This is a genomic window from Iodobacter arcticus (assembly GCF_042664895.1).
GTDB lineage: Bacteria > Pseudomonadota > Gammaproteobacteria > Burkholderiales > Chitinibacteraceae > Iodobacter > Iodobacter arcticus.
The window spans coordinates 1-57671 of sequence record NZ_JBHTBQ010000014.1 but is presented as its reverse complement, the minus strand read 5'-3'; the positions used below and the strand labels follow the sequence as shown (position 1 = coordinate 57671).

Sequence of the window (57671 nt, the reverse complement as noted above, 5' to 3'; positions counted from 1 at the left end):
GATAGCCATTACCTCACTCGGGCACTTGCCAATTTAATGGGCAATGCAAGGCGCTATGGCGGTACAGAAATAGTGCTCACGATCGAGTGGGAAAACGGCATCGCCAAACTACATGTCGATGATAATGGCCAAGGGATCCCTGAATCTGAGCGCCAGCGCCTATTGCAACCCTTTGAGCGCTTAGAAGTCAGTCGCAATCGCCAAACTGGCGGCTTTGGCCTAGGGCTAGCCATTGTTTCTATGATTATGCGCGGACATAAGGGTGCGGCCTTAATTAACGATGCACCTTTGGGTGGCGCTCGCGTGACATTATGCTGGCCCACTCCACTCAAAGATGGCAGGTTGGCACTGAAGTAAGGTCAAGCCTTTGGCCAATACGTACATAGCGTTACAGACTGCTACCAAGGGCTTATCGAGTTTTAAAGAGGAAGTGTTGATAATCCATTCCATAGCAACACTAATCAAATACTCCCTCAAGGAATAAACAAATGAACAAGCTTCTTGCCGTATTGCTCGCTACAGTTTTCGTTTCAGCTACTTCATTCGCTGCTGACACTACTGCTTCTACCGCTTCTACTGTTAAAGCAGTTAAAGTAGAAAAGCACGCTAAGAAAGCAAAAGTAGCTCCAGCTTCTGCTGCTTCTACAGTACAAAAAGCTCAATCTAAGAAAGTAGCTGCTTCTGCTGCTTCTACAGTACAAAAAGCTCAAGCTAAGAAAGTAACTGCTTCTGCTGCTTCTACAGTTCAAAAAGCACAAGCTAAGAAAGTAGCCGCTTCTGCTGCTTCTACTGTTCAAAAAGCTCAAGCTAAGAAAGTAGCCGCTTCTGCTGCTTCTACAGTTCAAAAAGCACAAGCTAAGAAAGTAGCTGCTTCTGCTGCTTCTACAGTACAAAAAGCTCAAGCTAAGAAAGTAGCTGCTTCTGCTGCTTCTACAGTTCAAAAAGCTCAAGCTAAGAAAGTAGCCGCTTCTGCTGCTTCTACAGTACAAAAAGCTCAAGCTAAGAAAGTAGCTGCTTCTGCTGCTTCTACAGTTCAAAAAGCTCAAGCTAAGAAAGTAGCTGCTTCTGCTGCTTCTACAGTTCAAAAAGCTCAAGCTAAGAAAGTAGCCGCTTCTGCTGCTTCTACAGTTCAAAAAGCTCAAGCTAAGAAAGTAGCCGCTTCTGCTGCTTCTACAGTTCAAAAAGCTCAAGCTAAGAAAGTAGCTGCTTCTGCTGCTTCTGCTGCTAAGTAATCGCATTCGCTGTGCCAAAAACGGGGACTTCGGTCCCCGTTTTTGTTGTTTATAAAGATACCTTTGGATAAGGAACCTAAGCGTAGATTACTTATCCAAATCTGTCTTACTCTCCTATCCCCTATGCAATAAGCGGGATAACTCACTACTGAAAACAAATTATGAAATACGTACTTACCTTCCTTGCCTTAATCCTTTCTGCCAACAGCTTTGCCCAAACCAGTAAGGAAAACAAGGCCCTGTTTTTTGGGAAAGATGATCGCGTTTTTATTAAAGCACCTTATGCTCAGCCTTTTGCCGCCATTGGACAACTCGAAACAGCCGCAGCAAGCACTTGCACCGCCACCTTAGTGGCTCCCGATTTAGCGATTACCGCCGCCCATTGCTTTTTAATGGAAGCAAAAAAACTGGATGCGGGTCGCTGGTTTAAAGCGGGCTTTTACAAGGGTGAGTATCAAGCTCGCTATCAAGTATTATCGCAATCGTTTCACCCGCGCTTTAAAAAAGGCTTAGTTTACAAAGGCGAAGATGTTTATATCCAGGATTCTGCCGCCGCCTATGACATTGCGTGGTTAAAACTGAAGCTAATTGACGGAAAAGCCCCAACGCCCTTGCCCTTATTTAGCGGCAATAAAGCAGAATTAAAAGCCATTATTGCGACCAATAAATCCTTAGTGACCCAAGCCGGCTTTGCCGAAGACCACGACAGCGAGCTGACAGCGCATCAGGGTTGCAAAATCACCCGTTTACGCTCAAACAATACGATTTATCATCGTTGCGACACTTTAGCGGGAGATTCAGGCTCACCCATTTGGCTCAATAGTGAAGCTGGCCCCTTGATTATTGCGGTGCAAAGCTCCGCTCCGGATTGGTTTAATCGTAAAAAAGCCGATAACGTCGGTGTAACAGTCTTGCAACTACCGCCTAAACCCTGATAATTACAACTCAAAGGCGAAAAGGTAGAGAAATGGATATCAAAGCTTATATGCAGCAAGTGGGTCGCCAGGCCCGTGCGGCCAGTCGGCACATGGCAAAAGCCGATACGCAGACCAAAAATCAGGCATTAAATGCGATTGCCGATGCGCTGCTGCGCGATGCAGATGCTTTGCTTGCAGCCAATAATCTCGATATGGAACAAGCCAAACAAGATGGCCTAGAGCCAGCCATGCTTGATCGGCTACTGATTACACCTAAGACTATTGAAAGTATGGCCGATGGCCTGCGTCAGATTGCCAGCCTGCCCGACCCCGTTGGCGAGATGAGCGATTTCAAATTTCGTCCATCCGGCATCCAGCTCGGCAAAATGCGTGTGCCTTTGGGCGTGATTGGCATTATTTACGAAGCCCGCCCTAATGTGACAGCAGACGCCGCTGGCCTCTGCATTAAATCGGGCAATGCCACCATTTTACGCGGCGGCCGCGAAGCCTTTCATTGCAATCAAGCCATCGCGCTCTGTGTAAGCGAAGGCTTAAAAGCAGCGGGCTTGCCGACCACTGCCGTACAAATTATTGAAACACCTGATCGCGCCGCCGTGGGCGAGCTGATCACCATGAGCGAATTTGTGGATGTGATCGTACCGCGTGGGGGAAAAAGCCTAATTGCCCGCATTGCGGCCGACGCACGTGTGCCCGTCATCAAGCATTTAGATGGCATTTGCCATGTGTATATCGACGATGAAGCCGATCCAGTTAAGGCGATTGCCATTAGCGACAACGCCAAAACGCATCGTTATGGCACATGCAACACCATGGAAACACTGCTGATTCACGAAACCGTTGCCGAGCTGATTTTGCCTCCGCTGGCCGAAATCTATGCCGCAAAAGGTGTTGAGCTACGCGGCTGCGCTAAAACGCTGGCCGTGCTGCCACAAATCAACGCAGCGACAGAGGAAGACTGGGCCACCGAATACCTCGCGCCCATTTTATCTATCAAAATCGTCAGCGATTTAGACGATGCAATCGAGCATATTAATACCTGGGGCAGCCATCATACCGATGCAATCATCACTGAAAACTACACAAAATCACGGCAATTTTTGCGTGAAGTAGATTCATCCAGCGTAATGGTAAATGCCTCTACCCGCTTTGCCGATGGCTTTGAATATGGCTTAGGGGCAGAAATTGGCATCTCCACTGATAAAATTCATGCTCGCGGCCCGGTTGGCTTAAATGGCTTAACCAGCGAAAAATGGATTGTTTTTGGCAACGGCGAAATCCGTAGCTGATGCAGCAGGCGCTGGGCATTTACGGCGGCACTTTTAACCCGGTGCACTTTGGACATTTAGCCTTAGCTCGTGCCTTACGAGATACCTTTGCTTTAAGCGAAGTCCGGCTCATTCCAACGGGTGTACCACCACACCGCACACCAGGCGTAAGCGCTATGCAGCGTCTGGAATGGCTTAAACTTTCTTTAATTAGCGAGCACCAGCTCAATGCTGATGATAGAGAAGTAAGAAAAGGGAAGGTTAGCTTTACTTTTGACACCCTGACAGAATTACAACAAGAACAACCGCATAGCCTATTAGTCTGGCTGATAGGTGGCGATTCATTCGCTCATCTGCCAAGCTGGTACCGATGGCAAGAGCTGTTGGAAATGGGGCATTTAGTGGTTGCCAATCGCCCCGGTTTTGACAAACTCCCCGCAGACATAGCAGGGGAATTTGCCAAACGATATGTAGAAGCGTCCCCGCAAGCCTTGGCTCGGGGTAAAATCAGCGTATTACCTACGCCGCTGATGCCCGTTTCTTCAACGACCGTACGTGAGAAGCTTGCACGCGGTGAGGATGTAAGCAATCTAAGCCCAATTGCCGCAATATTGCAGCAATCGGGTCTTTACTCTAAAAACACTTAATGTGCTAAAAACACCTATGTGTTTTTATATTTTGAAATACTGCTTTGTTGAATTACTTATCAAGCAGCACAGCTATTGCGGCCACTTTGCAACAGCCACTTTTTACTTTGGAAACACATAACAATGGCAATGAACGAATACACTCAAGCAATGCGCGCACTTGCAATGACCGCACTGGAAGACATCAAGGGCAAAGACATTATTGACCTAGACACCACGGAACTAACCGATCTGTTTGATTGCATGATTGTTTGTACAGGTGACTCAAACCGCCAGGTTCGCGCATTAGCGAATAATGTAGCCGTTGATCTAAAAGCCAAGGGCTATGAAATCATGAGCACCGAAGGCCACGAATCCGGCGAATGGGTACTGGTTGATGCAGGCTCACTGGTTGTGCATGTAATGCTGCCACCTGTTCGTGATTACTATGATCTGGAACAACTCTGGGGTGGTCAAAAACCAACATTCAGCCCGCTTGGCAAGCCTTGGAGCGCCGTATAAGGAAGTTCTGCTACCTTAGATTCTTAAGGTAGCAAAGTAAGCAGAGACCCACTTAATGAGTATTTTATCGCTATCGCGCAAGTATCGCGTAGCACTACGCAGTTTCGTAGTGGGGCTTCTGCTCACAACCTGCTTACAAGCATGGCTTAATTTTCAACACCAAGGCCACGCCCAAACCCAGCTCGATCATCTTGCTCGCGACTATGCCGAGCGGGTTGAATTCAAACTAGATGCAGAAATTAACATTCTGCGCGGCATACAAAATGCCTTTATTGCCAATCCTAATCTTAATAAAAAAACCTTTTCTACTATTTTAAAGCAACAAAATATTCAAGGCCGCTTCCCTGATTTTGTTTCTGTCCATTTTATCAGAGAAGTAAAAACAGCTGATTTAGAAAGCTATATTGCACAACGCAAACTTGACGACCCCGGCTTTAGCGTTAGCCTAAACAGCCCCCGCCCCGTATACCAGATTGTTGATTATGTGTTCCCTGAAAATGCACCGTTGTACGAGCCAGCAGGCGCTGACATTAGCTCGCAAACCAGTAATTTAATCGCAATTGAATACGCTCGTGATCAGGGCCGTGGTGTAGCTTCTCCTGCTTACCCGCTCAATGGCTATAAAAATACCCCACTTGGTTTTGTTATCCATTTTCCGATTTATATACCGAATAAACCAATCACCAATCAAAAGGAAAGACGAGCCGCCTTTGTGGGATCAGTGGGTGCTATCTTTACAATTGAAAAAACGGTGACATGGTTAGCCAAAGATGTAGAAAAAAACATACGCCTGCAATTGCAAGATACAGGCGCAACATCAGGCTTAAATGAGCAGAAAAAAAGCCAGATCATCTACCCATATAAAAATAAAACACAGCTTGCACCAAATAATGAATTAACGGCGAATGCCTTAATTCAGTTTCCGGGTCGGCAATGGCGTCTTAGCCTCTATGCCCCAGTAAGTGCATTTCCTCAGCCCAGCCTGTTAAATTATATGCTATGGGTTTTAGGTATTTCTCTTTCTGCTTTTATTGCAATGCTATTGCAACGCCAAAGAAACAGCCGCGAATCAGCATTAGATTTAGCAGAACAAATCACTCAGGATTTGCGTAAGAATGAGCAACACTACCAACAAATGGCTCAGCTTACTGAGGAATCACATGATTTAATTATCAGCCGTGATTTACAAGGAAAAATCATCTATGCCAACCGGGCTGCACGCCTCTATTTTGCAGATAGCACCCCTATTTTATTAGGAAAAAACAAGCCACTATTACTTTCTGCCGAACTGGCGATTAATGAAACGCCTATTTTGCAAGAATGCCAGCACAGCAATGCAGAAGGTGAATTGCATTTTTTCGAGCTTACTTTATTCCCGCTTTATAATCAGGAAGAGAAATACGTAGGCTCGGCCATGTTTGCCCACGATATTACCCAGCATAAAGAATTATTTATAGAGTTACAAAAAAGCCGTGAGCGCTTTGCATCACTGGTAGAGATGTCGGCGGATTGGTATTGGGAACAGGATAAAGATTGCCGGTTTACGCAAGTTTCACCCGGCTTTTTTAAGCGGCATGCAATAAACCGTAAATCAGTGATTGGCCATCAGCGCTGGGACTTAAGTGACGGGCGCTTATCCAGCGAAGAATGGCGCGTGCATAAAGCACAGCTTGATGCCCATAAAAGCTTTCATGATTTTATTTATACAATGCAAGCAGGCTCAGGCAGCCTCATTGTCCGTACCTCAGGCCAGCCTTATTTTAATGAGCAAGGGGAGTTTCTTGGCTATCGCGGAATAGGGCATGACATTACCGCCAGCAGAAATAATGAACAAGCCGTTCAGCTAGAGCAGCAAAGAATTGCTTCAATATTAAATACCATGGCCGATGGAGTCATTACCCTCGCTTTAAACGGCGATATTGAATTTATGAATCCAGCGGCCATTCATTTACTCAATTGCCGAACGGCCACAACCATAGGCAAACATATTGATCATATTTACCGGGTTATTTCTGCAGAAGAACACACACCGCTGGCTTCGCTGCTATCAATCGCGCTCAGCGCAGTAGAAACCACTCCCGAGCCCAGAGAAGTACTACTGCTGAACGCACGCAGCCACTCTATGCTGATTTATGAATCGCTGATTCATTTGAAAAACAGTAAGGGAACGCTGACTGGGCTGGCTTTGATTTTCCACGCAATTCACCATAAATAGACACCCATCCAAAAGCTCTCCGGCAAAGCATGCTGGCAAAGGCCGTGCAATACGGCGAAGAGGTATGCCGACACTTGGGAATTTTTGCGTAAACATCATGGCAAGGTGACTGAAACCAATAAGCCCCCTTGCGGATGGTTGCTCAGCTTCAGCTTTCCACCATGAGCCTGCACAATATTTTGCGCAATACCCAGCCCTAAGCCCATGCCCTGCTGATTGCTATTTCTGCCGTGCTCCAAGCGTGTATAAGGCTGAAACAGCGTTGGCAACGCCTCAACAGGCACACCGGGGCCATCATCATGCAGGGTAATGCAAACCCCGCCGCCCTCCACAGGGCTTGCCGCAATACGCGCCCTTTTGCCGTAAAACAAAGCATTATCCAGCAGATTAACTAAGGCACGGCGCAAAGCCAGCGGCTTGGCGCTCACTTTTAAACCACAGGGCTGATACACCACATCATGCCCGGCCAACATTGCATCCCTTACCATGCGGCCAATCAGTTGATCCAGAGCCAGCTCAGTATGGTTTTCATGGATATCGGTGTCTTTTACGCTTTGCAAAGCGCCTTTCACCATCATATCCAGCTCGTCTAAATCCTCCTGAAATGCCTGGCCCGCTTCTTCATCATCAAGCAATTCTGCACGTAATTTCAGCCGGGTAATCGGCGTGCGCAAATCATGTGATATCGAGGCAAACAGACGTTCGCGATCTTCCAAATAAAGCTGGATTCTCTCCCTCATCGCGGTAAAAGCACGTGCTGTGCGCACAAATTCGCGGCTGCCTGTTTCTGGCAATGCGGGCGATTCGCCCTTACCAAAAGCGACCGCCGCTTCGGACAGCGCTGCAAGGGGCTGGGTAATCCAGCTCACCACCAAAATCGACAGCAGCAACACAGTAGCAAGGGTTAAGCCCTGCAAAAGCAGGCGATCAAACGGCAATGGATTGCCATTGTCTAAAAAGTAGGGATCGGGCATTAAGGTGGCTAAATACAACCAACCACCCGGCTCGATTTCTGCCTGAATCACCAACACAGGCGCGGGGCGGGGCTTGATCAGCAGGGTGTGCTGTACCCATTCTTCAGGTAAATCGGCGACCGTTACCCCCTCATCCGATACCACCAAGCCATCGGGCATAGCAAAGCCAATCCGCACATCCGATAGCCTTGGCAGATCATGGCTTAAAGTCACCCGTACCATGTCCAGCACCGCTTTAGACAGCGCCGATTCGGGGATATCTTGGATCTCGACGGGTGCACGATTAACGCTAACAAAAAATCGAGTGCCGCCCATATCGCGCAATTGCTCGATCAGGATGGGGCGATAATTCGGCGGCAAACTTTGAAAAAAACGCACCGCACTGGCAGCCCCAGCGCCAATATGCTGAGCAGCCGCACCGACCTCTAGCGCGGCTTTGGTTTTAAGCTGATTGGCCCACAACCAGTTACCAATCAGCATGGTGGTCAGCACCCCGAGCACCATGACGAGCGATAGACGGCCCAGTAAAGAAGGCGGCATCAAGCGCCGCGCCCAAGGGCTAAGGCGCATGGCTGCTCGTCACTTGGGCGGAGAAAACATAGCCCGCTCCCCTAACGGTTTTAATCAGCTCTGGCTGTTTGCCATCATCGTGCAGGCGCTGACGCAAGCGGCTGATTTGCACATCTAATGATCGATCGAGCGGCCCCACATCCCGGCCTCGGGTTTGCTCGGCAAGGATATTTCTATCCAATATCTGCCCAGAATGCTCGGCAAAGTATTTAAGCAGCTGAAAATCCAATCCGGTCAGCACCACATTCACCCCCGCCGGATCGGTCAGGCTGCGCTCGACGGTATCGAGGCAAAAGCCAAGAAAATGGTAGTAGCGCGGGGCAATGGAGCTATCCAAGCCACTGCGGCGATGAATCGCCTTGATACGCGCCAGTAATTCACGCGGATTATAGGGCTTGGCAATATAGTCGTCCGCGCCCAGCTCTAGCCCCACAATTCGATCAGTTTCATCCGAATTAGCGGTCAGCATAATAATCGCCACATTCGATTGCCGCCTTACCGCTTGGCAAAGCGCAAAGCCATCGGTGTCGGGCAGCATCACATCCAAAATCACTAAGCTTAACTCTTCCTGATAGCGGGCAAATTCCGCCAGAAAGCTAGCACCATCGTGGGCAAGGTAAACCTCGTACTGGTTTTTTTCCAGATAGGTTTTAAGCAGGGTGCGGGTTTTTTGATCGTCATCGACCACTAAAATTTTACGACTCATGGGTGGCCTTTTAATTTGGTAACTGGCGTTACATTGCTTATCTTTTTAGTGCCTGCGGCACGTTGATTTAGGTGCGGCATCCCCGCGGGGACTCACTTTCTTGAACGGCCAAGAAAGTAAGCAAAGAAGGCCGCCTCGAACAGCACGAAGGCCCCTCACTGCGGATAATCGCCTCGGCGAAAAAGGCTGCTCGCTCGCTGCCTCGCTACCCCTTTTCCGAAACCCCGAGCCGCTTATTCCTCGCTTCGGCGTGCTTCAGGGGGGATTTAAGCCCCGCGCTATGAGTCGCGATATAAATGTATTTTACTGAGCTTGAAACGACTCAAAACCTAAAAAACGGCTCAATTCAAAATAGGTTTTCTCCGTGAAACTCCGTGTCCTCGGTGTTCTCCGTGGTTCAAGATTTGGGTTTTCGCTATTTAACATTTTGCTAATCAAATATCTTTTTCCCCAGCTCCTAAGGCGCGGACGATGCCTGCCATTCGGCGTTGTGCCTCGCTGGTGGGCATTTGGCTATCCATAAAATAGCGATGAACTTGGGCTACGATGGCGTCTTTTAAGGCTTCATCAGAGGCCATTCGATGAGTAAGGCTAGGTGCTTGCACCATGCCGCCTTTTACAAAGGTTTGCCATGAAGAACGAGAGCAGCTATCCATCTGGCGAATATCGGCATCGCGCCGCACGGGCACCGATCCTTTAATCCGGTTATAGCCTGCTTGCACGGGAGCGGAAACAATCAGCTGGGCCAGTTTTTCCTGCGCATCCTGCCGCGAGTAATTCCCCGCAAACATCACCAGCGTATCAATGCTATAGAGATGCATATCCGCCGTTCCCGGCACCGCCACACAGCCAAAATCCACATCGGTCGCCAAGCCCCATGCGTTTAGCTCACCCTTTACCCAGTCCCCCATCATCATCATGGCAGCTTCATCTTTTGCCAGCATTTTAGCGGTCTGTGTCCAAGATTTCTCAGCCACAGGATCAGGCATATAGCGGCGCAAAGCGCGCAGCCGCTCTAAGGCTCTACCTAAACGCGGATCGAAAAAAGCATTGGCACGGCGGCGCACAAATAGATCTCGATAATAAGCGGGGCCGCCTTCGCTCAGTACCAAGCTTTCAAACAAAGTAGCCACCTGCCAAGGCTCGCCACTTTGCGCGAGCGGGATAAAGCCCGCGCGTTTTATTTTATCTGCTGCCCGCTCAAACTCTGGCCAATTTTGTGGCGGCTGCAAGCCCAATTGTTTGAAAATATTCTGGTTATAAAACAAGGTATTGATACGGTGCACGCCTAATGGTGCAGCAATTACATGGCCGCGTAGCCGAACCGAGGCATAGGGTGTGGGCAAAATCGAAGCGCCCCATTTGGCTTGCTTAGCCACACCATCTAGCTCGAGTAACAATCCCAAATCGCCCCATTCGGCAATGGCTGGGCCAATGAGCTGAGCCGCTTGCGGTGCTTTATCAGAAAGTACGCGGCTTTTTAATACCTTCATCGCGCCCAAGCCAGATCCGCCAGGAATCGCTGCATCTTTCCACTCCAAGCCTTCTTTTTCTAAGCGTGAGACTAAGAAATCAGCAGCTCGACGCTCAGATGCAGAGGTCCACCAGTGCAGCACCTCAAGCGTTTCGGCACGTACCGGCAAGGCCAGCAACAGTACGCATACCGCAGCGTTAATGAAAACAATCAGCAAAATCTGAGACCTATAGGGAGGATGCAGCGGACTATAACGTAAGCTATCTTGCTTATTTGTAAAAAAATGTTGCTTGCCCCCATTTATTTTGCAAGAGCAAAACATATGAACAAGTAGCGGCGTATTGATCAAAACCAAACCCTGTGCATATTTACATGTAAAGAAATGTAACATGCCCACTCACTCAAAATCACACAAATTCAATACAAATCAAAGACTTAATAAAAATACAACGGCATAAATGTGCGATTTTGTGTCACCTTTTCAGGGGTGCTATTGTGATTTTTCCGCGAATAAAGCGTACAAAAAATAGCGCTAAATGCGGTCAACCCTGAGGAGAGTCACCACAATGAGTACACTTGCACGAAGCGCCGTCTTGGCCGCCTTACTCGCAGCCGGTACAGCACAAGCTGGCACACTGACCATCGAATCATGGCGCGTTGATGATAAAGCGCTATGGGAAGAAGTGCTATTGCCTGCGTTCAATAAAAAGAACCCTAGCATTCAGGTTAAATTTGCTCCGACTACCCCTACAGAGTATGACTCTAGCCTGACTGCACGTCTGGCTGGTGGCACAGCAGGGGACCTAATTACTTGTCGCCCATTTGACGTGTCACTTGCTAACTATAAAAAAGGCAGCTTAGAAAAACTTGATGGCAAAGCAGGCATGGAAAACTTCCCAGCGTCCGCCAAAGTGGCATGGCAAACAGATGATGGCAAAGATGCCTTCTGCATGCCAATGGCCTCGGTGATTCACGGCTTTTTCTACAACAAAAAAATCTTTAAAGAATTAGGTCTAAATCCACCTAAGACGGCTGATGAATTTCTAAAAGTCAGCGAAGCCATCAAAAAAGGCGGCAAATATACGCCTATCGCTCTAGGCACAGCGGATCAATGGGAAGCCAATCAAATTGTCTTCACCAGCGTAGGTGCACCTTACTGGAAAGGCGAGGCTGGCCGTAAAGCGCTGATCTCCGGCAAAGCAAAATTCACCGATCCACAATTTGTGGCCGCTTGGGATGCCATGAGCAAATGGACGCCTTATTTGTCTAAAGGCGCTTCTGCCCAAACCTATGCAGACAGCCAAAATTTATTTGCCATGGGTAAAGCCGCCATCTACCCAACTGGCTCTTGGGATATTGCTTATTTCAATAAAGAAGCCAGCTTTGAATTTGGCGCATTCCCACCTCCTGTCGCAAAAGCAGGGGACAAATGTGGGATTTCTGATCACACCGACATCGGTATGGGCGTGAACAGCAAATCCAAAAATAAAGAAGACGCTTATAAATTCTTGGCTTGGCTTTCTTCCCAGGAATTTGCTGACCTTTACACCAATAAAGTAACCGGTTTCTTTAGCCTGTCTAACCACCTGATCACCGTTAAAGATCCAGTGGCAAAACAAATGCTGGAATGGCGTAAGAGCTGCGGTTCGACCATCCGCCTGAACGCGCAAATCTTAAACCGTGGCGAGCCTTCAATGGAAAACCAGCTGTGGAACGTTAACAGTCAAGTATTGAACGGCAAGCTGGCACCCAAAGATGCCGCCGCTCAAGTACAAGCTGGCTTTGCTAAGTGGTACAAACCGCAGCAAAAGTAATCGTTCAGGCGAGTTACACCCCAATCCTATCAACTTAAGGGGCATTTGTAGGTTGGGTTAGCAGGCTTTATCGCGTAACCCAACATTCTGTTTACGCTTAAGTGTTGGGTTACGCAGGTTCATCCGCCCTTAAAACTAGGCGAATATACCTGCTAACCCAACCTACAAAAGCATCATTTTTCGATGGTTTTTGACGTTGACAGGATTGGCTTACAACCCACCTATTAAGTCTTTTCCTCTTTCACACTCGACTGTGGATCTTGGTCGGCGGCGAATCGCTGCCGACATTTTTTTGCGGAGGCGCGCCATGCAGCGCAAAGTTCCTTGGCATATTCTGGTGTTTCTTGCCCCAGCTCTGCTGATCTATTCCGTATTTAGCGCCCTACCCCTGCTCGATACTTTACGACTGAGCTTTTTCACCACCAGTGAAAGCGGTCATCAAACATTTACTGGCCTTGCCAATTACCACACTATTTTATTTGATCCAGATTGGTCACATGCGTTTTGGAATGCCATGTGGAACAACTGTAAATTCTTTGTTCTGCATTTATTAATCCAAAATCCAATTGGCTTATTGCTCGCCACCTTGCTCAGCCTAAAAAGCTTAAAAGGCGCCAAAACCTACCGCACGCTGATTTTCTTGCCCACCCTGTTATCGGTGGTGATTATTGGATTTATCTGGCAGCTGATTCTTTCGCCGCTGTGGGGCGTGGGTGAAAAGCTCATGGGCTTTGCGGGATTGGCCGATTACTTTGCGCCATTTTTAGGTGATGAAGGCTCGGCGCTGATTACGCTGGCGATGATCTCAGTCTGGCAGTTTGTCGGCATTCCAATGATGCTGATTTACGCCGCGCTCTTGGCCGTGCCTGAAGATATCGTCGAAGCAGCCCATGTGGAAGGCGCAAGCAGCCTGCGTATTTTTTGGGAAATCAAACTACCGCTGATTCTGCCCACACTGGGGCTTGTCACCATCCTAACTTTTGTTGGCAACTTTAATGCGTTTGATTTGATTTACTCGGTGAAAGGCGCGATTGCTGGGCCAAATTACAGTACGGATATCTTAGGCACGCTGTTTTACCGCACCTTCTTTGGCTACCAAAGCCAAATAGGCAGCCCCACCATGGGCGCAGCGGTCGCCACCATGATGTTCCTCGTGATTTTAAGCGGCGTAGGTGCTTATTTCTTCTTTATCCAACGCAAGTTACAACGGTTTGAGCTGTAAATATTGTTACGACAAGAACTTTAGCGTCACCTTGCAATAGCGCTAAGTCTTAAACCACAGAGGAAAAGGAGAGCACAGAGAACACAGAGAAAATCAAGCGTGTATGTCCTTCTCTGTGAAACTCTGTGTCCTCGGTGTTCTCTGTGGTTCAAGGTTTAACACACTTGACCTGATTGAGTGCTTTCTAGGTTTTGTGAACGAATTGAATAAAAGTGAGAACACCATGAAAAAAATCAAAGCGGCTGGCTTGGTCGTGCAGCTCACGCTACTCTGCTACACCCTACTGGCCCTGTTTCCGATTGTGCTGATTTTAATTAACTCGGTCAAAACCCGCGCAGGGATTTTTGATGATCCGCTAGCACTGCCCAATAGCGACACCTTTTCGCTGATTGGCTTTCACAAGGTTTTGGCCAAGTCTGATTTCCTGCTTTATTTTGGCAACAGCCTGACTGTGACGCTGATTTCACTGACGCTGATTTTACTATTTGGTGCGATGGCAGCCTGGGCTTTGTCCGAATATAAATTTCGCGGCAATCGACTGTTGGCGCTGTTTTTAGCCATCGGCATTATGGTGCCGATCCGCCTTGGCACGGTGTCGATTCTGGAGCTAATTGTTAAGCTAGATTTAATCAACACCCTTACCGCGCTGGTGCTGGTTTATACCGCCCAAGGCTTGCCGCTGGCAGTAATGATACTTAGCGAATTTATTGCGCAGGTACCTAAGGAGCTAAAAGAAGCGGCACGTTGCGATGGAGTGGGCGAATTTAAAATATTCTTCCAAATCATCCTGCCACTCATTCGCCCTGCCGTGGCAACCGTGGCGGTATTCACCATGATTCCAGTTTGGAACGATCTGTGGTTCCCGCTGATTTTAGCGCCAGACGATTCCACCAAAACGGTCACGCTTGGTGTGCAACAGTTTATTGGCCAATACGTTACCGACTGGAACGCCGTGCTGGCCTCCCTCAGCCTTGCCGTGATTCCGGTGCTGATTATGTATGTGATTTTCTCAAGGCAGTTGATACGCGGCCTGACCTCCGGCGCGGTGAAGTAACCATTTCATCCCAAAACCCTAAAACCTGTAGACACAAAGCCCACAGAGATACAAAACAGCCCACAGAGAAAACCAAGAAAAAAACAATTAATGCTTTTCTCTGTGTGCTCTGTGTTCTCACCGCTCTCTGTGTCTACAGATTTTTTACCCGATTGGAAAACATCATGGCAACTGTAAAACTCAATCATTTAAGCAAGTCCTACGACAATAAAACTCAGATTTTGACCGATATTAATCTGGATATTAAACACGGTGAATTTGTGGTTTTGGTTGGCCCTTCGGGCTGTGGTAAATCCACCCTGCTACGCATGCTCTCTGGCCTAGAAAGCATTAGCGGCGGCGAGATGTTGATCGATGAAAAGGTGGTCAATGATTTGCCCCCTGCCGAGCGCGGTATTGCAATGGTGTTTCAGAGCTACGCGCTTTATCCACATATGAATGTGTATAAAAACATGGCTTTTGGCCTGCGTGTGGCTGGGGAAAACAAGGCCGCGATTGAAAAACGTATTCTTCACGCCGCTGGCATTTTAAAAATCGACCATCTACTCGATCGCCTACCGCGTGAATTATCCGGTGGCCAGCGTCAGCGCGTCGCCATTGGCCGCGCCATTGTGCGTGAACCTAAGCTGTTTTTATTCGATGAGCCGCTGTCTAATCTGGATGCCTCACTTCGGGTACAAACCCGTTTAGAAATCGCTAAATTACACCGTAGCCTGAATGCCACCATCGTTTATGTGACCCATGATCAAGTCGAAGCGATGACGCTGGGGGACAAAATTGTGGTGATGAGCGATTGTAAAATCCAGCAAGCAGGCACTCCGCTGGAGCTGTATCAGCAGCCCGCCAATCTATTTGTAGCCACCTTTATTGGTTCGCCAAAAATGAATTTAATCGAAGGCAAAGTGCTCAATGCGACAGCCAACGATGTCAGCATCCAGCTCAGCACCGGCGACACTATTCTGGCCGAAGTCGATGGCAGTAGCGCCAAGGCGGGTGATTTAGTCAATGTCGGTATTCGCGCCGAGCACCTTGCCGAAGATCAGCGCTTTAACGAGCGCTTTAGCGGCACGGTGAGCATTGTCGAGCATTTGGGCGAAGCGAATTATGTTTATCTCACCCTGAACAACGGCCAAGATATTGTGGTGCGCGGTGATGGTGATCGGGAAGTACATATTGGTGAGCGATTAGAAGTCTCAGCGCCTGCGGCAGCTTTTCATGTCTTCAACCAAGACGGCATCGCCTTAAAACGCCTGAGGCCGGGCAATATGAGCACATCAAAAACCAAGTAACTTGATTTAGAGCGGCTGTTACGCAACGAAAATCCAAATCTTGAACCCGCGATGCCACAGAGAACACGGAGTTTCACGGAGAAAACCTTATTTTGGGTATGTTTTTCTCCGTGGCTCTCCGTGTTCTCCCTTTCCTCCGTGGTTTAAGATTTGGGTTGTATGCTGGAGTGACATTTCTAGCCCAGCGGGCTGCTAGGGATCTTGCAATAAATCCAAAGGCAGCAGGCCCTCTGCCACTACCTCATCCAAAGCCGCCACAATCTGCGGATCAAACTGAGTACCAGAGCGCTCCCGCACATAGGCCATCGTTTCCTCCATCGTCCACGGCTCTTTATAGGGCCGCTTATGCAGCAACGCATCAAATACATCGACGAGCGCTACAATCCGAGCCGAAAGTGGAATTTCATCTCCCTTAATCCCCAGCGGGTAGCCATTGCCATCAAAGTGCTCGTGGTGGCCGCCGGCAATTTCAGCCCCCAGCGATAAATAAGTGGTGCCTTCAACCAAGGCCACCGTTCTGGCTAAAATGGCCGCGCCCATTGGAGAGTGCTGATTCATAATCTCGCGCTCTTCCTGTGTCAGCTTACCCGGCTTAAACAAAATATGATCCGGCGTACCTACCTTGCCCACATCGTGCAAAATACTGGCCATGCCCACCATTTCCATAAAGGCATTATCCATTAGCTCGGGAAAGGCATTTTTGGCTTTTAGCCTTACAGCAATGGCATCAGTGAGTTTTTGCACTCTTAATACATGATCCCCAGTGGTCTGATCGCGAAACTCGCCCAGATCAGCCAGCGCCATCACCGTCGCCTCTTGCGAGCGGCGCAATTGCTGGTAAAGATAAAGATTATCCATTGCAGCCGAAATCCGTTCACAGAAGATATCAAGTAGATTTCTATCCACCGCTTCCAAAGGCCAAGGCGGCGAGAAATGCACGACAAAGTCGTAGCTATTGCGCCCGGCAATATATAAAACTTCATAAGGATAATCAGATTGGCTGCATTTAGATTTTAATGCGGCATTCAGCGCAATTAATAAGCGGCTATCTTCGGGCAGGGAATGGCCGTCAAGGAGCGTAGTAAACGGGCCGGTTGCCGCTAAAACTTCAAAGCTTTGCTGATTATTTTTAGACTGGGCGCAAAGCATGCCGTACTCGCCCAAATTTAGAATAGCCCCAACCTGATTTAACACACCCGATGCAAATTCTTTTAAGGAATGTAATTGATAAAGATTAGTGGCCCCTTCCAGTATTTTGGCGAGGCCCTGGCTGCTTTTTTCTAAGGCATATAAGCTTTCAAAGCTACGTAAAGAAGCAACCACGGTCGTAAATATTTTATTAGCAACAAGCTCTGTTTTGGTTTTGTAATCATTAATATCGTATTCAAGCACCACCTGCTGCTCAGGCGCATGACCCGGCTGGCCAGTACGTAAAACAATGCGTACCAGCTGATTGCCTAATTCATCACGAATGCGCCGCACCAAGCGTAAGCCCGCGTCGTCGGTCTCCATGACTACATCCAGAATCGCCAGAGCAATATCATGGTGCTCGGCTAATTTATCAAAACCTTCCTGCCCAGAATACGCATGCAGAATTTCTAAACTACGGCCTTTAAATACAATATTTTTTAGCGCCAGAATAGTGGCACGGTGAACATCAGGCTCATCATCAACAATCAGCAGCTTCCAAGGCTGACGCACAAGCGCAGCAGAGGCGGATAATTCGTCCTCATCATCCTCCAGCATCCAATTTTCATCATGATCCAGTGCCATTAATATTTCCCTGATAGCAGCATCGACTTATATTTATTTTAAGAATAGAGCGCATAACAAGCATTGCCAAGCCTTGATCGCAGGGCTTAGGAATAAACCCACAGCCCTATCCATGAGCCTTGCATATAAAACACTGTAACCCACTGAACCGGGCTTGCATCTAAGCAAAATTAATTACAAAACCAGCCCGTTAAGCCCGCTCTTTAAGCCATAAAACAAGGAGCGCCACTCAGGCAAAGCGCAGGCAATGATGACATCTACGTCCGCTAGCCTTTAGATTGCGATTACAATAGTGATTAAATTCATACCGAGTCCCCATCATGGCTGTTCACCCATTACTTACTTCCCGTTTTGCTGCCGCGCTGGCCCAAGTTGGCGCTCCTGATGCTTCCCCCAATGTGCAGGTTGCATCCAAACCAGAGTTTGGCGATTACCAGGCAAATGGCATTATGGGTGCGGCCAAAGCCTTAAAAATGAATCCACGCGCCTTGGCCGAACAAGTGCTGGCCTGTGTTGATCTGTCAGGCATTGCCGACAAACTGGAAATCGCCGGCCCCGGCTTTATTAATATCACCCTTAATAATGAGTTTCTGGCGCAAACGCTAAGCACCCAGCAGGCCGATGCTCAGCTTGGCACGGGTGTGGCTAAAACAGAAACCGTGGTGATTGATTATTCCTCGCCAAATCTCGCCAAAGAAATGCATGTGGGCCATTTGCGCTCCAGCATTATTGGCGATTCGCTGACACGCATTTACAGCTATCTGGGCCATAACGTCATTCGCCAGAATCACGTTGGTGATTGGGGCACGCAATTTGGCATGCTGACCGCCTATATGCTGGAAAACGAAAATCAAAGCTCGGAGTTAGAGCTAGGCGATTTGGAAGGCTTCTACCGCGCCGCCAAAGTGCGTTTTGATGCCGATCCGGCTTTTGCTGATTTATCCCGCGAGTATGTAGTGAAGCTGCAATCGGGCGACACAAAAGTACGCGAGCTATGGCAACGCTTTTTAAATATTTCAATGAAGCATTGCGAAGATGTTTATCAAAAACTTGGCCTGTTACTGACCCGCGATGATGTAAAAGGCGAATCCTCTTATAACGATGATTTGCCTGTTGTAATTGATGATCTGCGCGCCAAAGGTTTGCTGACGACAAGCCAGGGTGCACAAGTGGTGTTCCTTGAAGAGTTCCGCAATAAAGACGGCGATGCAGCCGCCTTTATTGTACAAAAGCAAGGCGGTGGTTTTCTTTATTCCACATCCGATTTAGCTACAGCCCGCTATCGCACTGGTGTGCTGGGTGCAAGCCGCATTCTCTATGTAGTCGATGCCCGTCAGGGGCTGCACTTTCAGCAGCTGTTTACCGTAGCCCGCAAAGCAGGCTTTGTGCCCGCAGACACCCACATGGAACACGTCGCCTTTGGCACCATGATGGGCGACGATGGCAAGCCATTCAAAACCCGCAGTGGCGAGCTGATCAAGCTGGTGGATTTACTCTCCGAAGCGGAAAGCCGCGCCTTTGATTTGGTCAGCAGCAAAAATCCAAATATGGATGAAACCACTCGCCACCATATTGCCCACGCGGTAGGCATTGCTGCGGTGAAATACTCAGATCTATCCAAGCACCGCACCAGCGATTATGTCTTCGACTGGAACAGCATGCTCAGCTTTGAAGGCAATACCGCACCGTATCTGCAATATGCCTACACGCGTATCGCCAGCATCTTCCGTCAGGCGGGTGATGTGCCCGCCAACGCAAAAATCGAGTTGATTGAACCCGCCGAGCACGCACTCGCACTCACCTTGGTACAGTTTCCAGATACGCTGCAACAGGCCGCAAACGACACCTGCCCGCATGTTTTATGCAGCTACCTCTACACCCTCGCCACCCGCTTCTCACGCTTTTACGACGCTTGCCCTGTGCTTAAAGCCGAAGGTGAGATTCGCAGCAGCCGCTTAGCGCTGTGCCAAGCCGCCGCAAAAACCATGCAGACCGGTCTGGATTTATTGGGAATTGAAGTGCTGCAAGAGATGTAAATTTACGTTTTTGCACCAGAAAAAATATAAACGCCACTTTATTATAAATAGAGTGGCGTTTTTTATTTATACCAATTGAATATTAAAAAACTGATTAGGTAATTCATCACAAAAAATATTCCCGCCAAACCATGGAAATATTTACGCCTTAACCAATAAAGTTAATGCTAATATTCGCATCCAATTTGTAAGAAAATTCCGAATGCATAAGTAATTTCACTTGCATCATAATTTATCTCTTTAATACTTCTTTGTAGAAAAAAATGAAAAAAAATATTCTTGCTTCTTTAGTTTTATCCGCTCTAATTGCATCACCAGTATTTGCTGAAGGTTTTTACATTGGCGCAGATGTAGGTAGCAGCAACATGTCCGTAGATGTAAACAACCAAAACCTAGACAAAAACAACACGGCATGGGGTATCAACGGCGGTTATAAGTTTTCTCCATATCTGGCTGCAGAATTAGGTTACCGTGATTTTGGTAAAACAGAAGAAAACTACTACGGCGTTGTTAATGCATCTGTTAAAGCAAATGCAGTACAAGCATCTGTATTGGCTTCTTACCCATTCAACGACGCATTTAGCGTATTTGGCCGCCTAGGTGTTGCAAGTATCAAAGTGACTGCAGAAGTAAATGCGGATGTAATCGCTTACTCACAATCTAAAGAAGAAACTGAAACCAAAGCATTGTTTGGTATTGGCGCTCAATACGCATTCAATAAAAATTTCAGCTTGCGTGCTGAATACAATCAATATGCAAAAATTGAAGATGTAAAATTATCAACATTCACTGTTGGTGCAAACTACAGTTTCTAAAAATATATTAATTTATTTTTAGAAAAAAAAAGCGCACTCCAAACAGAGTGCGCTTTTTTAAAGCCATCGATAATTAGCCGCGGCTATTTACGATCAGCAGGTGATAACCAAATTGCGTTTTTACTGGGCCTTGAACTTCGTTCAATGGCGCGCTGAAAACAACTTTATCAAATTCTGGCACCATCATGCCCGGGCCGAACGATCCCAAGTCACCGCCTTGAGCAGAAGAAGGGCAGCTAGAATGCTTCTTAGCCACGGCAGCAAAATCAGCACCGGCCAGAATTTCTTGCTTCAATTCTTCACATTTGGCTTCGCTGCTTACTAAAAGGTGGCTTGCTGTGGCTTGTACCATTTCTAAAACTCCAAAAGATGATGCTGTTGCAGCATCATTAAAAAGCGCCAAAGCGCATGCGTTAAGAGGCAATATGCTGCCTTTACGGCCAATTTCAAGTTCAAAAAGCTAAAAAATCGCTAAAGCTAGCTCAAGCAACAGATTAGCGGCAGCGCTTTTACCGTACAGAGAAGCAAAGTGCCATAAAATAAGCGGCCTTCGCCCAAAAACATAGCCCCCTCAATGAATAGTCAAAAAATCCGTTTTTTCCGTCAACGCATTCCGTCTTTCGAATGCATTCCGGGCTGCCATGATTGCTGCGGCCCCGTCACCACCTCCAGCGAAGAAATGTCGCGTCTGCCACGCAAAAGTGCCGTTGAGCAAGCGGCAGCCATGGAAAACCTGAGTTGCCCGCACTTAGGTGACCAAGGCTGTACGGTGTATCTGGAACGCCCCTTGATTTGCCGGCTGTTTGGCACCACACCAACACTCGCCTGCCCGCACGGTAAACGGCCCGAGCTGATGATTGATGAAACCATTGAAAAACAAATCCACCAGTTTTTTAAAGAAACACGCCAGGTACTGGTGTAATTGATCCGCAAGCGGATTCAAGCTTGTAAAGACATAGCAGATTGCCTAAGTAAACACTATGCTGACATAGACCCTATCTGAGGATTTGTGTTTTGATAAGCAAGCTGCGAATTAAAGTGTTGCGTTTACTCGGTGCCACCTTATTGCTTACCGTCAGTGTTGGCTCGTACTTTTCTTATCAAATTCTTGCAGAAAAATTCACTGAATTCGAAAAAAAGAGCATTAGCAGCAACCTAGATGCTGCTGATTTACTTATCAATGAACAATTACAAACGCTTAAGAAATTTGCAGGTGATTATGCAATCTGGGATGACAGCTACACCTTTATGCAGACGGGAGATCAAAAATACATCGACTCAACCTACACCTACGAAGTAATTAATAATGTAGGTTGTGATTTTATATTTTTAATTCACCCCAATAAGAAAATTGCTTTATCAGTGATAAGTAGTGACTTCCTGGATTTAGATAAAGGAAAAGTCATTATCAGTACCCAAAGTACAGTAGCAGATCAGCTATTAAATGACCTGCGTTTTAATATAAATAAAGAATACCCACATTCAGCCATTTACTTTATCAATAAACAAGTTTTCATTCTGGCAAGCTCGCCTATCGTAAAAAGCAATGGGAGCGGGCCGGCAAATGGTATTGTATTAATGGGCAGAAAAATAAGTGCAGAAAGGCTGAATCACTTACAAAAATTAAGCCAAGTTCCATTCAATATTCTACCTATAGCAGGCATTGGAGAAGAAATATCTTTCCAAGATCATCAATATCATGCCATTCGTGTTAGCAAAAGCACGCCTCCTTTTTCATTGCATATTGACGGTATCCGACCATTATACAAAGAAGGAAAATTTGCATATATTTTGATTATTATTAATTTATTTTCTGTCTGGGCAATCTCGCTGCTTTTAGTGATGTTTGGCTTAGGCCACCTTATTATCAAGCGCATTACTTTTTATAGCCAGAAACTACACCGAATGAGCTTAGGAGAGCAATCTGATGGCCGGCTACAACACTCAGGCACAGATGAAATCGACTTTCTCGCATTATCTGTTAATGAATTACTCGATGAAATAGAAAATCAGCATCAAAAACTCATCAGAGATGCGCTATATGACCCGCTTACTTCATTAGGCAACCGCAGCCGTTTAAGTGAACAATTAAAATTATCATTAAGCCTACTACGTAGGAAAACCATTCAATCCTTTTGCTTATTATTAATTGATCTGGATGGTTTTAAAATGATCAATGATGTTCATGGGCACCCGGCAGGCGATCAATTGCTCATTGTATTATCTAAGCGAATTTTAAACACCATCAGAGAGTGTGATTGCGCGGTGCGATTGGGAGGGGATGAGTTTGCCATTTTGCTGATTAACCCCCAAAGCATCTTTATGGCAGAGCAAGTAACTGAAAGAATTCGTGTGCAACTTGCTTTACCCATTGAATATGGTCATAAAACACTACGTGTATCTGCCAGTATTGGCCTTGTTTACTTAGAAGATGATTTTCCCGCAGATATACAGCCTGAAAATTTATTAAAAAAAGCTGACATTGCTATGTACCAGGCCAAACAAGCCGGACGAGACCAAGTAATCGTATTTGATGAGCAAATGGAGTATTTACTCAATGACTATGAAAAACTGGAACTCGATTTAAAATCCAGCATCGACAACGAGCAAATTGATGTTTCTTTCCAGCCTATTTTAACAGCAGATGGCAAAAACCTAGAATCTTTAGAAGTATTAGGCCGTTGGTTTCACCCCAAACTGGGGTTGATTAATCCGGATCGTTTTATTCCTATTGCAGAAAATGCCCGCCTTATTCGCCGTTATACTTTAGGTGTACTCAAAAAAGCATGTTTGGTTGCGAAAATGGAATTCGGCATTTACCCAGACTTACGATTATCTGTCAACATCAGCGTTCAAGAAATGCTTGAAGATGATTTTTTTAATGATTTACATGAAGTTCTTTTAGAAACAGACTACCCGCCTCATTTATTAAACTTAGAAATCACTGAATCGCTCTTTGTCAAAAATGAATCAGAGCTAGCCAAGCCCATGCAGCAGTGCAATGAGCTTGGTATTAAATTTCATATTGATGATTTTGGCTCTGCTTATTCTTCTATAGCCCGCTTACACACTTTACCTATTGATGTATTAAAAATTGATAAAGCATTTATTAAACGAATTGGAGAAGGTGGAGAAGAACTTATCCGCGCGGTAATTGAAATGGCACATAGTTTAAAAATGAAAGTCATTTGTGAAGGCGTAGAAACCACAGAGCAAGCACTATGCATTATTGAGCTGGGTGGTGATTATATTCAAGGTTATTTATATTCAAAGCCTATGGCTATTTCTGAGCTGTCAATGTGGTTACACAAATTAAACTACAATGAAACACGTGAGAAAATTATTCCTTGATTAAAAATAGAGGTAATATATATAAAAACCTATAGTAGAATACTCTATGACTCACTTCAATACAGCCAGACTTAAGCTGCGTACCATCACTACCAATGATGCCGCTTTCTATTTACAACTCATTAATGAGCCATCCTGGCATCAGTATATTGGTGATAGAGGAATTCGTACTTTAGAAGAAGCACAAAAAGCAATTGTGAATGGCCCACTTGATATGCAAACCCGTCTTGGATTTAGCCTTTATTTAGCTGAACTCAGCGAAACAGGAGAGCCAATAGGGCTTTGTGGTTTATTAAAGCGAAACTATCTGGAATACCCAGATCTAGGCTATGCTTTTTTACCTCAGTACTGGAAGCAGGGCTTCGCGAATGAGGCCGCAAGTGGCGTACTTAAATACGCAAAAGAAGTATTAAATCTTACCCAAATTCTTGCCACAACAGATACAGATAATCAGCCTTCGATGCAATTACTACAAAAACTTGGGTTTAGTTTTTCAAAAAAAATAATGCTCGATAAAGAACTGAATCTTTTCTCCTTGGATCTATAAAAAAACGGGCACGAATGCCCGTTTTTTTATTACGCTAAAATCAATTAAGCAATGATTGCTTTTGCCTTAGCCACTACATTTTCTACCGTAAAGCCAAAGTGCTTAAACAACAAGCCAGCCGGAGCGGATTCACCAAAAGTATCCATACCCACAACATCGCCTTCTAAGCCAACATATTTGCGCCAGAAGTCTGAAGTACCTGCTTCAATGGCTAAACGCACTACGCCACGCGGTAATACGGCGGCTTTGTACGCTGCATCTTGCCCATCAAATACATTGGTCGATGGCATAGAGACCACGCGAGCAGCAATGCCCTCTGCGGCCAAGGCTTCAGCGGCTTTTACCGCCAGCTCAACTTCAGAGCCGGTTGCAATCAAGATAACCGCTGGATTAGCGACGTCTTTTAATACATAGCCGCCTTTCTTGATATTGGCGATGGTGGCTTCATCACGCGCCATAAACATTAAGTTTTGACGACTAAAGATCAAGGATGAAGGGGTCGATTTTTGCTCAATTGCGTGAGCCCAAGCCACCATCGATTCTACGGTATCGCATGGACGCCATACATGGTGATTAGGGATGCAACGCAGGGTTTGCAATTGCTCTACCGGCTGATGCGTTGGGCCATCTTCACCCAAACCGATCGAATCGTGGGTGTAAACGAAGAGGTTGTTGGTCTTCATTAGCGAGGCCATACGCAGCGCATTGAGTGCGTATTCGCAGAACATCAGGAAGGTTGCGCCATAAGGGCGGAAACCACCGTGCAGCACCACACCGTTCATAATGGCGCTCATACCAAATTCACGCACGCCGTAGCTGATATGGTTACCGATCAGCTCGTTGCCTTCACGCTTCAGTGAAACGCAGCCTTTCCAGTTGGTCAGGTTAGAGCCGGTTAAATCAGCCGAGCCGCCTAAGAGTTCTGGCACTTGCGGTGCATAGGCATTCAGCGCGTTTTGTGATGCTTTACGTGAGGCAATGGTTTCTGCCTTGGTGTTGGCGTCGCTAATCGCAGCTTTTACTACATCTTGCCAATTAGCTGGCAATTCATTGCTCATACGGCGTTTGAATTCTGCTGCTTCCGCTGGATAGGCTGCTGCGTACTTAGCAAACAAGACATCCCAATCCGATTCTAAACGCGCGCCAGATTCTTTTTTGTCCCAGCCTGCGTAAACATCAGCAGGGATTTCAAACGGGCCATAGTTCCAGCCAATGGCTGCGCGCGTTGCTGCAATTTCAGCATCGCCAAGTGGCGCGCCGTGGCAATCGTGGCTGGCCGCTTTGTTTGGCGAGCCTTTACCAATAATCGTTTTGCAGCAGATTAGTGTTGGTTTATCTGTTACTGCTTTAGCGGCAACGATAGCTGCATCCAGCGCATCTACATCGTGGCCGTCTACAGAAATCACATGCCAGTTGTAAGCTTCAAAACGCTTAGGGGTATCGTCGGTAAACCAGCCTTCTACATGGCCATCGATAGAGATACCGTTGTCGTCCCAGAATGCAATCAGCTTGCCCAAGCCCCATGTGCCAGCCAAAGCGCAGGCTTCGTGGCTAATGCCTTCCATCAAGCAACCATCGCCGAGAAATACATAGGTGTGGTGATCAACGATATCCAGACCCGGCTTGTTAAAATCGCGAGCCAGTAGTTTTTCTGCCAGCGCAAAACCTACCGCATTAGTAATACCTTGGCCCAGCGGGCCGGTCGTAGTTTCTACGCCAGGGGTGTAATGCAGCTCTGGGTGGCCGGGAGTTTTGGAGTGAAACTGACGAAATGCTTTAAGATCATCCATAGATACATCGTAGCCAGTCAGGTGCAGTAAGGCGTATTGCAACATCGAGCCATGCCCGTTAGATAAGATAAAACGGTCGCGATCAGCCCAATGTGGATTCACCGGGTTAAAGCGCATGTGGTTGCCCCACAGCGACAAACCAATTTCCGCCATACCCATCGGCATGCCTGGATGGCCTGAATTAGCCTTCTGAACTGCATCCATTGCTAAAGCGCGGATTGCATTTGCTAGATCGTTACGCGTTGCCATATCTTTTCCTTGTGTGCATTAAGCCAATCATCATCAAGTCTTTTTATGGCGCCGATACCATAAGGCAGAAGCGCCAAGCCTAAATCGCTGCCCCCATTATCACTGAGGGACTGTGTTTGCAACAATATCAAAATACCAGATCATTTTTAACACGAGATAACGCGGATAGCGTTGAGCTGGCTCAAAGTGATAAGGCGGGCTTTCGCCCGCCTTATAATAAATTAAAACCCGTAGCTGTTTTCACTTAAAAATAAGATTACGCAGCGGTGAATTCATATTAATAAGTGCATAACTTCCCGAATAACGCGATTTTGTAGGTTGGGTTAGCGGTCTGCGTGCGAGGTTTACCTCGCTCAGCGATATTTCGCGTAACCCAACATTTTTTTCACCAGAGCCCGTTGGGTTACGCAGGTTTATTAGCAAGAAAACCGCTAATAAACCTGCTAACCCAACCTACGCCAGCGGTCCGTATTCGGGGAAGGTATATTGACCACATTTTAATCAATTTTTTCTCCGTGAACCTCTGTGGTCTTCATGATTAAGAATTTGAATTTTAAGCCACTACTCCAAAACATAAGTCCCCGGTGCTGCCCCGTGCTGTGGGTGAGCGCGGCTGGATAATTTTGGTTTAACCTGCTCGCCACACTGCGGTCTGAGCCACTCTACCCAGTTGGGCCACCAAGAGCCGGCTACCTTTTTTTGCCGAGCTAAAAAGTCTTCGGCGCTTTCTCCGGTTTTAGGCACGCCCTGCCAGTAGCTGCGTTTTGATGTTGGGCTAGGCGGATTAACGATGCCAATAATATGGCCCGATGTAGAAAGGGTAAACGTGACATCACCCCCGCTGCGATCGGCCAAGGTGTAGGTTTGCCGCCAAGGTGCAATATGGTCTTCTTCTGCGCTGACCATAAAGAGTGGCTGTTTAATTTGACCTAGGTCGATTTTTTGCCCACAAAGCTCTAAGGCATCGGGCTGAACGAGTTTATTTTTCCAATATAATTCGCGCAAATAGGTGCGGTGCATTTTCATTGGCATACGGGTGGAATCCATATTCCAATATAAAACATCAAATTCACTCGGCGTTTGGCCTAGCAAATAATTATCGACCCAGTAATTCCAGATCAGGCTATTGGAGCGCAGCATTCTGAATGAGGCGGCCATATCTTTGCCATCCAGATAGCCTTTTTTCTCCATCACGCTATCAATGAAATCCAAGCCTTCTTCATCCAAAAAGACTTCGATATCGCCTGGATATTCAAAATCGGTGAGCGTGGTGAGTAAGGTTGCTGAAACCACAGGCACTTTGCCCGGCATCTGCCGATTTGCCCAAGCGAGGTACGTGGCAGCCAGCGTGCCACCAAGACAATAGCCAAGTAAGTGGACTTGTTCGCTGCCGCTGATTTCTTGCGCCACTTTAATAATTTGCGCCACGCCCTCGCTTAGATAATCGTCGAAAGCCACATCACGCATACTGCTGTCGGGGTTTTTCCAGCTGGTAATAAACACCGAAAAGCCTTGGTCAACCAGATACTTCACCAGGCTTTTTTTCTCGTTAATATCGAGGATGTAATACTTATTAATCCATGGGGATACCAGCACCAGCGGCACGCTATGCACCGTGGGCGTAGTGGCTTCATAGTGCAGCACTTCAAGCAAACGCCCACGATAGACTACCGAGCCTACGGTCGTCGCTAGATTTTCACCCACTTTAAACGCGTTCATATCGGTCATGCTGATATCGCCACGCGCCTTGTCTTCCTTAAAGTTTTTATAGCCTGCAACGAGGCTTTCACCCTTAGTGCTTAATGCCTTAGCAATCGCCACCGGATTAGTCAGCAAAAAATTAGTCGGTGCCACTGCATTCAGCACCTGTCTTAACCAGAATGCGCTACGGTTACGCTCGTGCTCGCCCATATCCGGCGTGGCATAGAGGGCATCTTGCAGCCAATGCGTATTAAGCAAATACCATTCTTTAATACCATCCCAATAAGGGCTATCGCTCCAGATCGGGTCGGCAAAGCGCACGTCCTCCGGGTGAGGCGGGAAAACATCGCTATCCGCCTCGCCCCAGAAGCGCCGCGTAGTAAAGTTTTGCCACTTCGTTACGTCATTCACATAACGAAACAAGACATTGGATAAGGCGAGTGGATTTTGCAACCATGCTTGCTGCGCTTTGACGGAACTAGCCATCAAGCCAAAGGGATCGGTCGACTGCCTTAATTTGTGCTGTAAATCAGCGTAGCGCTGAGATTGTTCCGTAAGAAAAGTAAACTCTGACATTGCCGTCCCCCTTGAGATCGTTCTTCTAGCTTAGGTTGCGGTGCAGCAGAACTCAATGTGTAAGATCAAACAGCCTGCTGTTTTTTAAGCTTAAAGCATACTCGCGCATGCTTTAATGAAAGTACTCCTTCACCAGCCTGACACATGACATGTCCGTCATCCCCGAGGGTCTCTGTCGGGAATCCAGTGGCTCTGCTGGATCGCCGATAAATACACTCGGGGATGACAATCTTATGAAGTCGAGACTAAGCCCACACAAAAAACAACAATACCCAAGCCCAGCCATACAAAGCCAAGCCCAAGCCTGCCAAGCTCAAAGCACCCAAGCGCGGCCACCATTGCATCGTGCGCTGGCTGGCTAAGCGCCAAAACAAACGAAGAGACCACAATAGTGCCAAACTCAAAAGCACCGCTCTAGCAGCAGGTGCCCATGCCGTTGCCACGCCTTCATGCTTCAGTAAATTAACCGTCAGCGCCGACAGGCCTAAAAAAACACCACAAGCCGCGGCGGGGATAAAGGATTGCGTCAGTTTATGCACGCTTAAAGCATCACGCTTAGGCAACATCCAATCAGCCAGTTTTAAGCACAGATAAAGACTACCGCCCAGAAACAACATGCTACAGCCGATATAGGCCACGATCAGGCCACCATCTAGCCAAGAGAAGCTATCGTTCACCTCGGGGTAGTGAGTCAGAATCCACCAAGGCGCGTTGTCTTGCAGCGGCCAGAAGATATCGCGGTTCACCAGCCACTCGGCCATCATCTGCTTGGCGTCCACCAGCCACGGACTAGCCGTCCACTGAAAAGCACCCACCGCTAGCCCCATCAGGCCAAATAAAATCAGCACCGTTTCCCAGCCACTGCCTTTGGCGACTTGGGTGATCTCGGCTTCAGGCGAGCGCACACTCAGCGCAATTGCGCCGCGATAATCACTGCAACGCCCGCACATATGGCATTCAGTTGCGCCCTGCATATTGCGCATAGGCACCAAAGGCGCACAGTTAACTGGAATCACCTTCTGCTGCGGCGCTTTCCAAGCATCCACGTCCACCCTGTAATGCCAAGGAGCTAGCTTTGCCAGCAAATTGAATACGCCGTTCACAGGGCAAAGATAGCGGCACCACACCCGCTTGCTGCGCCCATACCAATAGCCTACGCCCACCGCCGCCACGGTTGAGCCACCAAGAACCAGCATCGCGGCCAAGGGATATTGGTAAACACTCAGTAGCTGGCCGTAGACCGTGGTACAGGCGAAAGCCACAAAGGGCCAACCCTGCCAGCGTATCCAGCGTGGGATAGGATGATTGCGTCCGCGTTCACTGGCCCATTCTGTCAGCATGCCTTCTGGGCAAAACCAGCCACACCAAACACGCCCCATCAGCAGCATGGAGATCAGCACAAATGGCCACCAAATCCCCCAAAATGCAAACTGTGCAAAGATCACCAGATGATTAAAAACCCGCGCGCTTTCATCAGGCAGGCTGACCAAAGTCGGAATAATTAGCAGAAATAAATAAAAGAAAACCACCACCCATTGCAGCTTGCGCAGCCAATGAGCGTGGTCCCGTAAAAAGTTGCCAAACTGAGCGGTACGCGAATTCAAAATAGTCATTGCCCTGTACGGCTCACGCGGCGCAGCAAGTAAGTCGTTGCAATCCAATAGCCACTCCAAATCACCAGCAAAGATAAAGCCGGATGCGAGCGATAACCCGCAAAATCGGCCAGCAATTTGCCGATACCCATACTTTCATCTAGCCAAGCCGAGCTATCCCAAAGTGGATCAATCATCGCAGGCAAAACATCCATGCCAATCAAATGCTCTACGCCTGAGTTCAACATCGCGCCAGCCAAGAGCAGAAGCAAGATTTCAGTCACCTTAAAAAACCAGCGCCAGGAAATATATTTACCGCCCAATTGCAAGAGCTGAAACGTTGCTAACGCAGCCACAAAGCCGCCTAAACCCGCCAGCGCTAACGATCCACCATTACTACTGCCTGCCACGCTGCCGTATAAAAACACCACGGTTTCACTTCCTTCCCGCGCCACAGCGAGCGCCACCAGAAACAGCAAACCCCACCAGTTTTTCTCCGCCGCATTACTGGCAAGGCCGCCTTCTAATTCACGCTTAAGACTGCGACCATTTTTACGCATCCACACCACCATCTGCACAATCAGTGCAGCAGCCACCAAGGGCATGGCGGCCTGGAAATACTCCTGAGCCGTATCATCCAGCCAGCTAGAAACACCCAATAACGTCAGTGCCAGCAAGCCCGACAGCACCAAACCTAAGCCCACACCGCCCCAGAGATAAGCCATGCCACGCTGGCCAGCGACCGGATTAGCACGCAACCACGCATATAAAATCCCCACCACCAGCAGCGCTTCTACACTTTCACGCCAGACAATAAATGCGACTTGTTCCATAGCCTTTAACCTTTTAAAAATTGCAACAACACATGAGAACAAAAACCTAAATCTTGAACCACGGAGAACACGGAGAGCACTGAGTTTCACGGAGAAAAACAGGTTTTGAATTAAGACGTTTGTTTTAATGTTTTGGGTACTTTCAAACTCTTAGTAACCCAAAACTTTCCCTCTATCGTGACACAGGGCTTAAATCCCCCCCTTGAAGCACGCCGAAGCGAGGAACAAGCGGGCGGGGTTTCGGCGAGGACTGTCTGAGCGAAGCGAGTTCCGCAGCCGCCGCTCGATTGTCCGCAGAGAGGGGTTTCGTGCTGGTCGGGGCGGCCTTCTTTTGGTTCTTTTCTTGGCCGTTCAAGAAAAGAACGCCCCAGCGGGGGCACCTGCTCCAAAATCAACGTGCCGAAGGCACTAAAAAGATGATCGTTGAGCAACACCCTTACTTCACCACAATCACACCCCTCGCCTGCGGGTGGAAATCATCAAAAAAGATATATTCGCCCGCAGATACGCCCTGAATCACCACAAAGGATTCAACGCCGGGGGCGAGGACTTTTTCTTTGCGCAGCGGCAGGCTTTCAAATTCGGCAGGCGATTTGCCCTTATTCACTAATATCAGCTTAAATTTAGTTTTGGCTGGTGCTTCGATGCGCGTTGGCGTGACCTTGCCATCGTTAAGCTCCACCCTAAAAGTCAGCAAATCGCTCGCACTCGCCATTAGGCTGCATGTGCTTAACAAAGCCACCACAATACGTCGCATAAAAACTCCATCCAATAGACCAGCAACATTTAAGCCATAAAAAAGCACAAACCCCTCTGCATGCGAGGGGTTTTTCTCACCCAGTAATATGGCTGGGGGGCATTGAAATCAGGCGATATTAATAACCGCCCTTTTTGCCTGTTCCAGCGTAGGTAAATTCATAGTTCAGATCAAAAGGCTTAAACCAAGGCGCAACGCCGGTTTCCTTATCCACATGACGGCCAAAGTGGGCCATTGGGTTTTCTGATGGCGGCAAAATGGTGTATTTCAGCTTGTATTTGCCAGGGCCTTCCAGCTTGATATTGTCGCCATAATGCGGGCCATCGCTCGCCACCATGGCCATAAAATCGCCCTTAATGACATTCTTGCTGCCCACTTTTTGCAGCTCATACTTAATCAATAAATACGGCATCCATTCGCCTTCACCGAAGCCATTTGGATTGCCTTTAGCGGCGTGAATATCAGCTTCAAGGTGGATATCTGAAGCTTCCGCCTTGCGCATCATCCCATCCGGCTCCATTTTAACCGGCTGCAAATATACCGCCGCCAACTCCATGCCATTTTTAATGGTTGGTTTACCAATTGGATATTCTGCGGCGTAGGCTTGAGCAGACAAAGCTAAAGCAATAATTGGAGCCAGATATTTCATAAATAAAGCCTTCTGATAAAGAGGAAAAAAATGACAAATCGCTATGCGATATGCATTTAAAATAAGAATTACTATCAATCTTATTCCCATCGTCATCGCATTAAAAAGGTCCTATTTACTATTAAAGAATGCCAATCGTGTATTTCTTGATTCAAATCAAAAAAAGCCCCAGCACCAAATGGCGCAGGGGCTGGGGTTTTATATTCACAGTGGGTTTTCGCCGTAAACATACATTTAAAGCTAGCAGGGCGGACTCCAAAGCGGGGGTTTCGTACCCTATGGCGTACTGCCCGTCGCTGAGCGACGCTTCGAGTACGCCCTACAAATAAAACTCAGGATTTATTGCGAGTCAAATCCTAAGCAATCAAGTAATCATGCCTCGCCGCTGATCTATAGCCCAAGCATTGGCCTGATTCAACCTTTCCACCGTACCCACATCAAGCCATAGCCCAGAGAATGACTCAGCCTGTAGCTGGGACTTTTCCATGCTGCGCATAAATGAAGGAAGGAGTGCTGCGGCTTGCCCTGCAACGATATCTGCAAAAAACGCGGGACGATAAACCGCCACGCCTGCAAAGGTCATGGCCTGATCGCCTTCTTTGCAAAGCCGCGCCTTACCTTGAGCATCAATCGCCAAATCACGGCCTGTTGGGTAGTCCGCTTTTTTGACCATGACCAAATGACCTAAATTTTCACCTAATTTTTGAGCCGTAATCTCTAACTTAGCAAAATCATAATCAGTAAAAATATCGCCATTAATCACAGCAAACGGTTCATCCCCCAATAGCGGCAGAGCTTTAGCAATCCCCCCTGCCGTTTCCAGCGCAGTTTCTTCTGCCGAATATTGAATACGCACCCCGTAGGCACTGCCATCGCCTAAGCGCTCTTCTATCATGCTCCCTAGCCAAGCGTGGTTGATGACCACATCGGTAACTCCTACCTCAGCAAGACGACGTAAGTGCCAGCCAATGAGTGGCGTGCCGCCGACTTCAAGCAGAGGTTTAGGGAAAGTATCAGTAAGGGGTCGCATGCGCTCACCGCGCCCTGCTGCAAGAATCATGGCTTTCATTAAAAGGTGAATCCGGTAGCGACAGGCTCGCCGTGCAGATTAAGCAGCAAGCGGCCCAGCGGGGTTAATTCGCTATAGCGTAGGCAAACTTTGCGCACGTATTCAAATACACGCGGTATATCGGCTTGGTATTGCTCTTTGCCATCACGATGCTTCAGGCGGGCAAATAGGCCCAGAATTTTAAGATGGCGTTGCAGGCCTTGCCATTCGAATGCGCGATAAAAATCGCCAAAATCTTCGTGCACTGGCAGGCCAGCGGCACGGGCTTGCTCCCAATAGCGAATCGCTAAATCAAGCACAAAGGCTTCATCCCAATCTAAATATGCGTCTTTAAGTAAAGAGACTAAGTCGTAAGTAATCGGGCCAAGCACCGCATCTTGAAAATCAATCAGGCGCAATGCATCGTCTTGCACCATGATATTGCGGGAGTGAAAATCGCGGTGCATATACAGCGTTGGCTGGGCCATATTATGCGCAACGATCAGTGCGCAACTGCGCTCCCACACACCCAAATCTTTGCCTTCAAGTGTCACACCATAGGCTTTGCCAAAGTACCACTCGCGGCAAATCTCCATTTCGCGTTGCATAAACGCCCCATCAAAAGGTGCTAAACCCTCGACAGGGGTGCTCACCTGCATTTTCACCAATAAAGAAATGGCCTGACGGTAATAATTGGCGGCGTTGTCAGCATCAATCAAGCTGGCGAGGGTTTTGGTGCCCAAGTCTTCGAGCACCACCCAACCTTGCTCAAGGTTCTGCGCCAGCACGCTAGGCACTGGCAAGCCAGCATTGGCAAGGCGTTGCTGCTGTTTCAAAAAAGGCTGGCAATCAAAATCAGCCGGAATTGCATCCATAATAATCAAACTGCGATCACTAAAAACGGCTCGCCAATAAGAGCGAACGCTGGCGTCAACCGCTGCAATTTCAAGTGTTTTTGGGGCTTGACCCAGTGTTTCGGCAAGCCAGGAATTCAGGGAATCTGTTCTAGTCATGGTAGTAAGTGCCAGCAATGCAGTAGAATCTGCAAATTCTATCAGCTCCTGATGGCCGCATGTCCGCGACCCACACACCATTTCATTTCCGTCTCACCGCAATTGCCGCTGCACTCTTCTGTGCGATGGCGCATTCGGCTGAGCCTCTTCCTCTCAATGTGGAGGCCGACAGCGTAGTTGGCACCACAACGGGAACCACTGAGGCCAGAGGCGATGTTCAACTCCATAGAGGCGATCTTGACGTGAATGCCGAGTGGGCCACCTTCGATCAAAAGTCGAATAGGGTGACCGCCGGTGATCAAGTTCAAATGACGCGCCAAGGGGATGTTTTAAAAGGCAATCAGCTCGATTATTTGCTCGATACCAAATATGGCTCGCTCACCAATCCTGATTACACCATCGCCCAAGGCTTGGGGCGAGGGGATGCAGTAAAGCTCTTATTTGAAGGCGAGGATAAGTATCGCCTAGCAGATGGTCGCTTTACCACTTGCCAGCCAGGCGACAATGCATGGTTTTTGCACGCCAATGAGCTAGAGCTGGATTACGTTGCGAATAAGGGTATTGCACACAGCGCGTGGCTAGAGTTTAAAGGCGCGCCGATTATGTATATGCCGTGGATGAATTTCCCACTCAATAGCAATCGGCAAACTGGCTTTTTAGCCCCCTCATTCAGCACCAATAACCGTAATGGTTTTGAATTCAGCACGCCTTTCTATTGGAATATCGCGCCCAATTATGACTTCACCCTAACGCCCCGCTATATGTCGCGCCGTGGTGTGATGCTGGGTGGTGAGTTTCGCTATATACAGCCTGATTACGCAGGCACGCTAAAAGTTGAAGGCTTAAGTAACGATACCGTTTCGGATAGTAGCCGCAGCAGCATTGTGTTTCAGCACCAGCAGGCACTGACAGATCGCCTAGCGCTTAGCTTAAATGTGCAAAAAGTATCAGATGATGAGTACTTTAATGATTTTGGTGATCGCTTAAGTGTTGCCTCGCAAACCAATTTGCCTCGCGAAGCGGTGCTCAGCTATCGCGGTGATAATTGGCAAACTTTTGGCCGCTGGCAGCGCTTTCAAACCATTCAAAGCAAGGCCAATCCTATTGATGAGCCTTATGCTCGTGTGCCGCAATTGGGTTTCTCTGCCACTCCGGATTGGATTAAAGGCGTGCAGCTGGGTATTTCAGCTGAAGCCACCGAGTTTAATCACTCCACTAAAATCAATGGCTCGCGCGTCTGGGTAAAGCCTGAAATCAGCATGCCCTTTATTGGCTCTTATGGCTTTATCAAGCCCAAAATCAGTGTGCATGCATCAAGCTACCAGCTGCGTGCCAATGGCCCCAATCAGGAAAGCAGCACAGAAAATCGCACCATACCGATTTTTAGTGTGGATAGCGGCCTCTATTTTGAAAAAGAAAGCAGCTTTGGCGGCGAGGAATACACGCAAACGCTGGAGCCACGCGCTTACTACGCCTATGTGCCTTACCGGGATCAATCCAAGCTACCTAACTTTGATTCGGCCATTACTGATTTCTCATTTGCACAGATGTTTTCTGAAAATCAGTTTTCAGGCAACGACCGTATCAATGATGCCAATCAGCTCACGCTGGCGCTTTCATCACGGCTTTATGAATCATCCACCGGCATAGAACGCGTTCGGGCCACCATTGGCCAGCGCTTCTACTTTACAGATCAAAGAGTCACCCTCGATGCACCGGGCCGACCGGATGAAGCGACTTCTTCTGATTTATTACTATCGCTCAGCGGGCAGGTCTGGCGTGATTTTATGGTGGGCTACAGCCTGCAATACAATGCCAGAGATGACAGCACCATTCGCTCGGATATCAATCTGGGCTGGAGCCCGGGTGCTTTCCGTGCTCTGAATATGCGTTATGTGCAAAGCCGTAATAATAAGATTGAACAAGTCGATTTCTCTGGCCAGTGGCCACTCGGCGGAGGCTGGTATGCCATTGGGCGCGCCAACTATTCACTGCGTGACAACAAGGCTTTGGAAACTCTGGGCGGGTTTGAATATAATGCCGGCTGCTGGGCAGTACGCTTTGCCGCCCAACGCTACATTACCAACGACGGCACCTTTAATACCAACTTCTTCGCCCTGCTTGAACTGGGCGGGCTAGGCGGCTTAGGCAGCAATCCGATTGATGTATTGCGACAAACTATTCCTGGTTATACCGATACCTACAGCAAGGTCCACTGATATATGAAGCTGCGCCACATTTCCCGCGCCTTAGCGCTTGTTGCCCTGATCGGCAGCGCCCAATTTGCAAGTGCATCGATTCAAACCATGGATCGTATTGTTGCCGTGGTTAATAAAAGTGTGGTGACCCAGCAAGAGCTTGATTCCCGCATCAGTAGCATCCAGAAAAACATGGAAAGCCAGCGCATCACGCTGCCGCCCGCAGCTGTACTCAAACAACAAGTGCTAGACCGGATGATTCTGGAGCTCGTACAAGTACAGTATGCAGATCAGATCGGCATCCGGATTGATGATAGCCAGCTAGAGCGCGCCATCGGCCGCATGGCCGAGCAAAACAAAATGTCATTGCCGCAGTTCCGTGAAACGCTAGCAAAGCAAGGCATGAGCTGGAAGAATTTTCGCGAAGATATTCGCCGTGAAATCACCCTGACCCGCCTTAAAGAGCGGGAAATTGATAACCGTATCGTGATTAGCGACAACGAAATCGACGAATACATCAAGCTCAATACCGGTAAAGAGCAGCAGGAATTTCGCTTAGCGCATATTTTGATTCCGCTGCCAGAAAACGCCAGCCCGGAGCAAATCACAGCCAAACGCACTCGAGCACTCGCGGCAATCGAAGAATTAAAATCAGGCAAAGACTTCGCCTCGATTGCGGCGGTTTACTCCAGCGCCCCGGATGCCACCAGCGGCGGCAGCTTAGGCTGGCGTGCAGCGGGCTCATTGCCCCCCGCATTTACACAGCTACTAGAAAAACTAAACCCGGGTGAAATCACCGATTTAGTTCGCAGCCCCGGTGGTTTTCATATTGTGAAGTTGCTGGAAAAACGCAGCCAAGAACAAAAAACCGTGGTTGAGCAAACACACGCACGCCATATTCTGATCCGCACCAATGAGCTGGTGTCAGAAGGCGACGCACGTCAGCGCCTTAATCAACTGGCAGATCGCCTTAAAAACGGCAGCAAATTTGAAGAGCTGGCCCGTCTTTATTCCGACGATGGCAGCGCCAGCAAAGGCGGTGATTTAGGCTGGCTCACTCCGGGCGAAACCGTACCCGAATTCGAAACCGCGATGAACGCACTCAAGCAGGGAGAAATCAGCCCTGTCATTCAATCGCCATTTGGTCTGCATATTATTCAAGTGCTGGAGCGCCGCTCCAAAGACATGACCAAAGAACGCGAGCGTTTCCGTGTAAGGAATGAATTAAAACAACGTAAGAGCGAAGAGCAGTTTGAAGACTGGCTACGTCAGCAAAGAGACCGCGCCTTTGTGGAATTACGCTTAAAAGACGAGTAAAACGATAGTGCGATGGGGTTGGGCACAGTGCCCACCCCATGATGCAGTAACGATCCAGCCCTCTCTACCGCAATACCTATTAAAGCCGTGTGATATTTAATGAACAAGCCCACACTGCCCCGCATCGCCCTCACCAGCGGCGAGCCCGCAGGCATTGGCCCGGAAATAAGCGCCATGCTTGCAGCCAGCACGCCACTAGCTTGTCAGCTGGTCATTCTTTGCGACAAAACCCTTCTGCAAAGCAGAGCAAAAATCAGCCAGATTGATGCCAACTGGCCCGATTACTCGCCGACAAGTAACGCACCGATCTCCATCTTGCATATCCCGCTTGCAGCCCCGTGCACCGCTGGCAAGCTCAATACTACTAATGCCCGCTATGTGCTGGATTTACTCGATAGAGCATGTGATGGCTGCCAGAGCGGCGAGTTTTCTGCAATGGTTACCGCCCCTATTCATAAAGGGGTGATCAATGAAGGCGGAGCTTTAGGACGCTTTTTCTACGGCCATACCGAATACCTTGCCGAACGAACACAAACCCAGCAAGTAGTCATGATGCTGGCTTGCAGCGAGATGCGTGTGGCGCTGGCAACGACTCATCTGCCACTTAAAGACGTTGCTCCGGCCATTACCGCCGAATCACTCACATGTACCCTGCGTATTTTATACCGTGATCTGCAAACTAAATTCGGCATTGCCAAGCCACGAATTATTGTGGCGGGACTTAACCCCCACGCAGGCGAATCAGGCCATTTAGGTAGAGAAGAAATAGAAATCATCTCCCCCGTGCTGGAAGCATTACGCCAAACCGGCATGACGCTGATCGGGCCATTGCCCGCCGACACATTATTTAATCGTAATATCCTCGACTCGGGCGATGCAGTGCTCGCCATGTATCACGATCAGGGCCTGCCTGTGCTCAAATATGCCAGCTTTGGCCACGGCATCAATATCACACTCGGCCTGCCGATTATTCGCACCTCGGTCGATCACGGCACTGCCATTGATCTGGCAGGAACAGGCACAGCAGAAGCAGGTAGCCTGCTGGCAGCCACCCAACTGGCGATCGAATTATCGGGAAACGCCATCTAGAACCCGCTTGCAATAGCAGATAGCCCTTTTAAAGCGCCGTGCAACAACTTATCTTGAAGCACTCCGTACATGATTACCGTGGCACACGCCGCGATAGAACTCGCTGGAAATAAATAATGACTTCGCATATCCCCCGTAAGCGCTTTGGGCAAAATTTTTTACAAGACCAAAGTGTAATTTCCGACATTATCAACTCCGTCAGCCCGCGCAAAGGCGATGTACTGGTTGAAATTGGGCCGGGCCTTGCCGCGCTGACTAAGCCTTTAATGGATCGCACCGAAACACTGCATGTGGTGGAAATCGACCGCGATATCGTGGCGCATTTATCCGAGAAATTCTCCCCAGAAAAACTCGTGATCCACAATGTGGATGCACTAAATTTTGATTTTGGCGCGCTGGCGGCAGAGATTGCACCGGGCAGCAAAATTCGCCTGATCGGCAATCTGCCATACAATATTTCCACACCGCTTTTGTTCCACCTAGCAAGCTTTGGCGACTCCATTTTTGATATGCATTTTATGCTACAGAAAGAAGTGGTTGATCGCATGGTAGCCGAACCATCAACATCAGATTACGGCCGTTTAAGCATCATGCTGCAATACCGTTTTAATATGGAACGTGTATTTGACGTGCCACCAGAGGCTTTTTTCCCGCCGCCCAAAGTAGATTCATCCATTGTGCGCATGGTGCCATGGGCGGCACTGCCAGCGCCTGCCACTGACTACAATCACCTGCAAAAACTCGTTGCACAAAGCTTCGGCCAGCGCCGAAAAACCCTGCGCAATAACGTAAAAAGCCTAGTAAGCGATGCCGAGCTGGAAGCGCTGGCGATCTCTCCAAGCTGCCGCCCGGAAAACGTTACGCTGGAACAATATGTGGCGCTCAGCAACTATCTTGTAGCCGCTGGCCGATAGTTTGTAGGGCGGATAAAACCCGCCCTACACGTAGGCCTAGGGTTTCCCCGCCTTGCCAACATTACGCAATATTTAACAGAATCAGGTTTCCCGTCATGCCCCAATCCAAGCCGATGATCAAATTTAATCATGTTAATAAATGGTATGGCCCCAACCATCACGTACTAAAAGACATCAACCTTGAAGTCAAACAAGGTGAAGTGGTCGTGGTTTGTGGTCCTTCAGGCTCAGGTAAATCCACCATGATCCGCACCATCAACCAGCTTGAGCCAGTGAACGACGGCGAAATCTGGATTGGTGATGTGCAAGTCACCAGCCCTAAAACTAATATCAACAAGCTGCGTGCCGAAGTCGGCTTTGTTTTCCAGCATTTCAATCTTTACCCGCATTTATCAGTGCTAGAAAACATCACTCTGGCCCCGATCCGTGTCAAAGGCATGAAACAAGACGAAGCCGAAAAACTAGCCCTAACACTGCTCGAGCGCGTTGGTCTTGCTGACAAAAAAAATGCTTACCCATCGAATTTATCCGGTGGTCAGCAGCAGCGCGTGGCCATTGCCCGCGGCCTTGCCATGAATCCCGGCGTGATGCTGTTCGATGAGCCCACTTCCGCTCTCGATCCTGAAATGATTGGTGAAGTGCTGCAAGTAATGAAAACACTGGCCGAATCGGGTATGACCATGATGGTGGTCACACATGAAATGGGCTTTGCCCGCGAAGTGGCAGATCGTGTGTTATTCCTCGATCAAGGTGTGGTTTTAGAAGACGCTCATCCGGAAGCCTTCTTTACTAATCCGCAGCACGACAGAGCAAAGCAATTCTTGCGTCAGATTCTAGCGCCTATGCAACAGTAATATTTGTAAGCTAATATCGCAAACGGCCCTTCTGGGCCGTTTTTGTTTGAAACACTAAGGAGTATCCCCAAAGTCTTATTTTTTCAGTCAGTCTATACTGAAACAAATACAGATCCCCCGTTATTTTAGGAGAACACCCGTGAAGAAATTGTTACTCGTTTTGGCTGTATCCTCTCTTTTTACCGCTACCGCACAAGCCGAAGAATTAAGCGGCACCCTCAAAAAGATCCAAGAAACGAAAACGTTGGTATTAGGCCATCGTGATTCCTCCATTCCCTTCTCCTATTTAGATAATAGCCAGCGCCCAATTGGCTATTCAGTTGAGGTGGCTAATCACATTGCTGAAGCCATCAAAAAGAAACTGAATATGCCTTTTATTCAAGTTCGCTATAACTTGGTTACATCGCAAACCCGTATTCCACTGGTACAAAACGGCACAGTGGATCTGGAATGTGGCTCCACCACCAATAATGTAGAACGCCAAAAACAAGTTGCATTTTCAAACGGTATTTTTGAAATTGGCACACGCTTACTCGCCACTAAAAAATCTGGTATTAAAGATTTCGCTGATTTAGCAGGCAAAAACGTAGTCACCACCGCCGGCACCACTTCGGAACGTCTGATTAAAAAGATGAACGAAGAAAAGAAAATGAATATGAATATCATCAGCGCTAAAGATCACGGCGAATCCTTCCTGATGCTGGAATCAAATCGCGCAGCTGCATTTATGATGGACGACGCACTATTAGCGGGTGAAATCGCTAAAGCCAAATCACCAGCAGACTGGGCCATTGTTGGCACACCACAATCAAGTGAAATTTACGGCTGCATGTTGCGTAAAGACGACGCCCAGTTTAAAAAACTGGTTGATGACGCGATCGTTGATCTTTACAAGAGCGGCCGTATCAAAGCCGTTTATGCACGCTGGTTTACTCAGCCTATTCCACCAAAAGGCTTAAACCTTAATTTCCCTATGAGCGATGATCTGAAGAAGCTTATTGCTAATCCAACAGATAAATCCGCAGAACAGATGTAAAAGACCACCGTTCTAAGGTCTTAATAAATATCAGGGAGGATCGGCAGTCTGTCGACGTTCACGACAGGCTACCGGGCCTCCCTGATACCTTCGGAGAAAAGAGATGAATTACAACTGGGATTGGGGCGTTTTTTTTAAGCCCACCGGTATCGGCAGTGAAGTTTATTTAGATTGGTTTATTTCTGGCCTTGGCTGGACATTAGCACTGGCTTTATCTGCATGGATTATTGCGCTTATTTTAGGCACGATTATGGGCGTGGCACGTACCTTGCCAAATCGCTGGATTGCGGGCTTTGCTAATGCTTATGTTGAGCTATTTCGTAATATTCCGCTGCTGGTGCAATTATTTATTTGGTACTTCTTAGTACCAGACTTTTTGCCAGAATCATTGCAAATTTGGTTTAAGCAAGATATCAAACCATCAACATCAGCGTTTATTAGTGTTGTTGTTTGCTTAGGCTTATTTACTTCGGCCCGTGTTTGCGAGCAAGTACGCACCGGTATTCAAGCGCTGCCAAAAGGGCAAATCAATGCGGGTTATGCTTTGGGCCTTAATATCGCCCAAACTTATCGCCACGTGCTATTGCCACAAGCTTTTCGGATTATTATTCCGCCTCTCACTTCTGAATTTTTAAATGTATTTAAAAACTCATCGGTTGCATCCTTAATTGGTCTGATGGAGCTATTGGCGCAAACCAAACAAACTGCAGAATTTACCGCTAATTTGTTTGAAGCATTTACCCTTGCGACCATTATTTACTTCACCCTCAATATGAGTCTTATGATGCTTATGCGTTGGGTGGAAAAGAAAACGAGCGTGCCTGGCTTAATGTCGCTGGGAGGGAAATAAAATGGATTTATCAAATATTGGCCCAGCTCTCCCAGGCCTGATCCAAGGAATGGTACTCACACTGGAGCTGCTGTTTTTTGCAGTAATAGGGGGTATTGGATTAGGTACACTGCTGGCCCTAGCAAGGATGTCGAGCAATCCGGTTTTATCCAAATTAGCCGGTTTTTATGTTAATTATTTCCGATCTATTCCATTACTCTTGGTCATCACCTGGTTTTACTTTATGGTGCCCTTTATTATTGGTTGGATTACAGGTCGGCCCACGCCGATTGGTGCATTTACCTCCTGTTTAATCGCTTTTATGATGTTTGAAGCGGCTTATTACTGCGAAATTGTGCGTGCCGGTATTCAGGCGATTTCTAAAGGCCAAGTCAACGCCGCTTATGCCCTAGGCATGAATTACAGCCAAGCCATGCGCTTGATTATTTTGCCTCAAGCATTTAGAAAAATGATGCCTTTGCTCTTGATGCAAAGCATTATCTTGTTTCAAGATACATCCTTGGTTTATGCAGTAGGCATGATGGATTTTCTTAATACCGCCCGCTCCAAAGGCGATATTGTGGGTCAACCGCATGAATTCTTGCTACTGGCTGGCCTAATGTATTTTCTGATTAGCTTTAGCGCTTCCATGCTGGTAAAGCGCTTGCAAAAAAAACTGGCTGTGTAATCTGTAATGTATTTACACAGTAGCTTTAACCAAACAATCTCGCGAGAAGCACTGCTTCAACGCTGTTTGCAAAAGAGGTTAGCAGTATGATTTCGATCCAGAATATCAATAAGTGGTATGGCAGCTTTCAAGTCCTGACCGATTGCAGCACCGAAGTAAAAAAAGGTGAAGTGATCGTGGTTTGCGGGCCATCAGGCTCGGGTAAATCCACGCTGATTAAATGCGTGAATGGTTTGGAGCCTTTCCAAAAGGGCACCATCCTGATTGGCGGCACTTCAGTGGGCGACCCAAAAACTGATTTACCTAAATTGCGTTCTAAAGTAGGCATGGTATTCCAGAATTTTGAGCTATTCCCTCACCTATCGATCACCGATAATCTGTGCTTGGCTCAGCAGCGCGTTCTTGGCCGCAGCACCGACGAAGCGATGGAAAAAGGCTTAAAACTACTCGATCGCGTGGGCCTCAAAGCTCAGGCTAATAAATATCCCGGCCAGCTTTCCGGCGGCCAGCAGCAGCGCGTTGCCATTGCCCGAGCGCTTGCGATGGACCCTATCGCCATGCTGTTTGACGAGCCTACATCTGCGCTCGATCCGGAAATGGTCAATGAAGTACTGGATGTAATGGTTGAGCTGGCTCAGGAAGGCATGACCATGATGTGTGTGACCCACGAAATGGGCTTTGCCCGCAAAGTGGCAACCCGCGTGATCTTTATGGATCAAGGGCATATCGTAGAAGACGCAAGCAAGGATGAGTTCTTTAACCAAACCCGTTCCGAGCGTGCGCAACTGTTCTTATCCAAGATTTTGCAGCACTAAGCGCAACTTGCTCCAATCAACGCCACGCCTTTTGCGTGGCGTTTTTTTGCGCCACGTCCGGCTATATTCTAAATACTTACCAAAGCCAACATGAATATGTCTTAAAGCAGAAAGGCAATAAATGCCAAGGCGGTATACAATCCGCCCCTTATAAGGTGCTCAACACGAGTGAAACGGGAAGCAGGTTCAAATCCTGCGCTGCCCCTGCAACGGTAAGCAAGAATACAGCCACTATGGCGGTATATTGATCTATCGATTTGAAGTAAGCACGGATTAAATCGTCATCCCCAAATGCATTGCCGGGGATCCAGCGCCAAAGACGAAAATAAATAAATCAGCGCATGCTTAGCAAAAATCGATAGAAACACTTGCAAGCCCGGAGACCGGCCTTAAACCTCTGCCACCGGCAGAGGTAACCAACGCGCGGCAGGGTGCACGAAGCGGGTGAGATTCATCGCGCTCAGTGCCGTGCATCATCTCCTGCTCCCTCTGCTGCTATCATCGCCACACAGCGGGTGTGGCACTCAGGAGAGAGTAAATGTTATTTCGTTTCGCCCCTTTAAGTATCTTAATCGCCAGCATCTGTGCGCAGGCTGAAACCATTCAGCTGCCAGCCGTTGTCACCACCGCAGCCCGCTTGCCACAAGCCGCAAAACAAGTCATCGGTGATATAACTGTAATCGATCAAAAAGAGATTGAAACAGCAGGTGCAATCAGCCTGCCAGAATTACTCGCCCGCCAGCCGGGTGTGCAAATCACCAGCAATGGTGGAGCGGGTAAAAATACTGGTGTGTTTTTACGTGGCAGCAGCGGCCAACAAACGGTTTACCTGATTGATGGCATTCGCTTTGGCTCTGCTACTGCCGGTGGCGCAGCATTACAGCACATTCCATTAGCACAAATTGAACGCATCGAAATCCTGCGCGGCCCGGCAGCCAGCCTTTATGGCTCAGATGCGATTGGTGGCGTAATTCAAATCTTTACCCGCCAAGGTGATAAAGGATTTCATCCATCTATAGAAGTGGGCTTTGGTACAGAAAACACTCGTACTGCTAGCGTGCATATTTCTGGCGGCAATGGGGATACCCGCTATACCGTCGGCCTAGCACATAACCAAACAGATGGAATCAGCGCACTTTCATCACCTAAAAATGCGCCATTCAACACCGATACCGATGGCTATGAAAATACCAGCCTATCGATCAATGCCAGTCATCGTATCAATGAGTCGCATGAATTTGGCACAAGCTTGCTGCAGTCTTGGGCAAAGAATCATCAAGATAATATCTACGCAACAAATTACTACGACTACCGTGATGAAGGAACAACGGGCAGTGGCACCATTTGGAGTAAAAATCGTTTTACCTCTAATTGGACCAGTAAAGTGCAAGTGGGTATGAGCATTGATGATTCATACAACTATGCTCCTGCATCACAATGGGCACCTGAAGAAACCCGTTTCAAAACCAAACAAACTCAGCTTTCTTGGCAAAATGAGCTAAAAATGGGTGCGGGTGTGATCACGCTTGGAGCAGAAACAGTAGAACAAGCCGTAACCAGCACCACAAAATACGATGTTGATCAACGTCGTATCAACAGCTTACTAGCAGGCTATTTAGCCAGCTTTGATGATATCAATTTGCAACTTAATTTACGTAATGACCACAACAGTCAGTTCGGTGAAAACACTAGTGGCAGTGTCGGTGGATCGTGGCAAATCAATGATGCTTGGCAAGTTGGCGCAAGCTACGGCACCGCTTTTCGAGCTCCTACATTTAATGACCTCTACTACCCCAACTCTGGCACAGCCAACTTAAAACCAGAGCAGTCCCAAAATACTGAATTATTTGCTCGCTACCAAGCCCATGGTCTGCAATTGGGTGTAACTGCATACCACAACAAGATTGATGACATGATTATTTTGGACTCAAAATATAAGCCACAAAACATCAGTAAAGCGACTATTAAGGGCCTTACGTTAACAGCAGACTGGCAAGGAGAATTGCTGCAAGCAGGCGGTAGCTTTGACTTACTCAACGCCAAAGATACTTCTGGAGGCTTAAAAGATGGCAAGCAACTAGATTTTCGTGCCAAGCAGTTCGGGTCAGCTTATCTGGGTGTAACACAAGGACAGTGGGCCGCACGCGGCGAAGTACAAGCACAAGCTCATAGAGAAGATAACCGAAACACTCCGATCCGCCTGGCAGGTTATGCCCTTACCAATCTTAGCGTGAGCTGGCAGTTTGCTAAAGAATGGCAAGCTAGCGCTCGTGTCAACAATGTATTCGATACCGAGTACCAGCAAATAACCAATTACGGCACACTGGGCCGTAATGCCATGCTGAACCTACGCTGGCAGCATTGAGCACCGAGCCTACTGGGGCGCCTAGCACTGGCAGGCCAGTGACCGAGCCTGCTGGGACGCCTAGCACTGGCAGGCCAGTGGCCGAGCCTGCTGGGGCGCATAGCGCTGGCAGGCCAGTGACCGAGCTCATTTTAGGCGGGGCGCGTAGCGGCAAAAGCGGCTACGCGCTGGCCAAAACACTGGCCCATGATGGGCCAGTGTTTTGGCTGGCCACCGCTCAGGCTTTTGACGAGGAAATGCAAGAGCGCATTATCCGGCACAAGGCCGAGCGCCCCGCGCATTGGCAAACGCTGGAAGCGCCATTGCAACTCGCCACGGCACTCGCACAAAGCCAAGATCAATTTTGTGTGATTGACTGCCTTACACTCTGGTTATCTAACTGGCTTTGTCTGGATGATCTGGCAGGCTGGGCACAAGAGAAACAGGCCTTTATTGCCGCCGCTGCCGCACATCGCGGCACGCTGCTATTGGTGAGTAATGAAGTCGGCTTTGGCATTGTTCCTGACAATGCCTTGGCCAGATTATTCCGCGACGAGGCTGGCCGCCTGCATCAGGACATCGCCAAGCAAGCTGCAAACGTTACGCTGGTGGTCGCCGGAGTCCCTATGCCGGTGAAGCGCAGCGAATGTTGAATCTGAACCCAACTCACTGGCTATCCGCCTTCGCCCTTGGCCTGCTGCTAGAGCTTTTCTTGGGCGAGCCTAAGCGCTTTCACCCGCTGGTGGGCTTTGGCTGGCTGGCGTCCAAACTGGAGCGGCGCTTTAATCTGGCCCATCTTTCGCAAATAGCAGGCCAATCCAATCTACACAATATTTTACGCGGTGCGCTGGCGTGGCTCTTACTGATAGCCGCATCGCTGGCCGCCTTTGCCTTACTAAAACATGTTATGGGCTGGTGGGCCGACGCTTTGGCGCTGTGGTTTGCCCTTGGCGCGCGCAGCCTGTTTGAACATGTTCGTGCCATCGCTAGGCCATTAAGCACGGGCGACTTAATCACAGCTCGGCTTGCCCTTAGCCGCATTGTCAGCCGCAATTGCGCCGAATTGGACGACATAGGCATTGCCAAAGCAGGCCTTGAATCCACCTTAGAAAACGGTGCAGATGCGATTTTTGCCAGCCTATTTTTCTTTGCAGTGTTTGGCGGCTATGGCGTGCTGCTGCACCGGCTGGCCAATACGCTGGATGCCATGTGGGGCTATAAAACAGTGCGTTTATTTCACTTCGGCCGCATTGCAGCGCGGGCCGACGATGTGCTCAACTTTATCCCTGCCCGCCTCACGGCACTCAGCTACGCCCTACTCGGCTACTGCCGCAGCGCGTTTTCCTGCTGGCAGAGCCAAGCGCCACTTTGGGATAGCCCCAATGCAGGCCCAGTGATGGCAAGCGGCGCGGGCGCTTTGCAAGTTTGCTTAGGCGGCGAGGCGATCTACCATGGCGAAATCCACGTCCGCCCACAACTGGGCTGCGGCCCCGTGCCAACCGCCCATGATTTGCAGCGCGGTATTGTGCTAGTGCAAAAAACGCTGGCTCTGTGGATCGCTCTTTTATTAGGAGGCTCATTGTGGATGCTGTAAATCAGCCCCAACACGGAGGCGATCTGCAACGTGCAGTGGCGGCCTTTGGCGGAGATTTAGCCGACTGGATCGATTGCTCCAGCGGTATTGCCCCCTGGGCCTATCCCCTGCCTGCCGTGCCCGAGCACATCTGGCAACGCCTGCCCGATCAAGACCAAGCCCTGCAGCTTGCGGCGCAAAAGTATTATGGCTGCGACCACCTGCTAACCCTTGCTGGCAGCCAAGTAGGCATCGCCCTGCTACCCAAACTACGCCCTGCTTGCCACGTTGCCATCATCAGCCCAACCTATGCTGAGCATCACTGGCAGTGGCAGCAGGCTGGGCATGAGGTCAGCGCAATCAGCAGTGAACAAGTAGATGAATACTTAGAAAGCAGCGCCATTGATGTACTGATCGTGGTCAATCCTAACAACCCCAGCGGCCAGCAAATCAGCGCCGCCACCTTACTCGATTGGCACGAAAAACTTGCTCAACAGGGTGGATGGTTGATTGTTGACGAAGCCTTTGCCGATTGCGCCCCCGCAGCCAGCCTGCTGCCACAGGCGGGCAAAACCGGGCTGATTATTCTGCGCTCCATCGGTAAATTCTTTGGCCTAGCGGGCATTCGTCTAGGCTTTATCGCCTGTGAAAAGCGACTTTTAGAAGAAATAAATCGAGCCCTTGGCCCTTGGCATATCAGCGGCCCAGCACTATGGGCAGGGCAAATCGCCTTAAGTGATAAGACTTGGCAAGCCGCGCAGCAACAGCGCCTACTCGCTAATCAGGAATGGATGATAGACACGCTCAGCAAGGCAGGTTTAGCCCCCAGCGGCAGCCTGCCCCTACTGCACTGGTGCCCGACGCCTGATGCCAAAGCACTGCATCACCAACTCGCAAAACAAAAAATATGGTGCCGCCTGTTCGATCAAAACAATCACCAGGGCCTGCGCTTTGGGCCGGTGACTGAGCATCAGCAGGTGCTGTTTAAAACTCGACTGATGGCGGCGCTAAGCAATCCAACGATGGTTTTGTAGGGCGGGTGAAACCCGCGTATTTTTCAGCATCACTCGCGGGTTTCACCCGCCCTACGAAAAAGATTTCGCTTGAATTGATGGGATTGGGGTGCTTACTCCCGCCACTCAAACGGCATGCAAAAAAGGATTTGAAAATGAACACCCCCACAAAAATCGCCTGTCTTTCCAGCGAAACCGTTGATGTTTTGTATGCGCTCGGCCAGCAGCATCGCATCGCGGGCATTAGCGCTTTTTCGCGCCACCCAGAAGGCGTGACCAAGCAGCACCCGATTATTTGTGGCTTCTCCAGCGCCAAAGTCGAGAAAATCCTCGCGGTAAAACCCGACCTAGTGTTGGTTTATTCCAGCCTGCAAGGCGAGATGGTGAAAGAATGCGTGCTGGCCGGTTTGGAAGTGCACTTTTTCAACCAGAAAAATCTGGCAGGCATCTTCAATATGATCGCCACACTGGGCCGCTTGCTCGATTGCCAGCCAGCCGCCACAGCGCTCATTGCCGATTTACAAGCCCAAATCGACGCAGCCCGCGCCCAAGCGGCCCACTTAAAATCACGGCCTAAAGTCTATTTTGAAGAATGGCACGACCCGCTCTACACCGGCATCCGCTGGGTTTCCGAGCTAATCGAGATTGCCGGTGGCGACGATATCTTTAGTGAGCTATCGCATGCAACACGCGCCAAAGATCGCACCGTTAGCCCAGAACAAGTCATTGCCGCTCAGCCTGATATCATCATAGGCAGCTGGTGCGGCCAGCCTTTCGATGCCGATGTCGTGCGTGCAAGGCCAAACTGGCAGTCCATACCCGCCATTGCCAACAATCAACTATTCGAAATAGCCAGCCACGACCTCCTCGTCCCCGGCATCGCCGCGATTCGGGATGGCTTAGGGCAAATCCAGAAAATCATTGCGGATTGGCAGTTGCATATAAAACCCACTTCTTGAAACACTTCGGCCCCAGAGAACAAGGAGTTTCACGGAGAAACCAGTTAGATATACTTGTTCCCCCCTTTGAAAAAGGGGGCTAGGGGGGATTTGGTACGGCGTATCTTTACAAAAAAGAGCCAAGGCAAATCCCCCTCAATCCCCCTTTTACAAAGGGGGAAGCTGCAGCACTGAAGTGTGGCTGTGACGCCTGAAGTTGAGCAGGTACTTAGCGCGCAGTGATTACCGCAGGAAATCACTGCGCCGAAGGTATTAAATAATTTTCTTTTTAAGTAGCACACCAAAAAACGTAAGTTCTACGCTCTTGGAACGGGGCTTTTACCTCCCCCTGAGACCAGCCGATCGAGGAACAAGCGGCATGGGGAAGTCGTTGTGTCGTGTTTGAACGAAGCGAGTTGAATTGACGCCATGCCGATTGTCCGCAGAGAGGGTACCCCGCGCAGCGGGGCGCAGACGCCGGGATCGCCTTCTTTGGCTTCGTTTCTTGGCGAAGAAGCAAGAAAGGAAGGCCCGCGCAGGGGCTCCCGCACTAAAACACCGTGCCGCAGGCACATAAATAAACATAACAAGCCCCAAAACTGGAGCCATCACCATGACCATCAACACCGAACGTAATGCCCGACACGCCGCCCGCATGGCGCGTAAAAAAGCCGTTATCGATGCGCATATTGCCGAAGCCAATATCGATACCGGCATCATGATTTTGCTCACCGGCAATGGCAAAGGTAAATCGTCTTCCGCCTTTGGCATGGTGGCGCGCGCCATTGGTCACGGGCTAAAAGTGGGCGTGGTGCAGTTTATTAAAAACCGCACCGATACCGGCGAAGAAGCCCTGCTCGGCAAGCATTGCGAATGGCATGTGATGGGTGATGGCTTTACTTGGGAAACGCAGAATTTTGAAGCCGACAAACTCAAATCTGAAGCCGCTTGGGCCGTCGCCGCCCGCATGCTGAACGATGCCAGCTACGATGTGGTTATTTTGGATGAGCTGACTTACTGCCTCAGCTACAAATATCTAGATAAAGACATCATTCTTAAAGACCTAGAATCCCGCCCAGAAATGCAGCATGTAGTAGTCACCGGCCGCGCCGCAGTCAAAGAATTGCACGAGATTGCCGATACCGTAACCGTGCTCAACGACGAAAAACACGCTTATAAAGCAGGCATCAAGGCGCAAAAGGGTTTGGAATGGTAAGCGCTGCCACCCTACTGATCGCAGCCCCTTCTTCGGGCAGCGGCAAAACCACCATCACGGCAGCATTGGCTTGGCATCATCGCCGCTTGGGCCGTAAGGTACGGGTATTTAAATGCGGGCCAGACTTTCTCGACCCGCTGCTGCTGGGCTACGCCAGTGGCGCTCCGGTGGATAATCTCGATTTGTGGATGGTTGGCGAGGATTTATGCCGGCAGATGCTGGCCGATGCGGCGCAAGACGCCGATGTGATCCTGATCGAAGCGGTGATGGGCCTGTTTGATGGCGAGCCTTCCGCTGCCGAGCTGGCCACCCGATTAGGCCTTCCGGTACTGGCAACTATCGACGCCAGCGCCATGGCGCAAACTTTTGGCGCGCTGGCTTTCGGGCTGGCTCACTATAAAAACGATCTGCCGTTTTATGGTGTGCTGGCTAATAAAGTAGCCGGGGACCGTCACGCACAAATGCTACAAGAATCGGCCAAGCCCGAGCACTGGCAAGGCTGGCTGGGCAAGCATGAAGCCCTGCCCGAGCGGCATTTAGGCCTCGTGCTGCCGAATGAAATCCCCGATCTGGCGCAAAAACTCGATGCGCTGGCCGATGCCTTAGCCAGCCAGCCGATTGCGGCTTTGCCTCCAGTCATCGATTACAGCAGCTCAACGCGCCCAACATTAGCACCACTGCTGGCAGGCAAACGCATCGCTATCGCCCGCGACGCGGCTTTTTGCTTTATTTATCCAGCCAATTTAACTTGCCTGAGCGAAATGGGTGCGGAGCTGGTGTTTTTCTCCCCTCTCGCCCATGAAGCCCTGCCGGACGCCGACGCGCTCTACTTGCCCGGCGGTTATCCAGAGCTACACGCGGCAACACTCGCGGCTCATCCAAGCATCGCCGCCGATTTACGCCATTGGCTAGCCGCAGATAAACCGGCATTTGCCGAATGCGGCGGCATGCTGGCGCTTTGCGCATCGTTAACACTCAACGATGGCACATCACATAAAATGTGGGGGATTTTAGACGCCACAGCGACCATGCAAAAACGCCTTTCAGCCCTTGGCATGCAAGCATTCGACTTAGGTGCGGGCGAGTTACGCGGCCACACTTTTCACTACTCAACATTGCAAAGCACGCTACAGCCATTACTCCATGCCACGCCTTGCCGCTTGGGCAGCCAAGGTGAAGCGATCTATCGCCAAGGCAGCCTCACCGCCAGCTATGTGCACGCATGGATGATGAGCAACCCCGCTGCCAGCGCGGCTCTTTTTGGAACAACAGCATGAAACACATCCGCTATGCGGCTTTTGCCAGCTTACTACTGGCCCATACCGCAATCGCCAGCGTCAGTGTAAAAGACGACCGTGGACAGGAAATTACCTTAGCCAAGCCAGCCCAACGCATCATCAGCTTGGCCCCGCACGCCACCGAAGACTTGTTTGCCATCGGCGCAGGCAAGCTCATTGTGGGCGCGGTGAATTACAGCGACTACCCGCCAGAAGCGAATAAAATTGAGCGTATCGGCGGCTATAACGGCTTTGATCTGGAACGCATTCGCGCCCTTAAACCCGATCTGATCGTGGCATGGCAAAGTGGTAACCCCGCCAAGCAGCTCGCGCAAATAGAAACCCTCGGCCTGCCAGTTTTTTATACTTTTTCTAAAAAACTGGAAGACGTCCCCACGGTGATGGAGCGTTTAGGCGTGTTAACGGCCAAAGAGGGCGAAGCTCAGGCAGCTGCCAGCAAATACCGCAGCAGCCTTGCCGCGCTAGAGAAAAAATACGCGGGCAGAAAGCCAATCCGTGTTTTTTATCAGGTATGGGACAGGCCATTGATGACGATTAACCGCGAGCAAATCATCTCCGACGCGATGCGCCTGTGCGGTGGCGTCAACGTCTTTGCCGCCCTGCCAGCGCTGGTACCGACCATCGACGACGAAGCCGTACTCGCAGCCAATCCAGATGTGATCATTACCAGTGGCGAGCCGGGTGTAAAAGACAACTGGCTAAACCGCTGGAAACGCTGGCCTAATCTAAAAGCCAATAAACATCTCTATATCCTGCCCAAAGACCTGCTCAGCCGCATGGGGCCAAGATTGGTAGAAGGCACAGAAAAGCTCTGCGAAGCAATTGATAAAGCGCGTTAAACCATTGAAGCAAAACCTGTAGACACAGAGAACGAAAAGAACACAGAGAAGAAGCTAAGAGACATAACAAATGATTTCCCGAATTACGCGTTTTTGTAGGTTGGGTTAGCAGGCCTTATCGCGTAACCCAACGTTTTTTGCACCAGCGCATGTTGGATTACACAGCTTAATATTGGAAATTACCCTAAATGTAAACTAGCGAATATTGCACTGATCTACAGGGAGTTCGCGGCTAACGCCGTTCCTAATTTATTTTCCTAGTTTGTGCTCTGTGATCTCTATTTATCTCTGTGTCTACAGACCTTTTTAAAGGGCTAACGCCCTGCCAGAGCTACTCATCATGAAGCATTCCCGCCTTACCCCCGCCAGACTCACCCTTACGCTGCTTGTGCTAAGCGGCCTACTATTGATCACCGTCATCCTTAGCCTCTGCTTTGGCAGTACCAGCTATCGCCCTTGGCAATTACTGGGCAATGGGCCTGATGCCGCGCTGGCTCGTGATGTAGTGCTTGAGCTGCGCCTTCCACGCACCCTCGCAGCTATTGCCGTCGGTGGTTTGCTGGCACTAGCCGGTGCATTGCAGCAAGTTTTACTCAGAAATCCGCTTGCTGATCCTTACATCCTCGGTACCTCAGGCGGGGCCAGCGTCGGCGCTTTGCTGGCGATATTGTTAGGTGCAGGTGTGGCCGCCGTCAACTTGGCAGCGGGCTGCGGGGCCTTGCTTAGTATTACGCTGGTGTTTATTTTGGCGCGCAAAGATCATTCCAGTAGTCAGGCGCGCTTACTCTTAACGGGGGTGGCGATCGCTTCTTTTTGTGGCGCATTGTCCAGCTTATTACTCAGCCTTGCACCCGATGGCCTCTTACGCGGCATGGTATTTTGGATGCTGGGCGATCTTGCTGGTGCGCGTTGGCAGCTGGCATTACCGCTGCTCTTGGCGCTGCTTTTGTTAGTTTGGCCGCTAGCGCGTCAGCTTAATGTGCTCAGCCAAGGCGCACAAACCGCCCATGCACTCGGGGCCAATACGCGTAAATTGCAATGGCTACTTTACTTTGTAGCCGCAGCGGCAACGGCCATTGCGGTGACCACAGCAGGCATGATCGGCTTTATCGGCCTGATCGTTCCACACGCCTTGCGACTGGTTTTAGGCCACGATCAACGCCTGCTCTTACCTGCCGTGGCGCTCACAGGTGGCACCGTTTTGCTCGCCGCTGATATCGCTTCGCGCATTATCCTTGCCCCGCAACAACTCCCCGTCGGGGTGATTACCGCACTGGCCGGTGTGCCGGTGTTTTTATGGCTATTGCAGCACCGAGGCGTCGCACGATGAGCCATTTATTGATCCGCTCCTTAGCCATTCAACAAGGCGAACGTCTGCTTTGCCAAGATCTGAATCTTGAAATTAACAAAGGTGAAAGCTGGCTTATTCTGGGTGAAAACGGCTGTGGCAAAAGCACCTTACTCGCCACCTTAGCGGCATGGCTCAAGCCTGCAGCAGGCAAGATTCAGCTCAATCAGCGGCCATTAAAAGAATGGGCGGGCCATGAGCGGGCCAAAGAAATCGCATGGCTTAGCCAACAGGATGACTGCCCTTTCCCAATATCCGTCATCGAAAAAGCACTCAGCGGCCGTCACCCGCATCAAGGGCCATGGGATTGGGAAAGCCAGGATGATCTACGCCTCGCCGATGAGCAATTAGCGAGGCTGGATTTAAGCGATCTAAAACACCGCGACCTTGCCACGCTATCAGGCGGCGAGCGCCGCCGGGCTAGCCTTGCAGCAACGCTCGCTCAACAAGCCGCACTAATCTTACTCGACGAGCCATTATCCCAGCTTGATCTACGCCACCAGCAACAAGCCCTTTCGGTACTGCGCGAAGAAAACCAAGCAGGCAGAACCCTGCTGATGGTCAGTCACGACCCAAATCACGCCCACCAATGGGCAAGCCATGTGCTGCTAATGTTTGGCGATGGGCAATGGCTATCAGGGCCGACTGCGGAGATCATGAATAGCCAGAACCTCAGCGCGCTCTACCGCACGGAAATACGTAGCGCCAGCATCGAAGGGCAAGAGTGGTTTATCCCTCTGCCCCGCTAAACCCAAATCTTGAACCACAGAGGGCACTGAGAACACGGAGTTTCACGGAGAAAAGCAATTCATAACGGAGCTAAGGATTTGCTAGGAAATAATGCCCCCAGTGCCGCTACCGTCATTCCCGAGTGCTTTTATCGGGAATCCAGCCGCGCTGCTGGACTTCTCTATCCAGAGTGATAAGGCCGTAAACTGAAATCAGCCCCCTAAGGTTTTCTCTGTGCTCTGCTTTTAACCTCCCTGTTCTCTGTGTCTACAGACCTTAGCTTTAAAGGTTTGAGGATCTTCTACCAATAATCTTGCACAAGGCAAACCCATGCCCACTCTTATGATTCAAGGCTGCACCTCTGATGCAGGCAAGACCACCATCGTTGCCGCGCTCTGCCGTATTCTTTTGCGTCGTGGCATCAAAGTCGCACCGTTTAAGCCACAAAATATGGCGCTCAATAGCGCAGTCACCAGCGATGCAGGCGAAATTGGCCGCGCCCAAGCCATGCAAGCCGTTGCTGCAGGTATTGCCCCGCATACCGATTTCAACCCTGTATTACTCAAGCCTTCCAGCGATTGCCGTGCCCAAATCATTATTCAAGGTAAAAGCATCGGAAATTTAGATGCCGTGGATTACCATGCCTATAAGCAAACCGCAAAAAAAGCCGTGTTTGAATCATGGGGGCGCTTAAAAGAGCAGTATGAATGGGTGATTGTTGAAGGCGCAGGCAGCCCTGCCGAAATCAATTTACGCGCAGGCGATATTGCCAATATGGGCTTTGCCGAAGAAGCTGATTGCCCCGTCTGGCTAGTTGCCGATATCGACCGAGGCGGTATATTTGCTCACTTTGTCGGCACGCTCGCTTGTCTTTCAGCATCAGAGCAAGCCAGAATTACTGGCTTTATCATCAACCGTTTTCGGGGTGATTTAAGCCTATTGCAAGGCGGAATCGACTGGCTGGAGCAAGAAACCGGCAAGCCTGTTATCGCCGTTGTTCCCTATTTGCATGGTTTGGATATCGCAGCTGAAGATGCAGTGCCCCGCACCGCAGGCAATGGCGGCGACTTTAAAATCGTCATCGCCACCTTGCCACATATTTCCAACCACACCGATTTCGACCCACTGCGCCGTATTACTGGCGTCGATTGCAGCTACGCCACTCCTAACCAGCCCTTACCAGCAGCCGATCTGCTGATCATCCCCGGCAGCAAGAACACCCGTGGTGATCTAGCATGGCTGCGCCAACAGGGTTGGGATAAGCAAATCGAAAAACACCTGCGCTTTGGTGGAAAAGTCATCGGTATCTGCGGTGGCTACCAAATGCTAGGCCAAACCATCGCCGATCCACGTGGCTTAGAAGGCGAGGCAGGAGATTCTAAAGGGCTGGGCTGGCTACCTATTGCCACATCGCTAGAGCAAGACAAACAGCTGCGTAACTTATCAGGCCAACTCATCGCGAATGGCGAAGCCGTCACAGGCTACGAAATCCATCATGGCGAAACCCAAATCCTCGATTCAGCCGCCATCCCACTGATTAAATACGCCAATGAACACGATGGCATCATCACCGATCAAATCCTTGGCTGCTATCTGCACGGCTTATTTGATTCCAGCGAAGCATTAAAATCACTACTCGCATGGGCTGGTCACCAAGTCGCAGAAGTCGTCGACCACCAACAGCTACTAGAACAAGAAATAGACCGCCTAAGCGACGCATTAGACCAGTCAATAGATTGGGAAAAAGCAAAACAAGCAGGCCTAAATATCTATTGGTGACAAGGTTTTGTAGGTCGGGTTAGCGGTTTTATGCGTAACCCGACACGCGAACCACGTCTGGTTTTGAAACCACTTTCCTTCCGCGCAAAGCAAAACCCCCGCCTCTTTCGAGTACGGGGGTTCTGTTTACGGCTTAGGGTGTCTGGCAATGACCTACTTTCACACAGGTAATCTGCACTATCATCGGCGCTAAGGTGTTTCACTGTCCTGTTCGGGATGGGAA

At 49.1% G+C, this 57671-nt stretch carries 49 protein-coding genes, 1 rRNA gene and 1 riboswitch (1 of these 51 running past the window's edge); of the genes, 36 read left to right on the top strand and 14 right to left on the bottom strand.

What is annotated here, in order from left to right; all coding sequences use genetic code 11:
• The 7 genes from ACFQNF_RS08395 to ACFQNF_RS08365 all read left to right on the top strand — a co-directional run.
• Window positions 1–357, top strand: the 3' portion of a protein-coding gene (locus ACFQNF_RS08395) for an ATP-binding protein (RefSeq protein ID WP_380187553.1). The gene continues 954 nt to the left of window position 1, outside the view; only the last 357 of its 1311 coding nucleotides appear in the window; the start codon falls outside the window, past its left edge; its stop codon occupies window positions 355–357.
• Window positions 358–488: 131 nt separating this feature from the next.
• On the top strand, window positions 489–1232 hold the full coding sequence (locus ACFQNF_RS08390) for a hypothetical protein (protein ID WP_380187552.1): 744 nt from the start codon (window positions 489–491) through the stop codon (window positions 1230–1232).
• A 161-nt stretch (window positions 1233–1393) separates the two neighbouring features.
• The gene (locus ACFQNF_RS08385) at window positions 1394–2167 is read left to right on the top strand and encodes a trypsin-like serine peptidase (RefSeq protein WP_380187551.1); all 774 of its coding nucleotides are present in this window, start codon (window positions 1394–1396) and stop codon (window positions 2165–2167) included.
• A 32-nt stretch (window positions 2168–2199) separates the two neighbouring features.
• Window positions 2200–3456 carry a glutamate-5-semialdehyde dehydrogenase gene (locus tag ACFQNF_RS08380; protein WP_380187550.1) on the top strand — a complete coding sequence of 419 codons (1257 nt, stop codon included), beginning with the start codon at window positions 2200–2202 and terminating at the stop codon, window positions 3454–3456.
• Window positions 3456–4082, top strand: coding sequence for a nicotinate-nucleotide adenylyltransferase (nadD, locus tag ACFQNF_RS08375; RefSeq protein WP_380187549.1), 627 nt, complete (start codon window positions 3456–3458; stop codon window positions 4080–4082). The genes ACFQNF_RS08380 and nadD overlap by 1 nt, the downstream gene beginning before the upstream one ends.
• Before the next feature lie 129 nt (window positions 4083–4211).
• Complete coding sequence (gene rsfS, locus ACFQNF_RS08370; protein WP_197432968.1) at window positions 4212–4583, top strand: ribosome silencing factor; 372 nt, start codon at window positions 4212–4214, stop codon at window positions 4581–4583.
• A 55-nt stretch (window positions 4584–4638) separates the two neighbouring features.
• Window positions 4639–6798 (top strand): CHASE domain-containing protein, encoded by a 2160-nt coding sequence (locus ACFQNF_RS08365; RefSeq protein WP_380187548.1) that lies wholly within the window; start codon window positions 4639–4641, stop codon window positions 6796–6798.
• Window positions 6799–6893: 95 nt separating this feature from the next.
• Here the strand turns inward: ACFQNF_RS08365 and ACFQNF_RS08360 are convergent, their stop codons facing one another.
• The 3 genes from ACFQNF_RS08360 to ACFQNF_RS08350 all read right to left on the bottom strand — a co-directional run bounded on the left by ACFQNF_RS08360 (window position 6894) and on the right by ACFQNF_RS08350 (window position 10739).
• Complete coding sequence (locus tag ACFQNF_RS08360) at window positions 6894–8342, bottom strand: ATP-binding protein (protein WP_380187547.1); 1449 nt, start codon at window positions 8340–8342, stop codon at window positions 6894–6896.
• Window positions 8332–9048 (bottom strand): response regulator, encoded by a 717-nt coding sequence (locus ACFQNF_RS08355; protein ID WP_380187546.1) that lies wholly within the window; start codon window positions 9046–9048, stop codon window positions 8332–8334. Before ACFQNF_RS08355 ends, ACFQNF_RS08360 begins: the two co-directional genes overlap by 11 nt.
• Before the next feature lie 434 nt (window positions 9049–9482).
• A complete protein-coding gene (locus tag ACFQNF_RS08350) occupies window positions 9483–10739 on the bottom strand; it encodes an ABC transporter substrate-binding protein (protein ID WP_380187545.1) in 1257 nt (418 codons plus the stop codon).
• Window positions 10740–11088: 349 nt separating this feature from the next.
• Between ACFQNF_RS08350 and ACFQNF_RS08345 the strand changes: the two genes are divergently transcribed.
• From ACFQNF_RS08345 to ACFQNF_RS08330, 4 genes are all read left to right on the top strand, one after another.
• A complete protein-coding gene (locus tag ACFQNF_RS08345; protein ID WP_380187544.1) occupies window positions 11089–12336 on the top strand; it encodes an ABC transporter substrate-binding protein in 1248 nt (415 codons plus the stop codon).
• Between the two features lie 307 nt (window positions 12337–12643).
• Window positions 12644–13558, top strand: a complete 915-nt coding sequence (locus ACFQNF_RS08340) for a carbohydrate ABC transporter permease (RefSeq protein WP_380187543.1) — start codon at window positions 12644–12646, stop codon at window positions 13556–13558.
• Window positions 13559–13781: 223 nt separating this feature from the next.
• Complete coding sequence (locus ACFQNF_RS08335) at window positions 13782–14612, top strand: carbohydrate ABC transporter permease (RefSeq protein ID WP_380187542.1); 831 nt, start codon at window positions 13782–13784, stop codon at window positions 14610–14612.
• A 164-nt stretch (window positions 14613–14776) separates the two neighbouring features.
• Entirely contained in the window at window positions 14777–15901 is a 1125-nt protein-coding gene (locus ACFQNF_RS08330; RefSeq protein ID WP_380187541.1) for an ABC transporter ATP-binding protein, read from the top strand.
• Window positions 15902–16093: 192 nt separating this feature from the next.
• Here ACFQNF_RS08330 and ACFQNF_RS08325 read toward each other — a convergent pair whose 3' ends face one another.
• The gene (locus ACFQNF_RS08325; protein WP_380187540.1) at window positions 16094–17674 is read right to left on the bottom strand and encodes a DUF3369 domain-containing protein; all 1581 of its coding nucleotides are present in this window, start codon (window positions 17672–17674) and stop codon (window positions 16094–16096) included.
• Window positions 17675–17994: 320 nt separating this feature from the next.
• On the opposite strand from ACFQNF_RS08325, the gene argS reads away from it, so the two are divergent.
• Both argS and ACFQNF_RS08315 read left to right on the top strand, forming a co-directional pair.
• On the top strand, window positions 17995–19710 hold the full coding sequence (gene argS, locus ACFQNF_RS08320; RefSeq protein WP_380187539.1) for an arginine--tRNA ligase: 1716 nt from the start codon (window positions 17995–17997) through the stop codon (window positions 19708–19710).
• 263 nt (window positions 19711–19973) lie between these two features.
• Window positions 19974–20525: a porin gene (locus ACFQNF_RS08315; protein WP_380187538.1), complete on the top strand. Its 552-nt coding sequence runs from the start codon at window positions 19974–19976 to the stop codon at window positions 20523–20525.
• Between the two features lie 73 nt (window positions 20526–20598).
• Here ACFQNF_RS08315 and ACFQNF_RS08310 read toward each other — a convergent pair whose 3' ends face one another.
• Entirely contained in the window at window positions 20599–20877 is a 279-nt protein-coding gene (locus ACFQNF_RS08310) for a peptidylprolyl isomerase (RefSeq protein WP_046350621.1), read from the bottom strand.
• A 222-nt stretch (window positions 20878–21099) separates the two neighbouring features.
• On the opposite strand from ACFQNF_RS08310, the gene ACFQNF_RS08305 reads away from it, so the two are divergent.
• The 3 genes from ACFQNF_RS08305 to ACFQNF_RS08295 all read left to right on the top strand — a co-directional run bounded on the left by ACFQNF_RS08305 (window position 21100) and on the right by ACFQNF_RS08295 (window position 24423).
• Window positions 21100–21447 (top strand): YkgJ family cysteine cluster protein, encoded by a 348-nt coding sequence (locus ACFQNF_RS08305; protein ID WP_380187537.1) that lies wholly within the window; start codon window positions 21100–21102, stop codon window positions 21445–21447.
• Window positions 21448–21563: 116 nt separating this feature from the next.
• A complete protein-coding gene (locus ACFQNF_RS08300; protein ID WP_380187536.1) occupies window positions 21564–23876 on the top strand; it encodes a bifunctional diguanylate cyclase/phosphodiesterase in 2313 nt (770 codons plus the stop codon).
• 46 nt (window positions 23877–23922) lie between these two features.
• Window positions 23923–24423 (top strand): GNAT family N-acetyltransferase, encoded by a 501-nt coding sequence (locus ACFQNF_RS08295; protein ID WP_380187535.1) that lies wholly within the window; start codon window positions 23923–23925, stop codon window positions 24421–24423.
• Window positions 24424–24467: 44 nt separating this feature from the next.
• Here the strand turns inward: ACFQNF_RS08295 and tkt are convergent, their stop codons facing one another.
• The 8 genes from tkt to ACFQNF_RS08255 form a co-directional block, all read right to left on the bottom strand.
• The gene (gene tkt / locus ACFQNF_RS08290) at window positions 24468–26462 is read right to left on the bottom strand and encodes a transketolase (protein WP_380187534.1); all 1995 of its coding nucleotides are present in this window, start codon (window positions 26460–26462) and stop codon (window positions 24468–24470) included.
• 561 nt (window positions 26463–27023) lie between these two features.
• On the bottom strand, window positions 27024–28739 hold the full coding sequence (locus ACFQNF_RS08285; RefSeq protein ID WP_380187533.1) for a PHA/PHB synthase family protein: 1716 nt from the start codon (window positions 28737–28739) through the stop codon (window positions 27024–27026).
• A 245-nt stretch (window positions 28740–28984) separates the two neighbouring features.
• Window positions 28985–30352 carry a 4Fe-4S binding protein gene (locus ACFQNF_RS08280; RefSeq protein ID WP_380187532.1) on the bottom strand — a complete coding sequence of 456 codons (1368 nt, stop codon included), beginning with the start codon at window positions 30350–30352 and terminating at the stop codon, window positions 28985–28987.
• On the bottom strand, window positions 30349–31164 hold the full coding sequence (locus ACFQNF_RS08275) for an FTR1 family iron permease (RefSeq protein WP_380187531.1): 816 nt from the start codon (window positions 31162–31164) through the stop codon (window positions 30349–30351). The genes ACFQNF_RS08280 and ACFQNF_RS08275 overlap by 4 nt, the downstream gene beginning before the upstream one ends.
• 436 nt (window positions 31165–31600) lie before the next feature.
• Window positions 31601–31921: a cupredoxin domain-containing protein gene (locus ACFQNF_RS08270; protein WP_380187530.1), complete on the bottom strand. Its 321-nt coding sequence runs from the start codon at window positions 31919–31921 to the stop codon at window positions 31601–31603.
• A 118-nt stretch (window positions 31922–32039) separates the two neighbouring features.
• The gene (locus tag ACFQNF_RS08265) at window positions 32040–32570 is read right to left on the bottom strand and encodes an iron transporter (protein WP_046350547.1); all 531 of its coding nucleotides are present in this window, start codon (window positions 32568–32570) and stop codon (window positions 32040–32042) included.
• 364 nt (window positions 32571–32934) lie between these two features.
• On the bottom strand, window positions 32935–33639 hold the full coding sequence (murU, locus tag ACFQNF_RS08260; RefSeq protein ID WP_380187529.1) for an N-acetylmuramate alpha-1-phosphate uridylyltransferase MurU: 705 nt from the start codon (window positions 33637–33639) through the stop codon (window positions 32935–32937).
• Window positions 33639–34631 carry an aminoglycoside phosphotransferase family protein gene (locus ACFQNF_RS08255; RefSeq protein WP_380187528.1) on the bottom strand — a complete coding sequence of 331 codons (993 nt, stop codon included), beginning with the start codon at window positions 34629–34631 and terminating at the stop codon, window positions 33639–33641. The genes murU and ACFQNF_RS08255 overlap by 1 nt, the downstream gene beginning before the upstream one ends.
• 59 nt (window positions 34632–34690) lie before the next feature.
• Here ACFQNF_RS08255 and ACFQNF_RS08250 point away from each other — a divergent pair, with 59 nt between their 5' ends.
• The 20 genes from ACFQNF_RS08250 to ACFQNF_RS08155 all read left to right on the top strand — a co-directional run bounded on the left by ACFQNF_RS08250 (window position 34691) and on the right by ACFQNF_RS08155 (window position 57448).
• Window positions 34691–36850, top strand: a complete 2160-nt coding sequence (locus ACFQNF_RS08250; protein WP_380187527.1) for an LPS-assembly protein LptD — start codon at window positions 34691–34693, stop codon at window positions 36848–36850.
• 3 nt (window positions 36851–36853) lie between these two features.
• Window positions 36854–38146, top strand: coding sequence for a peptidylprolyl isomerase (locus tag ACFQNF_RS08245; protein ID WP_380187526.1), 1293 nt, complete (start codon window positions 36854–36856; stop codon window positions 38144–38146).
• Between the two features lie 99 nt (window positions 38147–38245).
• Window positions 38246–39235 carry a 4-hydroxythreonine-4-phosphate dehydrogenase PdxA gene (gene pdxA / locus ACFQNF_RS08240; RefSeq protein WP_380187525.1) on the top strand — a complete coding sequence of 330 codons (990 nt, stop codon included), beginning with the start codon at window positions 38246–38248 and terminating at the stop codon, window positions 39233–39235.
• A 116-nt stretch (window positions 39236–39351) separates the two neighbouring features.
• Window positions 39352–40149 (top strand): 16S rRNA (adenine(1518)-N(6)/adenine(1519)-N(6))-dimethyltransferase RsmA, encoded by a 798-nt coding sequence (gene rsmA, locus ACFQNF_RS08235; protein ID WP_380187524.1) that lies wholly within the window; start codon window positions 39352–39354, stop codon window positions 40147–40149.
• A 113-nt stretch (window positions 40150–40262) separates the two neighbouring features.
• Window positions 40263–41003 (top strand): amino acid ABC transporter ATP-binding protein, encoded by a 741-nt coding sequence (locus ACFQNF_RS08230; protein ID WP_380187834.1) that lies wholly within the window; start codon window positions 40263–40265, stop codon window positions 41001–41003.
• Between the two features lie 139 nt (window positions 41004–41142).
• The gene (locus ACFQNF_RS08225; RefSeq protein WP_046350554.1) at window positions 41143–42039 is read left to right on the top strand and encodes a glutamate/aspartate ABC transporter substrate-binding protein; all 897 of its coding nucleotides are present in this window, start codon (window positions 41143–41145) and stop codon (window positions 42037–42039) included.
• A gap of 103 nt (window positions 42040–42142) precedes the next feature.
• Entirely contained in the window at window positions 42143–42889 is a 747-nt protein-coding gene (locus ACFQNF_RS08220) for an amino acid ABC transporter permease (protein ID WP_380187523.1), read from the top strand.
• 1 nt (window position 42890) lies between these two features.
• Window positions 42891–43556 (top strand): amino acid ABC transporter permease, encoded by a 666-nt coding sequence (locus tag ACFQNF_RS08215; protein ID WP_380187522.1) that lies wholly within the window; start codon window positions 42891–42893, stop codon window positions 43554–43556.
• Between the two features lie 86 nt (window positions 43557–43642).
• Entirely contained in the window at window positions 43643–44371 is a 729-nt protein-coding gene (locus tag ACFQNF_RS08210) for an amino acid ABC transporter ATP-binding protein (protein ID WP_380187521.1), read from the top strand.
• 136 nt (window positions 44372–44507) lie between these two features.
• Window positions 44508–44777, top strand: a riboswitch (cobalamin riboswitch).
• A gap of 132 nt (window positions 44778–44909) precedes the next feature.
• Window positions 44910–46736 (top strand): TonB-dependent receptor domain-containing protein, encoded by a 1827-nt coding sequence (locus tag ACFQNF_RS08205; RefSeq protein ID WP_380187520.1) that lies wholly within the window; start codon window positions 44910–44912, stop codon window positions 46734–46736.
• 38 nt (window positions 46737–46774) lie between these two features.
• Window positions 46775–47368 carry a bifunctional adenosylcobinamide kinase/adenosylcobinamide-phosphate guanylyltransferase gene (cobU, locus tag ACFQNF_RS08200; RefSeq protein WP_380187519.1) on the top strand — a complete coding sequence of 198 codons (594 nt, stop codon included), beginning with the start codon at window positions 46775–46777 and terminating at the stop codon, window positions 47366–47368.
• Window positions 47362–48309, top strand: a complete 948-nt coding sequence (locus tag ACFQNF_RS08195; protein ID WP_380187518.1) for a CobD/CbiB family cobalamin biosynthesis protein — start codon at window positions 47362–47364, stop codon at window positions 48307–48309. The genes cobU and ACFQNF_RS08195 overlap by 7 nt, the downstream gene beginning before the upstream one ends.
• Window positions 48297–49322 carry a threonine-phosphate decarboxylase CobD gene (cobD, locus tag ACFQNF_RS08190; RefSeq protein ID WP_380187517.1) on the top strand — a complete coding sequence of 342 codons (1026 nt, stop codon included), beginning with the start codon at window positions 48297–48299 and terminating at the stop codon, window positions 49320–49322. Before ACFQNF_RS08195 ends, cobD begins: the two co-directional genes overlap by 13 nt.
• Window positions 49323–49456: 134 nt before the next feature.
• Window positions 49457–50260 (top strand): ABC transporter substrate-binding protein, encoded by an 804-nt coding sequence (locus ACFQNF_RS08185; protein WP_380187516.1) that lies wholly within the window; start codon window positions 49457–49459, stop codon window positions 50258–50260.
• Window positions 50261–50852: 592 nt separating this feature from the next.
• Window positions 50853–51455, top strand: coding sequence for a cob(I)yrinic acid a,c-diamide adenosyltransferase (gene cobO, locus ACFQNF_RS08180; protein WP_380187515.1), 603 nt, complete (start codon window positions 50853–50855; stop codon window positions 51453–51455).
• Window positions 51449–52732 carry a cobyrinate a,c-diamide synthase gene (locus tag ACFQNF_RS08175; protein ID WP_380187514.1) on the top strand — a complete coding sequence of 428 codons (1284 nt, stop codon included), beginning with the start codon at window positions 51449–51451 and terminating at the stop codon, window positions 52730–52732. The genes cobO and ACFQNF_RS08175 overlap by 7 nt, the downstream gene beginning before the upstream one ends.
• Complete coding sequence (locus tag ACFQNF_RS08170) at window positions 52729–53592, top strand: cobalamin-binding protein (RefSeq protein ID WP_380187513.1); 864 nt, start codon at window positions 52729–52731, stop codon at window positions 53590–53592. Before ACFQNF_RS08175 ends, ACFQNF_RS08170 begins: the two co-directional genes overlap by 4 nt.
• Before the next feature lie 340 nt (window positions 53593–53932).
• Window positions 53933–54922 carry a FecCD family ABC transporter permease gene (locus ACFQNF_RS08165; protein WP_380187512.1) on the top strand — a complete coding sequence of 330 codons (990 nt, stop codon included), beginning with the start codon at window positions 53933–53935 and terminating at the stop codon, window positions 54920–54922.
• Window positions 54919–55689, top strand: coding sequence for an ABC transporter ATP-binding protein (locus tag ACFQNF_RS08160; RefSeq protein ID WP_380187511.1), 771 nt, complete (start codon window positions 54919–54921; stop codon window positions 55687–55689). The genes ACFQNF_RS08165 and ACFQNF_RS08160 overlap by 4 nt, the downstream gene beginning before the upstream one ends.
• Before the next feature lie 310 nt (window positions 55690–55999).
• Entirely contained in the window at window positions 56000–57448 is a 1449-nt protein-coding gene (locus ACFQNF_RS08155; RefSeq protein WP_380187510.1) for a cobyric acid synthase, read from the top strand.
• A gap of 140 nt (window positions 57449–57588) precedes the next feature.
• Here ACFQNF_RS08155 and rrf read toward each other — a convergent pair.
• Window positions 57589–57671: ribosomal RNA gene (rrf, locus tag ACFQNF_RS20835) — 5S ribosomal RNA — on the bottom strand; the annotation flags it as partial.

What these genes read in the sequence shown, in the direction of transcription:
- ACFQNF_RS08390 (WP_380187552.1), top strand. Translation starts at nt 489, where the DNA reads ATGAACAAGCTTCTTGCCGTATTGCTCGCTACAGTTTTCGTTTCAGCT.
- ACFQNF_RS08385 (WP_380187551.1), top strand. Translation starts at nt 1,394, where the DNA reads ATGAAATACGTACTTACCTTCCTTGCCTTAATCCTTTCTGCCAACAGC.
- ACFQNF_RS08380 (WP_380187550.1), top strand. Translation starts at nt 2,200, where the DNA reads ATGGATATCAAAGCTTATATGCAGCAAGTGGGTCGCCAGGCCCGTGCG.
- nadD (WP_380187549.1), top strand. Translation starts at nt 3,456, where the DNA reads ATGCAGCAGGCGCTGGGCATTTACGGCGGCACTTTTAACCCGGTGCAC.
- rsfS (WP_197432968.1), top strand. Translation starts at nt 4,212, where the DNA reads ATGAACGAATACACTCAAGCAATGCGCGCACTTGCAATGACCGCACTG.
- ACFQNF_RS08365 (WP_380187548.1), top strand. Translation starts at nt 4,639, where the DNA reads ATGAGTATTTTATCGCTATCGCGCAAGTATCGCGTAGCACTACGCAGT.
- ACFQNF_RS08360 (WP_380187547.1), bottom strand. Translation starts at nt 8,342, where the DNA reads ATGCGCCTTAGCCCTTGGGCGCGGCGCTTGATGCCGCCTTCTTTACTG.
- ACFQNF_RS08355 (WP_380187546.1), bottom strand. Translation starts at nt 9,048, where the DNA reads ATGAGTCGTAAAATTTTAGTGGTCGATGACGATCAAAAAACCCGCACC.
- ACFQNF_RS08345 (WP_380187544.1), top strand. Translation starts at nt 11,089, where the DNA reads ATGAGTACACTTGCACGAAGCGCCGTCTTGGCCGCCTTACTCGCAGCC.
- ACFQNF_RS08340 (WP_380187543.1), top strand. Translation starts at nt 12,644, where the DNA reads ATGCAGCGCAAAGTTCCTTGGCATATTCTGGTGTTTCTTGCCCCAGCT.
- ACFQNF_RS08335 (WP_380187542.1), top strand. Translation starts at nt 13,782, where the DNA reads ATGAAAAAAATCAAAGCGGCTGGCTTGGTCGTGCAGCTCACGCTACTC.
- ACFQNF_RS08330 (WP_380187541.1), top strand. Translation starts at nt 14,777, where the DNA reads ATGGCAACTGTAAAACTCAATCATTTAAGCAAGTCCTACGACAATAAA.
- ACFQNF_RS08325 (WP_380187540.1), bottom strand. Translation starts at nt 17,674, where the DNA reads ATGGCACTGGATCATGATGAAAATTGGATGCTGGAGGATGATGAGGAC.
- argS (WP_380187539.1), top strand. Translation starts at nt 17,995, where the DNA reads ATGGCTGTTCACCCATTACTTACTTCCCGTTTTGCTGCCGCGCTGGCC.
- ACFQNF_RS08315 (WP_380187538.1), top strand. Translation starts at nt 19,974, where the DNA reads ATGAAAAAAAATATTCTTGCTTCTTTAGTTTTATCCGCTCTAATTGCA.
- ACFQNF_RS08310 (WP_046350621.1), bottom strand. Translation starts at nt 20,877, where the DNA reads ATGGTACAAGCCACAGCAAGCCACCTTTTAGTAAGCAGCGAAGCCAAA.
- ACFQNF_RS08305 (WP_380187537.1), top strand. Translation starts at nt 21,100, where the DNA reads ATGAATAGTCAAAAAATCCGTTTTTTCCGTCAACGCATTCCGTCTTTC.
- ACFQNF_RS08295 (WP_380187535.1), top strand. Translation starts at nt 23,923, where the DNA reads ATGACTCACTTCAATACAGCCAGACTTAAGCTGCGTACCATCACTACC.
- tkt (WP_380187534.1), bottom strand. Translation starts at nt 26,462, where the DNA reads ATGGCAACGCGTAACGATCTAGCAAATGCAATCCGCGCTTTAGCAATG.
- ACFQNF_RS08285 (WP_380187533.1), bottom strand. Translation starts at nt 28,739, where the DNA reads ATGTCAGAGTTTACTTTTCTTACGGAACAATCTCAGCGCTACGCTGAT.
- ACFQNF_RS08280 (WP_380187532.1), bottom strand. Translation starts at nt 30,352, where the DNA reads ATGACTATTTTGAATTCGCGTACCGCTCAGTTTGGCAACTTTTTACGG.
- ACFQNF_RS08275 (WP_380187531.1), bottom strand. Translation starts at nt 31,164, where the DNA reads ATGGAACAAGTCGCATTTATTGTCTGGCGTGAAAGTGTAGAAGCGCTG.
- ACFQNF_RS08270 (WP_380187530.1), bottom strand. Translation starts at nt 31,921, where the DNA reads ATGCGACGTATTGTGGTGGCTTTGTTAAGCACATGCAGCCTAATGGCG.
- ACFQNF_RS08265 (WP_046350547.1), bottom strand. Translation starts at nt 32,570, where the DNA reads ATGAAATATCTGGCTCCAATTATTGCTTTAGCTTTGTCTGCTCAAGCC.
- murU (WP_380187529.1), bottom strand. Translation starts at nt 33,639, where the DNA reads ATGAAAGCCATGATTCTTGCAGCAGGGCGCGGTGAGCGCATGCGACCC.
- ACFQNF_RS08255 (WP_380187528.1), bottom strand. Translation starts at nt 34,631, where the DNA reads ATGACTAGAACAGATTCCCTGAATTCCTGGCTTGCCGAAACACTGGGT.
- ACFQNF_RS08250 (WP_380187527.1), top strand. Translation starts at nt 34,691, where the DNA reads ATGTCCGCGACCCACACACCATTTCATTTCCGTCTCACCGCAATTGCC.
- ACFQNF_RS08245 (WP_380187526.1), top strand. Translation starts at nt 36,854, where the DNA reads ATGAAGCTGCGCCACATTTCCCGCGCCTTAGCGCTTGTTGCCCTGATC.
- pdxA (WP_380187525.1), top strand. Translation starts at nt 38,246, where the DNA reads ATGAACAAGCCCACACTGCCCCGCATCGCCCTCACCAGCGGCGAGCCC.
- rsmA (WP_380187524.1), top strand. Translation starts at nt 39,352, where the DNA reads ATGACTTCGCATATCCCCCGTAAGCGCTTTGGGCAAAATTTTTTACAA.
- ACFQNF_RS08230 (WP_380187834.1), top strand. Translation starts at nt 40,263, where the DNA reads ATGATCAAATTTAATCATGTTAATAAATGGTATGGCCCCAACCATCAC.
- ACFQNF_RS08220 (WP_380187523.1), top strand. Translation starts at nt 42,143, where the DNA reads ATGAATTACAACTGGGATTGGGGCGTTTTTTTTAAGCCCACCGGTATC.
- ACFQNF_RS08215 (WP_380187522.1), top strand. Translation starts at nt 42,891, where the DNA reads ATGGATTTATCAAATATTGGCCCAGCTCTCCCAGGCCTGATCCAAGGA.
- ACFQNF_RS08210 (WP_380187521.1), top strand. Translation starts at nt 43,643, where the DNA reads ATGATTTCGATCCAGAATATCAATAAGTGGTATGGCAGCTTTCAAGTC.
- ACFQNF_RS08205 (WP_380187520.1), top strand. Translation starts at nt 44,910, where the DNA reads ATGTTATTTCGTTTCGCCCCTTTAAGTATCTTAATCGCCAGCATCTGT.
- ACFQNF_RS08195 (WP_380187518.1), top strand. Translation starts at nt 47,362, where the DNA reads ATGTTGAATCTGAACCCAACTCACTGGCTATCCGCCTTCGCCCTTGGC.
- ACFQNF_RS08185 (WP_380187516.1), top strand. Translation starts at nt 49,457, where the DNA reads ATGAACACCCCCACAAAAATCGCCTGTCTTTCCAGCGAAACCGTTGAT.
- cobO (WP_380187515.1), top strand. Translation starts at nt 50,853, where the DNA reads ATGACCATCAACACCGAACGTAATGCCCGACACGCCGCCCGCATGGCG.
- ACFQNF_RS08175 (WP_380187514.1), top strand. Translation starts at nt 51,449, where the DNA reads ATGGTAAGCGCTGCCACCCTACTGATCGCAGCCCCTTCTTCGGGCAGC.
- ACFQNF_RS08170 (WP_380187513.1), top strand. Translation starts at nt 52,729, where the DNA reads ATGAAACACATCCGCTATGCGGCTTTTGCCAGCTTACTACTGGCCCAT.
- ACFQNF_RS08165 (WP_380187512.1), top strand. Translation starts at nt 53,933, where the DNA reads ATGAAGCATTCCCGCCTTACCCCCGCCAGACTCACCCTTACGCTGCTT.
- ACFQNF_RS08160 (WP_380187511.1), top strand. Translation starts at nt 54,919, where the DNA reads ATGAGCCATTTATTGATCCGCTCCTTAGCCATTCAACAAGGCGAACGT.
- ACFQNF_RS08155 (WP_380187510.1), top strand. Translation starts at nt 56,000, where the DNA reads ATGCCCACTCTTATGATTCAAGGCTGCACCTCTGATGCAGGCAAGACC.